Here is a 57,671-nt window from a genome sequence, read left to right as displayed (position 1 = left end):
TCGTGCATAAAGAAAGAGCCACTCCGAAGGAGTGGCTCAAGTTGGGGAGGAAACGCTCCTTGGGGACTGCAGGGCCTGATTTCCGGCTCGATCTTCAGATGGCGGCTATGTCCAGCCTCGAGCCGTCGGTCAGACGCGACAGCCGGAACGGTGCGGGATCGACGCAAGGCGTGTCGTTGACGACAAGCTCTGCGGCCAGATAGCCGAGCCCCGGGCCCAAACCGAAGCCGTGACCCGAGCAGCCGGCCGCGAGGACGAGGCCCTTCACCCCGTCCACCTGCGACACCACGGGCACCGCGTCCGGCGTGCAATCGACGAAGCCGCCCCAGGCGCTATCGATCTGTATTTCGCCGAGTTGGGGGAAGGTTTTCCGGACACTCGCCACCACTTGGCTCACCAGCCATTTCAAGGGCGGAGGATCCAGCACGCGATTCTGCTCGAATATCCGATCGTCGTTGGTCAGCAGCGCCGCCATTGAATCCGGCCCCGAAACGAACGATTGGCCGACGCCGAGCCTGACGTTCTTCAGGCGACGCAAGAACTGCGGCATGAACTCCCGGCTGTATCGGATCGCCTGGGGCGTGATTTCGAGGTTCGCCTTGCCGCTGATCGCAAGCGTATAGCTGCCATCCAGTCGGCGCGTGATCGTGCAGTACGGTGTGGAGACCGCCTCGCCGATGTTGATTGTCGGGGTAGAACGCAGCGCCGTCTGCCGGATGCTCGCCTGGGGGAAACTGATCCCGAGCGGCCGAAGGAAGCGCGAGGACCAGGCGCCGGCGGCGCACAGCACCGCGCTGGTTCTGATGTAGCCCTTCTCCGTGTGCACGCCCGCGATCTTGCCATTGGCCAGGTCGAGCTTCCGCGCAGCGCATCCCTGGTGGATCGTGGCGCCCAGAGTTCTGGCCGCTTCGGCGATAGCCGGCGCGGCGAGCGCAGGTTCGGCCTTGCCATCCCGCTCCGAATAGGTGCCGCCGACCCATTTGTCGCGCGCTTCGGGGACGCGCTCGGCCACCTCCGCCCGACTCAGCACGCGGGTGTCGACGTCGTACTCCCTGGCGACCTCGCGCCACTTTTCCCAACCCGCGAGCACAGCCTCGTCATGGGTCGCATAGACGAGACCGCAGCGACGAAATCCGAGGTCCCGATTGACATCGCGCGTGAGTTCGTCCCACAGCCGCATGGAGAGCACCGAGAGCGGCAGTTCGCGCCGGTCGCGGTTCTGCTGGCGGCACCAACCCCAGTTTCGGCTCGATTGTTCACAGGCGACGTGGCCCTTCTCGAGCAGCGCCACGGAGAGGCCGCGCTTCGCCAGGTAATAGGCGGCCGTAGAGCCGAGGATGCCGCCGCCGACGATGACGACGTCGGCCTCGGCCGGAAGACGCTCATCGCTGTGAATGCGCTCGACGTGGGGCGACATGTTCCAACGAACCTCGGCTGCCAAGAATGCGGAAGCAAAGTTCCGATCAGCCCTTCATCGCATCGTGCGGTCGATAGAATGTGCTGAAATCATCAAGGACTTCGCAAGATGTTCGGGTTTTTAACCACTTGAGTGATACGAGCTGCTCTAGCGGGACCGAGTCCCAGTTCAGCGCAGAAGCATTCATCGGTAAAATCCGAGAGCGGCCTTGGTCTCAAGATACTCCTCCATGCCCTCGATGCCGTATTCGCGACCGTTGCCGGAGCGCTTGTAGCCGCCAAAGGGAGCATTGGGGTCCCAGTCAGGATAGTTGAGATGGACTTGACCCGACTGGATCCGCCCCGCGACGGTTCGCACTGTCTCCATATCGGTGCCCTGCACGTGGGCGCCGAGCCCGTAGACGGTGTCGTTGGCGATCGCGATCGCCTCGTCCACGGTGTCGTAGGGAATGATCGACAGCACCGGACCGAAGATTTCCTCCTGCGCGATCCTCATGTCGGGACGGACGTTCGAGAAGATGGTCGGCCGCGCATAGAAGCCAGTCCGAAGATCGCCGGGCCGACCTCGCCCGCCGATGACGAGCTTGGCGCCTTCTTCCAGGCCGACACCGATCATGGTCTGCACGCGCTCGAACTGCGGCCGGTTCGCAACCGGGCCATGGGTCGTGCTTTCCGCAAGGGGATCGCCGACCACCAGCTCTGAAGCGGCCTCTGCCGCCAAGGCCTCGACCTCTTTCATGTGTGAGCGAGGCACCAGCATGCGCGTCGGCGCGCTGCAGGATTGGCCGAGGTTGCGGAAGGCGGCCGCGACGCCCAGCGGAACGGCACGGCCAAAATCGGCATCAGGCAAGATGATATTCGGTGACTTGCCGCCGAGCTCCTGGGCAACGCGCTTGACGGTGGGTGCAGCCGCTTGCGCGACGAGAACGCCAGCCCGGGTCGAGCCGGTGATCGAGATCATGTCCACCTGCGGATGCGACGCCAGACGAGCGCCGACGATCGGGCCTGTTCCATTGACGAGGTTGAAGACGCCGGGCGGACAAGCGGCATCGTCCATCACCTCAGCGAAAAGCAAAGCACTCAGCGGCGACAATTCGCTCGGCTTCAACACCACCGTGCAACCAGCCGCGAGCGCCGGGCCGACCTTGGCTGTGATCTGGTAGAGAGGCCAGTTCCAGGGGGTAATGAGACCGCAGACCCCAATCGCCTCTCGCATGATCGCGGTGCTGCCGCGTGGGGTGACGAACGGATAGTTCGCAAGGTTGTCGCGTGCGACACGGATGTGCTCGGCGGCCAGCGGCACCTGGGCTCGGCGCGCATAGGTGATGGCAGCTCCCATCTCGAACGTGAGGACCTGCGCGAACAACTCCAGCCGCTGGAGAAGCAAACCATGAACCCGATCAAGCAGCGCCGCTCTTTCAGCAGGCGGTGTCGTGGACCAGCCGGCGAAGGCTCGTCTGGCAGCTGCTATGGCGCAGTCCACATCATCGTCGTCGCCAAGCGTAACCTCGGCGATCGACTGCTCCGTCGCCGGATTGACGACGGATGCTGCGGCCGCGACTGATCCGATCGGCTTCCGCCATTCTCCGTCGATGTAGAATTTTCCGAGCAAGCCGGCTTCCGTCAGGTGTCGAAGGGGCGAGGTCATTGGAAGCGATCCTTTCGACGGCCTACCAGCCGCGCATCCGGGGCCATCGCGCTTCGATCGCCTCGCTGTCCGCGGAAACGACGTTGTACAATTCGTGTTGCGACGCCGTCGCACAGGCGTGATTGGGCAGGATGCGGACCTTCGCGCCGATCGGAAGATCGGGCAAAGCGTGCGCCGACCCGGGTCTGACGGCGAGGATCCCGTGCTCCTGGCTCGCTTGGGAAACAATCAGGTCGGGAAAGACTTTGCCCGCCACGTCGCAGACCAGACCGTATCCCTGGTCGGCCGGCTGTGCCGCGGTGCCGCGGTCGCGCGACAGGGCCATCCAGCCCGCATCGACCAAAATCCAGCCCTTCTCGGGCTTCTTCCCGATCACAGTGGCGAGCACCGAGATTGCGATGTCGTCGGTCGTACAGACACCGACGCCGTGCATGACCAGATCGAAGAACATGTAGACGCCGGCCCGCATTTCCGTGACGCCGGTCAGGTCGTCGGCGAAATGCGCGGTCGGCGTCGAACCGACACTGACGACACGACATTCATGGCCGGCCGCGCGCAATGTCATCGCGGCGGCGACGGCCACGGCGCGCTCGCTCTCCGCAGCCGCGACAAGGGCCGCAGGCGTACTGAGGCCGTAGGATTCGCCGGCATGGGTGAGAACGCCGGCGATCTTGACGCCGGCCTCGGCCATGGCGGCCGCAACGACCACGAGTTTCGGATCGGTCGCGGTCAGCCCACCGCGATGACCGTCGCAGTCGATCTCGACAAGGGCGGACGGTGTCACACCGGCTGCGCGCCCGGCCGCGCCAAGCATGGCAGCCTGCTCAGGCGAGTCCAACAGCACCTTGATGTCGATGCCTGCTTTCTGCAAGCGCATCGCTCTGTCGGAGGTGTGCGGCGCCAGACCTACCGCATAGGTCATGTCCCGGAAACCGTGCTGTGCGAAATACTCCGCCTCCGCCAGGGTGGAGACAGTAATTGGCCCGGGCACGGACCGATAGACGCGCCGGGCGACGTCAATGGATTTTCCGGTTTTCATGTGGGGCCGCAGCACCACACCGCGCGCGGCCATGCGCGAGGATAGACGGGCAAGATTGCGATCCAGCCGGTCCCTGTCGAGCAGGAGGGCGGGAGTTGCCAATGCGGCCAGCGTCGCGGCGGCCTTGCCACTCTGGATATCTGTCCCGCGCATCGCCTGGCCTAGCACGTCGATGTCTCCTAGCCGAACGACTGGTTGGCAATTGCGAAGCTGCGCGCCGGACCGGTCGATTGCGCCGGCATCCCCAGGGTCATGGTGGTGGCGTCGCTGACATGCTGCAGGCCAATGCTTTCGAGCCACGGCCCGAGTTGCGATGCCGCAGACGTATCGATGCGGACGAAACGCCCACCAAGGCGTGCGAGCGCTGCCTCGATCAGCGCACGTGCATCGGTCGGGCTTTCGGCCGCAACAGGGCCAATGACATGCCCGCGACCGAAAAGCCGGGAGATGGCGTAACCGCGGGCTATGCCGTCACGGTGCAGGACATAGCCATCGGCGTTTTGGACGAGCCGATCCAGCATCCGTTGCCTTTCCCAACCGGTGGCCTCGCGATCGAGCCGCACGATTGCATCGAAATCCGATGCAGCCATTGGCCTGACGAGGTTCGAGCGCGGCGACCCGCCGGTTTCGCTTGGAATTCCCTGATGCTGGTGGATGACCCCGATCGGCACGAAGCCGCGGCGTCGGTAAAGGGCGATGCCTTCGGCTGTCGAATTCAGCGCGACCGTTCGTGGGCGCGCGGACGTCAGCAACGCGTCCATGAGTCGCGCCCCGTAGCCGCGGCCCTGAACAGCCTTCGCGACGATGATCATCCCGGCGGAAGCATGCGTGTCGCCATATGGCCACCACGCCGCCGTTCCGATCACCGCTCCGGCGCGCTCTAGGACGAAGCCACGGCCCAACTGCAGCGCGACATCCCAATCCTCGATCCGGTAGGGCCAGGACATCTCTTGCGAGAGTCTTAGCGCGCCCTCCAGATGCGATCTGGCGAATGGAAGCAGGACCACATCTTCATGGACGCGATCTTCGGCCGCTGCGGTCGTCATGATGGGGCAAGTCTCTTTCGGTTTGCCGGCCAGATCGCCAGTGCCAAGACGAGGGCTATCCGGGTGATCCTCGCATGGTCCGCAGCCTATCTTGCGCCTCACAGCATTACGTATCGGACTGGAGCCAAGTTCGGCACAGCATTTCAATGATGATGCGATTGAACGACCGATCTGCTGTCAGCGGCTGGCGCGCCACAGAGCGATGCGGTCCCGCATGCGATAGCCCTGAATGAACGCGGGCATGAACCAGGGATTGCCGCGATAGAACGGGATGAAGGCGGGAGGGCGGAAGTCAAAGGCAGTGCACGCCTGCGCGTCATGTCCCATCAGCTTGTGCGCCGCATGCATGCCGACCCATGGCGCCCAGACCACGCCTGAACCGCAGAAGCCGGTGGCATAGACGATGCCGTCCTGCTCGAAGATGCGAGGAATCATGTCGCGGTTCATGGCGACGTTGCCGAACCAGCTGTGCGAGAGGCGAACGCTCTCCAGTTCCGGAAACAGATTGACCAAGCCCTTGCGCAGAAGCAGCTTCGGAGCGATTGGATCGCCGACGCGAGAGCTGTCGCGGCCACCGAGCAGAATGCGTCTGCCGTCGGGCGAAGGCCGGTAATAGAAGCCGACCTCCCGATTCTCGGTGATCATCATCCCTTTCGGCATCAGCCGCGCCATGACGTCGGGCGCGAGCTCCTCCGTTGCAATGATCCGGCTGCGCACCGGGACCAGCCTGCGGCGCAGGAAGGGCACGGCACCATCGCTGTAACCGTTGGTACAAACCAGCACCTGACGCGCCTGCACCGGACCGGCCGCAGTGACGACGCGGAATGCGCCATCTCTTTCGATTGAAGTTACTGGCGTCCGGGCGTGCACTGCCAATCCGGAAGTGAGCGCAACCCGCAGCAATTCGGCGTGGAATTTGGCTGGGTGCAGTCCGCCGATATCCATCCGAACCGTACCGCCGCGATAGACATCCGTGCCGATGTACTTGCGCTGCTCGGCGTAAGGAACCGCATAAGCTTCTATCCCGAGTCTCTTCGCGAGCCTTTCTGCAGTACGAGCCATGGCTTCGTATTGCTCATAGCCGAAGGCGCCCTTAAACTGCCCCACCGGCTGGAAGTCGCAGGCAAGGCCTTCCGTCTTGATGAAATCGTACAGGAACTCGCGTGCGGCCTTGCCTTCCGCCTCGATCGCCAGCGCCTTCTCTTCGCCGAAACGCTTCGTGAGCGTTGCGTAGTCCGGCCGAATGGACCCACTGGTAATTCCGCCGTTGCGCGTGGAAGCTCCCTCGCCCGGATCCATTGCGTCAAAGGCTGCAACCGAACGCCCCTCGCGCGCGAGCGTCAGACCAGCCGAAAGTCCCGCATAGCCCGCACCAACGATCAGCACGTCGAGCCTCTTGGGCAGTGGTTGCCGAGGCAGCGGCTTGAGCGGGGCGGCTTCCCACCAGTATGGCGTCGCCTTCTCGTCTACTCTGGGCGCATGCATGGCATTCGTGTCTCTTATGTCTTGTGGTGTCCAGCCGAGGCTTGGCTCGGCTGATCAGATGTGATCGTTTCGAACGTCGAGGGCATCTCGCAAGCCATCGCCGATGAAGTTGAAGCTCGTCACCGCAATCGTAATCGCGGCGCCGGGAATGATCGCGAGCCATGGAGCGCTCGCCAGATATTGCTGGGCGCCATTGAGCATGTTGCCCCAGCTCGGCAGCGGCGGCTGGATGCCGTAGCCGAGAAAGCTGATATAGGCTTCCAGAAGGATCGCACGGGCGACGGCGAGGCTTGCGGCGACGATGATTGGACCCATGGCATTGGGCAGGACCTCGCGGAACATGATGTGCCTGCGGCTCAGTCCCACCATGCGCGCAGCCTGGACAAACTCGCGCTCGCGCAGCGAGCGGACCTCGGCCTCGACGATTCTGGCGGTCTCCATCCAGCTCGTGACGGCAATGATCACGGTGATCATCACCGGGCTCGGCCGCAGCATGGCGGCCAGCGCCAAGACGAGGAAGATCGAGGGATAGGAAAGGAAGCCGTCCACCACGCGCATCAGCGCTGCCCCGACCCAACCGCCGCGATAACCCGCCGTCACACCGACCAGGGTGCCGATCAGCGTCGACAGCAGCATCGCGGAGAATCCCACCAGCAGCGACACACGCCCGGCCTCCAATAGCCGTGCAGCCAAGTCACGTCCGAGGGGATCGGTGCCGAAATAGTGGTGCCCGCTGAGAGGCGGCGCAAAGCGGGCACGCAGATCGATCTGGAGGGAGTCGTAGGGCAAGGCATAGGGGCCGATAGCGCACGCCAGCACAAGCAGGGTGATCATCGAGATCCCGACAAGTGCAAGATGGTGGCGCATGAAGCGCGCCACCGCACGGCTGTGCCACCACCGAGTAGGAGCTGCGTGCACGACAATGGTGGTCATATCTGCTGCCTCCTGGTAACAGGGCGAGCCGGCGGGCTCAGCCCAGACGAATGCGCGGGTCGACGGTAGCGATGACGATGTCTGCGATCAGGTTGCCCAACACGACCAGGATGGCCGAGAATATCAACAGTCCCATCACCATCGGATAGTCACTGTAGCCGAGGCTGTCGAGAAACAGCCGCCCCATTCCCGGCCAGGTGAAGACAGTCTCGGTCACGAGTGCGCCGGTCAGAACGCTGGGCAATTGCATCCCGGCCAGGGTGATCATCGGCAACAGCGCATTGCCGACGACGTGCTTGAGCAGGATGCGTCGTTCGCTCACGCCCTTGGCGCGGGCGGTCTTAACGAAATCCTGACTTAGCGCATCGAGCGTCGCCGTGCGCATGTAGCGGCTCCAGATCGCGACATGAACCAGCGACAGCACCAGGCTCGGAAGGATCAGATGATGCAGATAGTCCAGCACCGAGCCGTCGCCGATCGTGTACATATTGCCTGCAGGAACCCAACCGAGCTTCAGCGTAAAGATGTAGATGCCGATGAGGCCGAACCAGAAGGTCGGGACCGACAGTGCCACCATGGCACCCACCGTCGCGCAGTAGTCGAATAGGGAATAGCGGTGGGTAGCACCTCGGATGCCGATCCAGGTGCCGGCTGCGATCGCCAATGCCGTGGACGTGCCCATCAGCAGCAGCGTCGCCAACAGATGTCGACCGATCACCGCCAGCACCGCAGAGCCATCGCGGAAGGAGTGTCCCCAGTCGCCCCGGATCAGTCGCCAGGCCCAATCGAGATACTGAAGCCACAGCGGCCGGTTCAGCCCAAGCTGCGCTGCGAGGCGCTCGACGTCCTTCTGGGTCATGCCGGGATCGAGCCCGAATTGCGCGAGAGGACCGCCAGGCATGAGGTTGAGAACCGTGAAGCCGATGATCGAGACGATCACCAGCAGCACGACGCTCTGCAACAGACGATTGAGCAGAAAGGCGGACATTCGAGCCCTCCGTTAGCTTGACAGCGCTGCCGCCGGCTTACAGCTCCGGCGGCAAGAGATCAGCTTGCCCAGTACCAGGCCAGCGCGTTCCAGGATTCCGTGCGCGTATTGCCGTTCGGCACGAAGCCGTTGATGCCTTTCTTGAGACCTTCGACCGCATTGCTCTGGTACAACGGCAGGAATGGCAGGTCGCGACGGACAAGTTCCTGGACGCGAGCGTAGATCGCGCGCCGGGCTTCAGGATCGAAGGTGCGCGCGCCCTTGTCCAGCAGAGCATCGACTTCCGGATTTGCATATTGCGCATTGTTCGAGCCGCGGCCGCCCTTCGCACCGATCGAACGCGAGTGCAGGCGGTTGGTGACGTCAGGATCGGCGCCGATCAGATACGAGCTGCCGACGATCACGGAATCGAACTGCGATTGCATCCAGAACTCGCCCCACATCACGGCAGCGGGCAGGTTCGATATCTTCATCTCGACGCCCAGCTGCGCAAAGGTCTGCTGCAGGAACTGCTGCACCTGCTCGCGGAGCGGATCGCCGGAGGTGGTCGAATTGGTGAAGGACAGACGAACACCGTTCTTGGCCCGAATGCCGCCCGCTCCAGGAGCCCAGCCGGCCTGATCGAGGATCTTGCGCGCGCGATTCAGGTCGAACTGGTGCAGGGGCAGACTGGCATTGAAATAGAAGGACTGCCGCGGCATAAAGGTCTCCGTCGGCGTTGGCACTCCGTAGTAGAGCCCCTGGATGATCGCCTCCTTGTCGATCGCGGCATAAAGCGCCTCGCGGACCGCAAGCTCCTTGAACTGCGGGCGCTCGAGGTTCAGGTAGAAGGATTCGAACGAGGCCCTAGGGACCAGCGTCACCACGCGGTTCGGCAGGGTCTTGGCTTCACCATAGTGATCGGGAGTGATGTAGGGCTGGCCGACCAGATCGATGTCCCCGCTCTTGAACTGGGTGTAGAGGACGGTGAGATCGGGAATGTATTTGAAGACCAGCCGCTCGATATGAGGGCCTTCACCGAAGTATTCGGTATTGGCCACGAGCTCGAGATGATCACCGGCGACCCGCTTGCCCCACTTGAAGGCGCCGGTGCCGACCGGCGCCTGGTTGAAGGCGGTGCTGTTCGGGTTGGCCTCCTTCTCCAGGATGTGCTTGGGCACGATGAAGGTTTCGGTCAGGAACGACAAATACGGCGCAAAGGCCTCTTCCATTCGCCACGAGATCTCGGTGGGCGAGACCACCGTGATGTCCCGCACGAGAGCATGGCCGGACGTACGCCAACTCCTGAAGCTGGGGTTCGTGATCAGTTCGAGCGTGAACTTCACGTCCTCGGCGCTGAAAGGCTTGCCGTCATGCCAGCGGACATCATCACGCAAACGAATGCGCCATTTGAGACCGTCTTCCGAAATGCCGCCGTTCTTCTGGTTCGGCACTTCCAATGCAAGGTTGGGCTGAATGACGCCCTGGGGATCGATGCGGAAGAGCGCGTCGAAAACCGAAAAATGTACACCATCGTCGACTTCAATGTGCGCCATCAGCGGATTGAAGACGGTCGGCTCCTGTCCAAGTCCGACGATCACGCGGCCGGTCGGCTTTGCCGGAGAGGTGCGCGCGAACGCCGGCTTGCCCAAGAGATTGGGCGCGAAGATGCCGGCGGCTCCGCCAATTGCCACCATGCGCAGGGCATCGCGCCGCGAGTAGTTCGATGTCGCAGAACGCTCGGTCATAACGTCTCTCCTTAGCTGTGGTGTCCGACGTGGCTTTCATCTTCAGGCATGCTCCCGAGCTGCTCGCCGGGGATCGCTGCCACCAGTTCTCGCGTGTAGCTGGATTTCGGGTTGAGGAAGATCTGGGACGGCGGCCCCCGTTCAACGATCTGTCCTCGATGCATGACGGCAATTTCATCGCAGATCTGGCTTGCGACGCGCAGATCATGGGTGATGAAGATCATCGAGACGCCCGTCTCGCGTTGAATCTGATCCAGCAGCCTCAAGATCTGGGCCTGGATCGATACGTCGAGCGCAGAGACCGCTTCGTCGGCGACCAGCAGCTTCGGCTTGAACATCAGCGCCCGCGCGATGCCGATGCGCTGGCGCTGCCCGCCGGAGAACTCGTGGGGATAGCGGTCGAAGGCTCCTGAATCGAGGCCGACATGGGACAGAAGCTCCCGCGCCCGCTCGGCAGCCTCGCTGTATGGCACCCCATGCGCAACGGGACCGACCGTGAGAATATGCCCGACCGTCGATCGCGGATTCAGCGAGGCAAAGGGATCCTGGAAGATCATCTGGATCCTGGGCCGCAGCGATCGAAACTCGGCCTCGGAAAGCCCGGCAATGTCACGCCCTTCGAACAGAATCGAGCCGCTGTCGCACTCCATGAGCTTGATCAGCAGCCGACCGAGCGACGACTTGCCCGAACCGCTCTCCCCGACGACGCCGAGCGTGCGGCCCGACGTGAGGTCGAAACTGACCCCATTGACCGCAGGCACGATGCGTTGCGTGCGCAAAAGCGCGCTGCCGCTGCGATAGGTTTTTGCGAGGCATTCAACCTTGAGAATGGCAACTGGGTCACCAGCTTCCAAGGGCACACGGTTTTTGCCGGTCAGGTGCGGGACGGCTGCGATCAGTCGGCGCGTATAGAGGTGGCTTGGCGACTTCAGCACCTGCTCGGCACTGCCCTGCTCCACGCAATGGCCTTTCTCCATCACCACAACGTAATCGGCGATCTCAGCCACGACGCCGAAATCGTGGGTGATGAACATGACGCTCATCCCCTTGCGGCGCTGAATGTCGCGGATCAATTTGAGGATCTGCGCCTGGGTCGTCACGTCCAGGGCGGTGGTCGGCTCGTCTGCAATCAGGATCGCGGGCTCGAGAGCCAGAGCCATGGCGATCATCACGCGCTGCCGCTGTCCACCCGAAAGCCGGAATGGATATTGATGATACATAAGCTGCGGATCGGGCAGACCCACTTCAATCAACAGATCAATCGCCCTGCTGCGACGGGAGGCCGGCGTTCCGACGTCGTGCGCAGCCATCACCTCTTCGATCTGCGCGCCCACGGTCATCAGCGGGTTGAGCGCCGAGAGAGGGTCTTGAAAGATCATTGAAACGATGCGGCCGCGCAGGCTGCGGAGCTTGTCGGGCGAGAGGCCCACCATGTTCTCCCCATCCAGGTGGATCGCACCCGAAGAGACCCGGATCGCTTTCGGTAGAAGCCCCATGATCGCATTCGCGGTGACCGACTTGCCCGATCCGGATTCCCCGATGATACAGAGAATCTGCCCGCGTTTCAGATCGAAGGAGATATTCTCGACGGCGTAGGCTCGCTCCATTCCTTCCGGCAGACTCACGGTCAGCTCGCGCACCGACAGCGCGACATCGACGGGGCTTGCCACCTGGATGCCAGAGGCCATGAAAGCATCCTCCTTTTTCAAGCCGGTGCCGTCATCTTGCTGCGGCCGGCGCCTTCGGCTCCTTGCGCCTCCACGCTCCTTGGACAGGTCGATAATTCGCCGCTCAACTTGCCATTCCTTCGTTGGAGGCTGCGACATGATTCAGGCCTCTTCGCGCAAGAAGCAAGAGCTGTTGCTTAGAGCGCAGCACCGACCTAATTGGCCAGCTCGATCGAAGCGAAGCTCAGTTGGCATCCACGTCATGGCTTGATCGCTTCCGCGAAGGCCTGCTCCTGGACAAGGCTCATGCAAGTTGCCTCTTTGGACTTCGACCATCGATCGGTTGGTTCTGCCGATCTTGACGATGTCGATCACCGCAGAGTCGCCGAAAGCCGGCATCGAAGCAGCAGGAACTTCTGAAAACGAAGTCCGATTTGGCATTTCAGTCTGCGCTGCTAGACCCGCCGTGGCGCCCAGCCAGGAGGGAGCGCAATGGATCGCGCGAGCGCGTGCGTCTGGCTGGCCGCCTGCAAGCTGCGATGCAAGCAAAGTATTTTCGCAATAATAGCCTGTGTCAAAGGCAGCAAACCGCAGGATATTCGGTCTCACGGCGAAAGTCCGTGAGGGCTGCGGCAATTCCTCGGTTACGCTACGGCAACCACCGGAGATCCCCAATCCGATGAGCGCGCCGCTCCTGCATATCGAATCCAATCCATCCCTACCTCGTGAGGCAGACGTCGTTGTGATCGGCGGCGGCGTCGTGGGCGTGTTCACAAGCTACTATCTCGCCCGCCGCGGCTTCAAGGTTGCTTTGCTTGAAAAGGGCCGCGTCGCCGCCGAGCAGTCCAGCCGCAACTGGGGATGGTGCCGCCAACAGAACCGCGATGCGCGCGAGTTACCGCTTGCGACCAAGAGCCTGGATCTCTGGGAAAGGGTTGCCGGAGAGACCGGTGAAGATACGGGTTTTCGCCGCTGTGGGCTTTTGTATCTGTCGAACGACGACAATGAGCTGGCCGGCTGGGCAAAGTGGCGAGACTTTGCCAGGACCGTCGGGGTCACGACGCACATGCTGAGTGCGGAAGAAGCGAGCGAGAGAGGCAGGGCGACCGGTCGCAAGTGGAAGGGCGGCGTCTTCTCGCCGACAGACGGCACGGCAGATACTTCAAAGGCCGTGCCCGTCGCCGCGCGCGGCATCATGGCGGCGGGTGGCAGCGTGCACCAGCTTTGCGCGGCTCGTGGCATAGAGCTCACTGCCGGCCGCGTCAGCGGAGTGGTGACGGAAGCGGGCACGATCCGGACGAAGACGGCGGTCATGGCAGGAGGTGCATGGGCGTCCTCGTTCTGCAACCAGCTGGGAATTCGCTTCCCGCAGGCATCCGTTCGCCAGTCTATTCTCGCCGTGGCCCCTGGCGCCGCCGGCCTTCCTGATGCCCTTTACACCGGGCTCGTCTCGCTCACGCGGCGCGGCAATGGCGGATACACGCTCGCAATCAGCGGGCGCGCGCGAGTCGATCCGACGCCGCAGCAATTCAGGTTCGGCCGCGAATTCCTGCCCATGTTCGCCCGCCGCTGGCGAAGTCTCAGCCCTGGGGCTTTCGAGGGCCTGCGGCACGGCCATGAATCCCTGGCGAAATGGGGGCTCGATGAGGTGACCCCGATGGAGCTGAACCGGACGCTCGATCCTCGCCCTGACATGAGGCAGATTCGGGCGACACATCGACGAGCTTGCAAGCTCGTGCCGGAACTTGAGCGCGTCGAAATCTCAAACGTCTGGGCCGGCTACATCGACAGCACGCCGGACGGCATTCCAGCAATCGGTGAAGTTGAGTCCATTCCAGGGTTCATCCTTGCGGCGGGATTCAGCGGCCACGGTTTTGGAATTGGCCCAGGCGCGGGTCATATGATCGCCGACATCATCACGGGTGATCCGCCGATCGTCGACCCGCGCCCCTACAGGCCGGCGCGGCTGAAAAAGAGCGCCTGGGGCAAGGTCAGCGAGTTCTGAATTGCAGCTTCCGCCTCGGTGGGAAAAGACGCTGGTTGATGCTATGACAATGCATATGACGCTGAAGTCTCAAAGCCCTCACGCCGTTGTCGGCCCCATCTGATGGCACTGCTATGAAGCTCGATAAGATCGACATCAGGATTTTATGCGAACTGCAGAAGAACGGGCGGATCTCCAACGTCGAGCTCGCAGAGCTGATCAACCTTTCCCCGAGTCCGTGCCTGATGCGCGTCAAGAGGCTCCAGACGGAGGGCTTCATCACTGGCTACTCCGCCCAGATCGATGTTGCCAAGCTCGGACAAACTCTAACCGTCTTCGCTGAAATCACCCTGAAGAATCACCGGCAGATCGATTTCGCGCGCTTTCTCACGACCATTGAAAAGATCGATTCCGTCGTCGAATGCCACCTCGTTTCGGGCGGGTACGACTATCTCGTCAAGTTCATCACGGCGGGTATCAGCGAATACCAGGCCGTCATGGAACGGCTGGTCGAGATGGATATCGGCATCGACAAGTATTTCAGTTTTGTCGTGCTGAAGTCCCCGATCGTGAAATCCCATCTGCCGCTGGAAAGCATATTCAACGGTTGACAAACAGGCGCAGCGATTATCCTCTCATCGCTGCGCGCACGTCCCTATCTTCCAGCGTCTGGTCCAGCGTAGTCCTTGTCCGCTCGATGATGCCGTCGATGTCCGCATCCGTGCAGCAGAGCGGCGGCGCATAGCCGAGCACGCCCTGGGCAAAGGCGCGGATGACGAGACCGTTGTCCCATGCGCGGTCGAAAATACGGCGCGCTGGATCGGCTTCCGCCGGCAGCGGCGTCTTGCGCTCCTTGTCAGTGACGAGCTCAATCGCAGCCAGCATGCCGCGACCGCGGACATCGCCGACGAGCGGATGATCCGCCAGCGCGCGAAGGCCTTCCATGAGACGGCATCCCGCCTTCCGGCCGTTTTCCAGCAAGCCGTTTTCGTAAAGATCAAGGCACGCAAGCCCGACAGCTGCGCTGACGGGATGTGCCGAATAGGTGTAGCCGTGGCCGATGGCAGCCTTGCCGGCGCCATCAGCGATCGTGTTGTAGACGCGGTCGGACATCAGAACGGCCCCCATCGGCACATAGCCCGAGGTAAGCCCTTTTGCCGTTGTCATGAGATCCGGCACGACGTCGTCCTCTTCACAGGCGAACAACGGACCGACACGGCCAAAGCCGGTGATGACCTCATCGGCAACGAACAGAATGTCGTGCTCCTTGCAAACAGCGTGCATCGCTTTCATCCAGGACGGCGGCGGAACGAGGACGCCTCCGGACCCCTGTATCGGCTCGACATAGAAGGCCGCGACGCGTTCGGCGCCGAGCTCGGCGATCTTGGCGCGCAGAGCCGCGACCGACGCCGCAATGATCGCCTGGGGATGCGAACCGACGGGGTTCCGATAGGCGTAGTGCGAGGGAATTTTGTGCTGCCAGCTGTATGGCACTCCAAATCCCGCATGAAAAGCCGGCAGCGCGGTCAGGCCAGATCCTGCCGTCGACGATCCATGGTAACCAGATTCGACGGAAATGAACTGGTCCTTCTGCGGCCTACCCTTGGCATGATAATAGTAGCGGATGAACCGGATCGTGCTGTCGACGGCGTCGGAGCCGCCCAAGGTGAAATAGACATGGTTCAGATCGCCAGGCGCCAATTCAGCCAGTCTGGCGGCCAGCCGGATGGCCGGGTCGGAGCCCAATCCGAAATAACCCGTCGCATAGGGAAGTTCGCGCAACTGCCTGGTGGCCGCTTCGACGATGCTGTCCTGCCCATAGCCGGCATTGACACACCACAGGCCGGCGAAGCCGTCCAGCAATTGACGACCCGAGACATCGGTCAGCGTCGCGCCTTTCCCTGACTTCAGCACGCGGACGCCAGTCGCCTCGTGGCTGCGATAGGATGAGACCGGATGAATCAGATGCGCGCGATCGAGTTCAACCAGCGAGTTGCTCAACATGTTGTCCTCCAGATCAACCGCACGCTTGTGCGGCACTCCCAATGTCTTCGGAGCTCAACGTAAGACGCCCGGAACAGCAGTTGCTCCCAGGCATGACATGGACGGAAGGCGTTTTGACTTTGATTGACGATCGACGCGGCATCTTGTGCCGGCATCGGCCTGTGCCTGGCATTGGCGCTCAACTCGGAGGCGCCTTTTCACACAACTCTCTGCCACGGCGCCGATCCGATACGACACAATCTGCTCTCCGTCGCCGCGACAGCGGTGCTTTATCCGGTCCTCTGCTCGCTATGATCCCTGTCGTACCGGACCGCGGTGCGTGAGGACCGAAAAGGATCGAGCGATGGCAACGTTTAGACCGAAATACATCACCTTCGACTGTTACGGCACGCTGACCAATTTCGACATGGCCGGCGCGGCAAGGAGGGTCTACGGCTCTCAACTTTCTGCCACGACGATGGCAAGCTTCATCAAGGATTTCGCTGCCTATCGCCTGGACGAAGTTCTTGGCGCGTGGAAGCCGTACTTCGAGGTCGTGCACAATTCAGTAGAGCGCGCTTGCAAGCGCAACGGTATCGTATTTCGGCCGGAGGATGCCCAGCGCATCAATGAAGAGATCCACACGTGGGGTCCACATCCGGACGTCCCGGCGGGTCTGGCCAAGGTTGCCAGGGAGATTCCGCTGGTCATCTTGTCGAACTCCATGAAGAACCTCATCATGTCCAACGTGGACAAGCTCGGCGCTCCCTTCCACACGGTCATCACGGCCGAGGAGACTGGCGCCTACAAGCCGCACATGAAAGGCTTCGAATACATGTTCGACAAGCTGGGCTGCGGCCCGGAAGATATCACTCACGTCTCCTCCTCGTTCCGCTACGATCTGATGACCGCCTACGATCTGGGCATCAAGAGCAAGGTCTGGGTGAACCGCGGTCACGAGCCCGCGAACCCCTTCTATGAATACACCGAGGTGGCTGACATCGGAGGGCTTGCCGCAGCAGTCGGCCTGGAGCCCCTGCGCAAGAGCGCGTGAGCGCAGTTCCCTCAGGTTCTCTCGTTGCGCTTCAGTTCTTCAAAAGCTTCAATCGAGATCGGTGCGCCGTGAAGCAAAAAAGGGGGCGGTTCGACCGCCCCCCTTTTTTTTGCTTCAGATATTGGGCCGCTCAGTCCAGGCCGCCGACGTGGAGCGCCTTGGTCTCGAGATATTCTTCTATCCCGAGTTGAGATCCCTCGCGTCCTAGGCCCGACTGTTTGACACCGCCGAAAGGCGCCACCTCGGTCGAGATCAGGCCGGTGTTCAAGCCGACCATGCCGAACTCGAGCGCCTCGGCAACACGCCAGGAGCGCTTGAGGTTTTCCGTGTAGAAATAGGCGGCAAGGCCAAAAGGCGTGCCGTTGGCGATCGCAATCGCCTCGTCCTCGGTCTCAAAGCGGAAAAGCGGTGCGACCGGCCCGAAGGTCTCTTCCGAAGCCAGGAGCATCTCAGTTGTTGCGCCGCCGAGCACGAGAGGGCGGGCATATTGCCGACCTTCCGGCACCGCCTCACTCTCCGAGATGATCTTTGCGCCCTTATCCAGGGCGTCCGTGACATGCCGCTTGATCTTATCGATCGCCGCGCTGTTGATCATCGGCCCGATTGCGACCCCCTCTTCCGTCCCGGCACCGACCTTCATTTTTGCAACCCGGCTGGCGAGCTTCTGGGCGAAGGCGTCGTAGATGCCAGCTTGCACCAGGATGCGATTGCAGCAGACGCACGTTTGCCCGCCATTGCGGAATTTTGACGCAATCGCTCCCTCGACCGCCCGGTCGATATCGGCATCGTCAAAGACGATGAACGGCGCGTTGCCGCCGAGCTCGAGGCTGAGCCGCTTGATGTTGTCGGCGGCGCCCCTCATCAGCAAAGCGCCGACGCGTGTCGATCCGGTGAACGAGATCTTGCGGACGGTTTCATTGGCCATCAGCTCCGCGCCGATGTCCGCCGGCATGCCCGTCACGATGTTGATCACGCCCGCCGGGATTCCGGCCCGCTCAGCCAGGACAGCGATGGCGAGAGCTGAAAAAGGCGTAAACTCAGATGGCTTGATGAGCACTGTGCAGCCCGCAGCAAGTGCTGGTGCCACCTTGCGGGTTATCATCGCGTTGGGGAAATTCCAGGGCGTGATGATCCCGCAGACGCCGACCGGTTCTTTCAGCACCAGAATGCGGCGATCGACGCTGGGCGCCGGGATTGTCGATCCGTTGATGCGGCGGGCCTCTTCGGCAAACCATTTGACGAAGGATGCCCCGTAACGGATCTCTCCGAGAGATTCAGCAAGCGGCTTGCCCTGTTCCAGCGTGAGCAGAAGAGCCAAATCCTGCTCATGGTGCCGCATGAGCTCATACCAGCGCTCCAGCAGCGCAGCACGCTCTGCATGAGCCCGGGTCTTCCAGTGCTTGAACGCGGCGGCCGCCGCGTCGATTGCTGCCCTGGTCTCGTCTCGGCCCATATCCGGGATCGTGCCAAGCACTTTCTGGCTGGCAGGATCAATGACATCAACGGTGGCTCTCGTGCTCGCGTCCCGCCAGTTGCCGCCGATCAGCGCATGCTGGCGAAACAGATCCTTGTCCTTCAATGCAATCATGGGCTTGTTCCTTGGTTTCGGGCCCGACCTCACCATCACTGCCTGGATTTGCGCGTGGCGAGACGAAGCCGTCTCATGCGAGCAGTACAGAACCGCACGCCGCATTTTTCCTTGAGAATGAAGTGTCTGGCCGCGTTGAATCTGGTCAGGCGCGGTCTCGGAGGTCGAATATTCTGAGGGCCGCTAGTGCAGCCCTCAGCATCGTCTCAATCATAATGACAGACGTAGATCTTTCGCACGGTCTCGATCGTGCGCCAGACGCCAACGAAGCCGGGTTTCATCACAAAGCTGTCGCCGGCGCGGTACCTCCTGGTCTCACCACCCTTTTCCTCGATCTCGATGAGACCCGAGAGAATGTGACAGAACTCGAACGTGGTGCCCTTGATGGAATGAGTCTCGCCGGGTGTCGCTTCCCAGACGCCGGTCAGCACCTTCTCGCCTTTCGAGGCGTCCTGTGCCCAGGTCTTGAACGATGGATTGCCGGAGATGAGCCGTTCCGGAGCAGGCAAGGCGTTCTTCGGTGCGAAGTCCGGATTGGTGTCAATGGTGACCAGAAGGGACATGGCTTTTTTCCTGTTAGTAACCGAGTGTTCGATCGACAAGGCCGATCGGATTTCGTCCAGCGCGGTGGCGCCGGATGTTCTCTATGACCGATTGTGCCGCCGTATGCGGTTGGGTCACGGATGCGATATGCGGCGTGATGATCACCTTCGGATGGGACCAGAGTAGATGGCCGTCCGGCAGCGGCTCGGGATCGGTGACGTCAAGCATGGCGGCTGCAAGGTGCCCGCTGTCGAGCGCCTCGATGAGTGCGCCCTGGTCGAGCTGCGGGCCGCGGCCGACGTGGAGCAGCCTCGCTCCCGCTGGCAAAAGCGAGAAGAGCCTTGCGTTCAGGATGCCGCTTGTTTGCTCCGTCAGGGGAAGAAGACAGACGAGGATATTCGTTCCTCGCAGGAAGTCACCAAGCTGGTCGTCCCCATGAAAGCAGGCGACTCCCTCGACAGTTTTTTCGCTGCGGCTCCACGCGGCGATGGGAAACTGGAACGGCTTCAGGCGGTCGATTGCAGCTTGCGCCAGCATGCCAAGCCCCAGGAAGCCAATACGGCGGTCGGTCGCCTGGGACGTTGGAAGCGCTTGCCAAACGCCCCTTCTCTGCTGCCCTTGGTAGGCCAGCATCTCGCGATGCAGCGTCAGCACACCAAGGACGACGTATTCCTGCATCATGCGTATGATGCCATCCTCGACCATGCGCACGAGCTTCACGTGGCCAGGTATGGTCTCCGGATTGAACTGATCGACGCCGGCGCCGATGGAAAAGAGCAGCTCCAGATTACAGAAGCGCCAGACATCGTCTGGCACGTTCCAGGTCAGCAGGTACCGTATCTTTTCCGGATCGATAGCTTCGCTGCAATGGTAAAATTCCAGGTCAGGGAGCTCACACGCAAAAGCCTCCCGGAAGACTGCGCCCCTGGCAGCATCAGAATTGAAAAGAAATGCCATCGATGCACGTCTCCGCCTCGCTCGGTATGTCGACGACGTCGGGAAAAGCGACTAGCCTTGCAAGACTTTCGCGGGGATTCACGGCGATCCGGTCTGCCTCCACGATTTTTGCCGAACACCGAGAGGATAGCTGCGAGCCGGAGCTTTCCCTGCCGAATTACGTTGCAAGACAGGCCGAAGATTTCGAAAAGAGGGCCCAAACAGGGGAAACCTGCTGGCTTTCCGTGCGATAGTGGGCGAAATAAGCCCGCTACCCTGGCGGAAAAGAAAAGGCGCGATGTGCGAAAGATTGGCATCCCGCGAAGGAACGGACGAGTCGAGATGGGACGAACGGTACGTGTGAAGTCCTTTGAGCTGGCCGCGAAGGACATCAACGACGTTGATGTGACGCTGCTCCACGCACTCTCGACCGGGGTTGGCTGGCCGCATCGACCCAAGGATTGGGATTTTTTGCGCCGCGCAGGTCACGGCATCGTAGCCGTTGATGGCATAGGACGCGTCTTCGGCAGCGCGATGTGGTTCCCATATGGCCGCGAATTCGCGACCATTGGCCTGGTGATCACATCGCCCCGAACCCAGGCGCAGGGTACCGGCCGTTGGCTCATGGAGCAGGTGTTCGAGCGGTGTGGCGACCGGACTCTAAGCCTCAATTCGACCGATGCCGCGTATCATCTGTATCTTTCCCTGGGCTTCACGAAGGAAGCCACCGTCTATCAGTGGCAGGGAGAGGCCGTGTCACCACCTCCGCCAGTGCCGGCGCTCGACGGCGAATTGAGCCCGCTCACCGGGAATATCCAAGAGATCACAGCACTGGATGAACGCGCGTTCGGGACCAGTCGTCAGAGGCTGCTTGCATTGCTTTCTGAAGGTGCGTCAATCTGCGTCCTGCGTCGTGGCGGTGAGACCGTCGGTTATTCCATGAAGCGCGAATTCGGGCGCGGTCATGTGATCGGCCCTATCGTCGCCAGCAATGATTGTGACGCGATCCATCTTACGGCCGTGCATCTCAAGGATCTCGCCGGAAAGTTCGCCCGCGTTGATACGCGGGAGCAGACGGGTCTGTTTGCGGATTTTCTTCAACAGAGCCGCCTCGGAATGAACGATACAGTCACTACCATGTCCAAGGGACGGCGATTCCTGAACCGAAAGGGAAACGAGCCGTGGGTTTACGGGCTGGCCGGTCACGCGTTGAGCTGAGGCTGTGAAGCGAACTGCTAACAGTCCAGCTCGTGCTTCACGGGAGGGACAGAGCGAGAGGGAGAACACGTCCCGCCCAAAATAGCGGATCTATCCAGATGCTCCTCGAAGCGTGGCGCTCGCCTTCCCGGACGACTGGTCGAGGCAGGCCGCGGCCCCGCTCCTAGTTATGCGCCAAAGCGGTGCTGCTAGGTCGATCCTTCCTCTACGGATTTGCCGCAAGGGGCTGTGGCATCCAAGGCCCTGGCTATCCTTTTCGAAGAGATCGACAGAACGCTGGCGCTCATCGGCTGTCCCGCAGCTTCTCGATCGAACGAGTTATTCATCGCACCGTCTGCGCTCTTGCCGATTACGCAGAGCCGCTCGAGCACGTCCGTTTTCCTCGCCAGAGTGTCCTAATCTACGACGCTCATGTAATCCGCCTGTACTGCGCGACCCTCGCGCTGTATCTCATGCTGCGAATGTGCAGTGAGGGACAGAGCCAAACGGGTGTGTGACTTAGTCTCGACCACAGAGAGGGTCGATCAAGCCAAGCTTCCAACCGAAACGTCCGTTCTGCGCGAGGTCTGGCCAAGTCTTTGAAAAGCTTGGTGGGCGCACCAGGGCTCGAACCTGGGACCCGCTGATTAAGAGACACGCTCCTGGCCTTGATTTCTCAAGAGAATTTCCAACTGAGCCAATATCCGATCATTGGAGATCAATGGCTTACAGCGAAACATCCAACTGCAAAGGCGCATGGACGCCAGAGCGCCTCCTTGCCAAAGATGGACTGGCGGCGCTTCTGAATGGACGAAGCGACCCGGCACAAGGTTGGTCATAATCGCACTGGACCGGACTCGCTGCGGCCGAGCCGGCGCTGGGTCGGGAACAGTTGCAATTGCCACCGTCGAGCTGCCGCGCCCCACACGCCGTTGGGCATGAACAGCATGATCAGGATGGCGAGCGTGCCGAGCACGACCAGATAGAGACTGCCATACTGGGCAAGATAGGTGACGAGTCCCCACAGCAGGAGCACGCCGACCATCGGACCTTCGATGGTGCGCACCCCGCCGATCACAACGATGAAGATGACATAAGCGGTCCAATCGGTGACGCTGAAGGCCGCATCAGGCGAAATACGCGCCTTCTGCAAATAAACCACGGCGCCGACCATGCCGGTGGCGAACGCGACCGCGATCCACAGCACATGGCGAGTCAGCGCGGTGCGGACGCCGACGCTGCGCGCCGCCGCTGCGTTGTCACGGCTTGCGGCCAGCGCAAGGCCGTGGTGCGAGCGCATGAAGGCGTAGATGCCGAGCGTGACCAGCACGGCGAGCAGCAGCGCCAGCCAGTAAACCAGCACGTCACGCGCGGCCGCCGGGCGCAGGCCAAGCAGCGCCTGCACCGTCTTCAGCCCGACCATCTGCGACAGTTCGCCCGGCGAGATCGACATCCCGGTGCCACCACCGAGCGACTTGAACTGGGCGCAGATCAGCCGCAACGCTTCGGCGGCGACCCAGCTGCCGATCGCGAAATATGGCCCTTCCAGCCGGAACAGCAGCGGCCCGAGCACCGCCGCGACCAGCGCCGCGAACAGTCCGGCCAGCGGGATCGCCGCAACCGGATCGAGCCCGGCCATCACGATGCCGGCAAACAGCGCATAGGCGCCGAGCCCGACAAACGCCTGCTGCCCGACGGATACCAGCCCGCCCCACCCGGCCAGCACGTTCCAGAGCTGTGCCAAGGTCAGCATGGTGAAGACGAAGATCAGATCCTGGATCAGGTTGCGCGAGGCGATCGCGGGCAGCGCGGCCAGCGCGACGATCAGCGCGATGCCGGCCACGGCCGCGACGCGCGACAGCCGTGTGCCGACCCGAACCTGCCACACCGGCGCGTCCGCCGGGCGCTGCTCGCGGCTTGCCGGGATATCGATGCTTGCGACACTCATGTCCGCCTCGCCGGGAACAGGCCGCGCGGCCGCACCATCAGCACGGCAAGGAAGGCGAGATGGCCAACCAGGATCTGCCATTCCGGATTGATCCGCCCTCCGATCGCCTGCGCGAGCCCGAGCACGATGCCGCCCGCCAGCGTCCCCCACAGGCTGCCGAGCCCGCCGATGATCACCGCCTCGAATGCGTAGAGCAGCCGCGCCGGTCCGATCGACGGATCAAAGCTGGCGCGGATACCGAGCACAACGGCAGCGATCACCGACACTGCGAGCGACAGCCCGACCGCGATGGCGTAGACGTTGCGCTCGTTGACGCCCATCAACTGCGCGATCGCGGGGTTATCCGCAGTGGCGCGGAATGCGCGGCCGAGCGACGTGCGATAAAAGATGAGCTGGAGCAGCGCGACGGCGGCAACCGCCGTCACCAGTGCGGTCAGCGGCGCCAGCCCGACGCTGAGGCCGGGAGCGAGCGCCACCGACGAGGATTCGAAGGCGCCTGCCTGCAGCCGGCGGCTGTCGGCGCCGTAGCCGAGCAGCAGTCCGTTCTGGATCACGACCGACAGGCCGAAGGTGACGAGCAGCGGCGGCAGGATGTCGTCGCCGAGCACCCGCTCCAACACCAGCCGCTGCAGCACGAAGCCGAGCACGAACATCGTGATGACGACCAGCAGGGATGCGGCCGCAAGCGGCAGACCGAGCGCGGTGGTGGCGCTGAGCACCAGATAGGCGGCAAGCAGGATCAGGTCGCCATGCGCCAGATTGACCAGGCGCATGATGCCGAAGATCAGCGACAGGCCAAGCGCGAACAGCGCATAGACGCCGCCGAGCAGCACGCCTTCGATGATGGTGTCGAACCCGCTCATCGCTCCCTCATGCTCCGAAATAGGCCGCGCGGATCGTGTCCTGATCGATATCCCTTGGCCGTCCGCTCAGCGTCACCCGTCCCTCCTGCAAACAGTAGAAACGATCCGAAGCCCGCAATGCGCGGGCGATGTCCTGCTCGACCAGCACGACGGCGGTACCGCCAGAGCGGATCTGCGGCAGCATGCGGTAGATGTCCTCCACCACGATCGGCGCGAGGCCGAGGCTAATCTCGTCGCACAGCAGGACCCGTGGGTTGGACATCAGCGCGCGGCCGATCGCCACCATCTGCTGCTGCCCGCCCGACAGCGCGGTGACGGCACCGCGCCGCCGCTCCTTCAGCACCGGGAACATGCGGTAGACCGCGGCGAGATCCCACGGCGTGCTGCGTTCGCCGCCATAGGCGCCGATCAAGAGGTTCTCCTCGACGCTGAGCGAGGGAAACAGCTGGCGGCCCTCCGGCACCAGCGCGAGGCCGAGCCGGACGATGCTGGCGGCGGACGCATCGCCGATCCCCCGTCCCTCGAGGCGGATCGCATCGGGACGGTTCTTCACCAGCCCCGCCAGCGATTTCAGCATGGTCGACTTGCCGGCACCGTTGGCGCCGATCACGGCGACCGCCTCGCCCTCGTTCAGCTCGAAGTCGATGCCGAACAGCGCCTGGAAGTCGCCGTAGAACGCGTCGAGGGCCGTGACATTGAGCAGCGCGGTCATGCCGGCACGCCCATATAGATGGTCTCCACCTCGCGCGAGCGCATCACCTCGACTGGTGCGCCCTGGGCGACGACCTTGCCAAAGTTCAAGACGACCAGCCGCTGCACCACCGCGAGCAGCGCATGCACCACGTGCTCGACCCAGATGATGCCGATGCCTTCGTCATGGATGGTGCGGATGGTCTCGACCAGTTCGTGGCACTCGGCATCGGTGAGGCCGCCCGCGATCTCGTCGAGCAACAGCGTGCGCGGCCGGGTGGCGAGCGCCCGCGCGAGTTCGAGCCGCTTGCGATCGAGCAGCGGCAGGCTGCCCGCGAGCCGATTGGCTTTGGCTTCGAGGCCGGTCAGATCGAGCATGCGGCCGCAATGCTGGATCGCATCCGCCTCCGACAGGCCGCCGCCGAACAGCGCGGCGACCGCAAGGTTCTCGAACACCGAGAGATGATCGAAAGGTTGCGGGATCTGGAACGAGCGCCCGATGCCGGCGCGACAGCGCGCCTCGGGTGAGAGACCCGTGATGTCGGCGCCATCGAGAACGATGCGGCCGGCATCAGGCCGCAGCAGCCCGGTGATCAGGTTGAACAGCGTCGATTTGCCGGCGCCGTTCGGCCCGATCACGCCCAGCGCCTCGCCGGAGGACAGCGTCAGGTCGATCGCCTCGGCAACGACGATGGCGCCGAACCGTTTCGAGATGGCATGAAGTTCGAGCATGGTCGCCCATATCTAGTTTCGGCGGAGAGGAGATGCGCAGCAACGCCACGCATCTTCCGCCTTCGATGAGCAGCTGGGTTGCGCTAACTCAGCGCCTGCATGTCGCCGCCGAGCGGAATCTGCGGCGCCAGCTTGTTGTCCGTGATCACCATGTTGTACTTGTCGCCGCTGAGCCGCCACTGGCCGCCGACCAGCGGCGTCTTTGCGATGTTCTTCGCGGCGAATGGCGGCACCGCGCTGGAGCCGAAGGCGACCTGGCCCACGATCGTGTCGAGCTTGGTGGCGCCGATCGCCTTCGCGAGCGCCGCGCCATCCGCTGGGTCGCCGGAGCGCTTGATGGCGTCGACCGCGACCTCGAACAGCGAATGCACGAAGCCGATCGGCTGGGTCCATTGCTTGCCGGAGGCCTGCTCGTATCCCTTGGCGAGATCAGCGGCGCTGACGCCGCTGAGGCTCGATTTGTAGGGATGCGTCGGCGTCCACCACACCTCGGTTGAGATGTTGTTGCCGCCCTTGCCTAGCGCCTGCACCGACGCCGGGAACAGCAGCGCCTTGGCGACCGACACGACTTTCGGCTTCAGCCCTTTCTGTCGCGCCTGGTTCCAGAACGTGGTGAAGTCGGGCGGGATGATCACGCCGGTGACGATCTCGGCATCGGCACCACGAAACGCCGCGATCTGCGAGCTGAAATCGTCGGTGAGGTTCTGGAAGCGGCCGGGATCGGTGAGCTTGAAACCCTGCTTGGCCAATACGGGCGGGAAGCCGATGGTGGTGTCGCCCCAGGCGTTGCCGTCGGCATCGTTGGGGAACAGCGCGCCGACCGACTTGTTGGTCGCGACCTGGCTCCACATGCTGGTGAAGACGCCGATCACGTCCTCCAGCCCCCAGAAATAGTGGAAGGTGTATTCGAACGGCTTCCAGCTCCTGGGATCGCCCGGATTGGCCTGCCGGCCGATGAAGTTGGTCTGCCACGGCGCCACGCTGGAGATGCACGGCACCTGCTCGAGTTCGCACTGCGTCGCTACCGGATTGTTGGTCTCTGGCGTGGCGCCGACCACGATCAGCCCGACATTGTCACGCGTGATCAGCTCTTTTGCCACCTCAGCGGCGCGGTTCGGATTTGACTGGCTGTCCTTGGTCACCACCTCGACCGAGTAGGTCTGTGATCCGACCTTGACGCCATCCTTGATGAACTTCCTGAACTCGCCGAGCACGAAGTCGTCAGCTTCGGCAAAGGCCGCCAGCGGACCGCTCTTCGGCGAGACATAACCGATCTTGATCGGCTTGCTCGCCGCCCGCACCGCCGGCGCAAACAAAGTCGTCGAGCCTGCGGCGGCGAGCCCACCGGCGATGCCCTGCAGCACACGGCGGCGATCGAAAGATTTTATGTTCAATAGGTCCTTGGTCATTTTCCCCTCCCTTGAGGCACGCCGGTTTTTCAGGCCGGCTGCCGTTCATTCCGTTCTGGATCATTATCCGCGCAGCGTCGCATCACGCGGCGGCGACGGACTTCGCCTGCGCCTTCGCGCTACGGCCGAGGATCTGGCCGAACACGTCGAGCAGCACGTCGGGGGCATTCACTGCCGCCTCTCTGGCGCGCCAGGCGACGTACATGTCGGGCCGCACCAGCACGCAGCCGTCCTCGTCGACTTCGCTCTGGCGATACCAATCGGCATAGATGTCGAGCGCATCGCAGCCTTGCGGGCCGATGGTGACGACATCGACCGGCAGGCCGTAGGCCTTCTCGACTGCGGCAGAAGCCGACTTCCAGCCATCGCCCCCGATCCCGGTGAGCAGCGTGAAACGGCCCTTGCCGACAAGATCGAGCGTCGATTTGCGCTGGCCCTGATGCTCGACCCAGACATGCGGCAAGTGCGCGCCGGGCCAAGTGGTGGCCTGATGATAAAGTTCGTGATCGCGGCTGAAGGCCGGCATCGGCGTGCCGTCGGACACCACGGCGGTCGAGCTATAGCGCTGGTTCATCTCGACGCCGTGGCAGTTGAACTCGTAGCTCTTGATGGCGATGGCCTCATTGAGCTTCTTGCGGCGCGCCTTGCCCTCGGTGGTCGGCGCCTTGCGCGCGGCGATCGCCTTGCGCGCCTCAGTCGGATCGGTCGAGGCGACAAGTCCCACCGCCTCGAAGATCGGCGGGAACTCGCCGATGCTCTTGTTGGCGCGGGTCACGATCTGCTTGCCGACCGGCTGACGCTCGGCCGAGTAGGTCTCGAGCAGCGACGGCGCCGCATGGCCCTCGAGCACCAGCTTCAGCTTCCAGCACAAATTATAGGAGTCCTGGATCGAGGTGTTGGAGCCGAGGCCGTTGCTCGGCGGATGGCGGTGCACGGCATCGCCGGCGCAGAACACGCGGCCGACCGCATAGTGGCCGGCATACATCTCGTTCACGGTCCAGGTCGAGGTCGAGCGAACCTTGACCTCCAGCGTCTCGTCGCCGACGAGATTGCGCACGATCGAGATCGCCTCGTCATTGCTGAGCTTGCGCTCGCCCTGCTCGATGTCGTAGCCCCAGATGATCAGCCATTCGTTCCAGGGCCGCACCATGCGGATCAGGCCGGCGCCGATGCCGCCGATCTGCGCGCCCGGCTGCAGCACCCAATAGAGTACACTCGGCCTGTGCGCGACGTATTTGCTCAAGTCCGCCTGCACGATGATGTTCATGCTGCCGGCGCGGCCCATCTGCCCCTCCATCGGCAGCCCGATCACCTCGGCAACACGGCTGCGGCCGCCATCGGCGCCGATCAGATACTTCGCGCGGATCTGGTAGGTCTCGCCGGATAGCCGGTCCTTCACCGTTGCGGTGACGCCGTCGGCATCCTGCACCAGGTCGATAAACTCGGTGTTGAAGCACAGCGAAGTGCCGCGCTGGCCGGCGGCCTCGATCAGGATCGGCTCGAGCAAATTCTGCGGCAGGTCGCAGATCCGGGTCGGGCTGGCGAGATCGTAATCCGCCTTGCGCGAGGGATGATTGCCCCAGGAATAGAGTCGGCCGAACTCCTCGCCGGCAAGGCTTTCGCAGAACACGTTGTTGGCCATCAGATGCTGCGGCACCGCCTGCGCCACCGCCTTGTCCTCGAGGCCGAGATCGCGCAGCACCTCCATCGCACGCTGGTTGGTGATGTGGGCGCGCGGCGTGTCAGCCAGCCAGCCATATTTCGTCACCAAGATGTGCTTGACGCCGTACGTGCCGAGCAGCGCCGCCGCCGTCGCGCCGGCCGGGCCGCTGCCGACGACAAGCACGTCGGTCTCGATCGGTTTACTGGTCATCATTCTCTCCTTCGTCGTGTTGTCGGTTGCAATCGTCATTCCGTGGCCATCATCGGCCGGGGCACCAGCCCTGCGCCGGGCTTCATCTGGAAGTCGTAGGTCATCAGGTGCCACGGGCCGGAGACCCGCTCGCCGTTCGGCAGCGCTGCTTCGTTGCGCGGCTCGACGCACGCGATGAGCTCGTCCTTGACGCCGAACACCACGTCGCTGCGCAGGTATTGGTCGCCATCGAGGAAGACGTGGGTGATCAGCGGCTCGTAGCCTTCGGCCTTGACCAGGAAGTGCACATGCGCGGGGCGCATCGGATGACGCTGCGTGGCGGTGATGAGATCGCCGACCGGGCCGTCGGTCGGGATCGGATAGCTGCACGGCAAGATCGTGCGGAACGAGAAGCGGCCGTCGGCATCGGTGACGAAGCGCGCGCGCAGCGACGGACCGTGGGTCGCGTAATCGGCCTTCTGCGAATCGTAGAATCCGTCGTCGTCGGCATGCCAGACGTCGATCTCGGCACTCGCGAGCGGCTTGCCGGCGAGGTCGGTGACGCGGCTCTGCACGAACATCACCTCACCGTCGATGCCCTCGGAGATATCGCCACCGTGCGGCGTAACGCGGTGCTCGCCGACATAGAACGGGCCGAGCACCGTGGTCTCGGTCGCGCCCTCGCGCTCGCGGTGATTGACGGCGTCGACCAGCATCGAGACGCCGAGCACGTCGGAGAGCAGGATGAACTCCTGGCGCAGCGGCGTGCAGGTCTGGCCGGTGCGGGTCAGGAACTCGATCGCCTGATTCCATTCGGCGAAGGTGAGCTCGGTGCGGCGCACCAGATCGTGCAGCGATTTCACCGTCTCCTCGATGAGGAACTTCAGCCGCTCGTTCGGCGTGTTGGCGAAGCTGCGAACCACCTCGTCAGTGAGGTCATGCTCGATGAAATTGGCCATCGTGTTGTCCTTGATGCCTGAGGTTCAGTCCTGCGCGGGCGCATCGCCGCGCCAGGCTGCCGCGATCAATTGCTCGATCGGGGCGTGATCGATCGGCCTGGGGTTGGCATATGGGTTGCGCACTGCCGTCTCCGCGGCGCGTGCGATGCCGTCCTCGGGCATTCCGATGTCGGCGAGCGCGCGCGGCAGTGCGAGCTGCCGGGCAAGGTCAAACAGGCCCTGCGGAGCATTGGCGCTGTGCAGCGCCCGCGCGACGCGAGCCATGGCCTCAGGCGCGGCGGCGGCGTTGTAGGCAGCGGCGTGCGGCAGCACGATCGCGTGAGTTTCGGCATGCGGCAGGTTGAACATGCCGCCCAGCACATGGCAGAGCTTGTGGTGCAGCGACATGCCGACCGCGCCGAGGCAGACGCCGCAGAGCCAGGCGCCATAGAGCGCATCGCGACGGGCGCCGGGATCGGCGGGCGCCACCATGATGCGCGGCAGCGCGCGGGCGAGCGCGGCGATGCCATCTTCCGCCATCAGCGAGGTCAGAGGATTGGCGTCGGGCGCATAAAGCGCCTCGACGGCGTGGCCGATCGCGTTCAGGCCGCTGGCGGCGGAGATGTGCGGCGGCAGGCTGACGGTGAGATCGACGTCGTAGATGACGGTATCAGGCACCAGATCCTGGGATTGCTGCGTGGTCTTGATGCCGTTGCTGGTCTCGCCAAGAATCGGCGTCATCTCGGAGCCGGCATAGGTGGTCGGCAACGCGATATGCGGCAATCCCGTGCGCAGCGAGAGCGCCTTGCCGAGCCCGACCGTCGAGCCGCCGCCAATCGCGACCAGTCCGTCGATGTCGCGGGACTCCACAATCCGAAGCGCTTCGTTGGTGACTTCAACCGGCGTATGCATGCGAGCGCCGGAAAACAGTCCGGCGAGCCTGTCGCCGAGGCCTACGCCGAGCCGTCGCCCCACATCATGCTGCTCGCTTGTGGTCAGCACAAATGCCCGCTTGATGCCGAGGCGCGCTGCCTCCTCGCCGAGCCGCGCCGAGGTGCCGGTACCGAACAGGACGCGATATTGCTGCGAGCAATAGGCAAACGCGCCCTTGCCGGCATCACCGGCCGTCGCAACGGACGCGCCTCCGGCATCGGCCAGCGCGATGCTCATGGCAATCCTCCCAAGCCGGCGGACCGGCAATCTCATGTTGTTGGGAGGAAGCTAGGGGCGGGCTGGCGCGGCGGGCCTGCACGAAACCGAAGAAAATCTGCACAAAACCGGAAAAATAATGCAGGGCCGAATCGGGCCTTCGACCGCCGCGGCCGCGATCAGCAAACCTAGTGGCTGTGTCGGTATCGTCCGGGTGTTATGCCAGTAAAGCGGCGGAACATCCGCGTGAAATGCTCTTGATGGGAGAAGCCACAAGCCAGCGCGATCTCGGCCAGACTTAGGGTCTCGTCGGCAAGCAGCGCCCGGGCGCGCTCTATGCGCAAATTGAGCACGTATTGATAAGGCGAGACGCCGCTGGTCGCCTTGAAAAGCCGCACGAAATACTCGGTGCTGCGGCCGCACAGCTCCGCCAGCTGGTCGAGGCGGATATCGCTATCGATATTGGCATCAACGAATTCGCGAATGCGTGCCATCTGCCTAGCACTGAGCAGGTTCGGATGCTTGCCGGCCTCCACGCTCGGCTTGTGGAAGTTGATTGCCACGAAACGGTTGGCGATCGCCTGCGCGATCGGATCGACGAAGAGCGACGAGGCCGGCAGACCACCGGTGATGGTATCACCGATCGCCGAGGCAAGATGCTCCAGCACAGCGTCCTGATCGCCGAGCATCGGCGCAAGGCCGCCGATCACGCCGGGTGACCCGTCAGGGCCGGCGAAAAGGTCGGAGCGCAGATAGATATGGGTGGATTCCAGCGGTGCGCGCAGGAGCACGTTGCATGCATGGCCCGCCGGCAGGAAGAAAACGCCACCGCGCGGGATGTGCCGGGCAACCGACTTGCCGTCCATCACATACGTGATGTCGACCGGGCCGCCGCGATGCAGCACCATCAGATTGTCGGACAGTGCGTGAAAGTGCCCCTCAAACGGCCGTTCGCGCTGAACCGAGGCAAATGCGGACGACCAGCCGAGCCCTTCGCTCGAGCCGCGGAATTCGGCCTGGAAGCGGTTCAGGATCCCGTGCGTCTCCTGCACCCCAAAATTCGACGTCGCCTGCATCCGACAGACCAAGGGCTCGAGGCTTCGGTGCCGCGGAGTAAAACCCAATGGCCCTCGATTTTCAATACAATCGCTCCCGTCGTTTGCTGCAGCGCAATGGCGACACCCGCGGACCAACCTGCCTCGACATCATTGCATGCGGTTCGATATCGACGCTACTTGGTCGAGAGCACCTCGCCGAACCGCTCCCACTGCTTGCCGGTGAAGCGCATGAACTGCAGCTGCTCGACCGGCAGATGGTCCCTCTCGCCGGTGTTGACCTTGATGCCGGGCAGCAGCATCGGCAACTCCAGATCTTTGATCGACAGCGCCTGCCGCAGGATGTTCTCGCGACTGAGGTCGTTGCCCGCCGCCTTGAGCACGTGCTCCAGCGCCATGCCGTTGTTGTAACTGTTGACGTAGTTGGCATCGCGGATGTCGCCGTCAGGCACGTATTTGGCCATGAAGTCGCGCCACCCCTTCACGCCGGGGTCGTCCGCCCATGCCGGATCGAGCGGATCCTTGACATAGGCGCTCGAGATGATGCCCGTACCGGCGTCGAGCCCGGCCGGCTCCATCACCGAGGACATCCATACCGACACATTGGTCAGGAACATCATCGGACGCCAATTGATCTCGTAAGTCTTGCGGATCGCCTGCGCAGCGAATTTCGGGGCCGCGGCGATCACGAGCGCATCCGCACCGGTCGATTTGAGCTTCACGATCTGGGAATCGATCGTCGGCTCAGTCGTCTCGTAGGCCGCCGCCGTGACTGCCGTCTCGTAGCGACTGCCGAGCACATCCTTGAGCCCGGCGAGGTAGTCGCGTCCGAAATCGTCGTTCTGCGCCAGCACCGCGAAGGTCGCGTCGGGCTTCTTCTGCAGGGCATAGCGCGCATACAGGCGGGCCTCGTTCCGGAACGGGGCCATCACGCCCATCAGCGTGAGGGGAAACTGCGCGGGGTCGCCGAACTTCGAGGCCCCCGAGGCGACGAACAGCTGGGGCACCTTTTTGCCCTGCAGATATTTGGCGATCGCCGTGTTATGCGCGGTCCCCATCGTCGAGAAGATGAACGACACGTCGTCGCTCTCGACCAGCCGGCGCGTCTGTTCCACGGTCTTGGGGGCACGTAGCTGTCGTCGAGCGAGAGCAGGTTGACCTTGCGGCCGTTGATGCCGCCGCGGTCGTTGACCATCTTGAAATATGCGACCTCGCCCTTGCCGAGGATGCCGAAGGCGGACACTGGCCCGCTATAGGGCATGGTCTGTCCGATGCGGATCTCGGTGGCGGTGATGCCGGGCTGGTCTTCGGCTACGGCCGGCGCCGCGAGAACGGACCAGACCACGTACAGCCCTGCGGCTGCGATAACGCTTCGCATCGACTCCTCCCTGATAGGCCGCGCTGAGAGCGGCTGTTTGTCCGGAGGATTGATTCCCTCCGATTCTTGCGACGTCTTTCGAATTACTCGGCTGCGAGCGGGCGCCCAATGGAGATCGGCGCCCTCCTCAATCGCCAGACCGAAGTTCTAACCAATGCTTGCAGCCAAGCGCTTGGCCTCCGTCGTCGCTTGCCGGCGCATCGCTTCGAACTGTTGCCGTTTCGGATCGATATCTCGATCGGTGGGGAACGACTGAAGTATTTCTCCGAACGACTCTGCGACTTCTTCTTTGAATTCGCCGTGCGGAAGAATGTATGGCTCGTTCCCGACGATTCCTTCGACCACCCGTTCGCCTACGGCGAGAGGATCCATTCCGGCATCCAACGGCGAATCGCCGGCCGCGAACGGGCCGACCGCCGGTTGAGCAGAACCGGACGTGTTGAGGTGAAGCGTCGTGTCGACGAGATTGCTGCGAACCAGGCCGGGACAAAGAAGCGAAACGCCGATGTTGTGCGGTCCGAGCGCCATTCGCAACGACTCCGTCAGGCCGCGCACCGCGAATTTGGATGTCGAGTAGATACCGCCGGGATTTGGAAGAGCGAGGATGCCGGCCATCGAGGAGGTGTTGACGATGTGACCCCCTTCTCCATGCGCTCGAATCCGTGGAACGAACGTCGCGACGCCGTTGACGACGCCCCCGACGTTGATGTTCATCACAAAATCCCAATCCGCGAAGCTCGCGTCTTCCATAGCCACCATGCTCGATACGCCTGCATTGTTGCAGAGTATGTGGACCTTGCCGAATACCTTCTCGGTCTCCGTCGCGGCCCGTGCCATTGACTCGCGGTCGGTAACGTCCAGACGGATCAGATGGTAGTTCTTGTTGGAGCGATCGAGGGCGGAAGCCGCCGCATCGAGATGCGATTGACGGACGTCCGCGATAACGACCTTCACCCCATGTCGCAGGAACGCGCGGGCCACTCCGAACCCGATCCCACTCGCGCCTCCCGTGATGAACGCGACCTTGTCTTCGATATCTTTCATTTGATGGTGCTCCTGATCCTTGCGCACGCCCCTCGACGTCATCGCGCCTTCTCGAGCATGAGCGATGCCTTTTGGCGTCGCTCCACGCATGCGCCATGCCACCAGCGTCTCGGGCCGCACCAGGACAGCATTCGCCGCCGATTCAAGCGGACCTCTTTCCAAGACTCACACCGCCATCAATCGGAATTTGCGCACCGGTAATGTAGCTCGACGCGGGGGACGCTAGGAAAAGAGCTAATCCCTTCAGGTCGTCAGCGTCTCCAATGCGGCCGATCGGGACCGTGGCTCCTATTGAATTCTGGACCTCGGGTTGCTTTAGCCACCCACCTCCTATGTTTGTGACGATGAACCCGGGCGCGACTGCGTTCACGCGGATTTTGTGTGGGGCCAGTTCGAGAGCAGCGTTGCGCGCCAGATGTGCTGCTCCCGCTTTCGCGGCCATGTAGGCCGCCCCTATCATCCCCTCATTCAAGTAGGCGGCGATCGACGTTGTGACCACGATGCTCCCGCCTCCTCCGCCTCGTTTCATATGGCGCGCGGCAGCGCGAATGGTGGCGAAGATGCCATTGAGATTAATCTCGATCGTTCTGTTCCACCGCTCGTCCTCGTAGTTTTCGATAGCACCTGCCTCGGACGGGCTGCCGTCCGGATTGGAAAAGCCAATTCCGGGGTCGATGCCCGCGTTGGCAAAAACGACGTCGAGGCGTCCGTATTCTGCTGCGACTTCTGCGAAGACCTGATCGACTGCCTTGCGATCAGTCACATCAAGCTTGTGACCTCGAACGTCCAAACCTCTCGCGGAGAGCCGATCCACCTGTTTGCCCAGGGAGATCGAGTCCACATCAAGGATCGCCACCCGTGCACCGCTATCGGCCAGTGCTTCGACAAAAGCGAGACCGATGCCACTGGCGCCGCCCGTGACAATCGCGCCATATCCCTTGACAGAGAACCTCTCGATCATCATCAGCGACCGCCCTCATCGAACAGCCCAGGCCATCCCCGGGGATGTCTAGCTGTCGCAAGCCAATGCGAGGTCGCCTCGCCAGCATTGGACAATGCCATGCGCGTCTCCCCCAAGAATTCCGCGTCGCGCTTGCGAAGCGTTTGTTGAAGCCAAGCTAAGAGAAGCAGCACACCGCCGCCTGCACAAATCGATCCGGGTTGCAAAAAACTGACACAAACTACATGTCGCAATGCAGCATTATCGTCTCCTCAGTTCATCCGCGTCGATGGGGTGGACCGAGCTAGCGCACGGCGGCAGTGCCATTCCCGTCCCTACACCCGCTGCAGGTTCAGCTGCTCCGCGAACCTGACGAAGTATTCGAAGCTCGCCGGGTTCGCCATGGAATCCGGGCTCGCCACCTTTTCGGCAGCAGTGCCAAGCAGCAGCTTGCGCACCGGAAGCTCCATCTTCTTGCCGGTCAGGGTGCGTGGGATCTCCTCGACCTGGAAGATCTCGCTCGGCACGTGGCGAGCGGAGCCGTAGGTGCGGATCTGTGTGGCGATCCTCGCCTTGAGCTCATCCGTGAGCATGAGCCCCGGCTGCAGCACGACGAAGAGCGGCATGTAGGATTCTCGCCCGAGATACTCGAGGTCGACAACCAGACTGTCGCGGATTTCTGCGATGTCCTCGACAACACGGTAGATCTCCGCGGTTCCAATACGGATGCCGAACCGGTTGATTGTGGTGTCGGAGCGACCGTAGATCTGGCTGGTCCCGGCGGCTGAAAAACGGATCCAGTCGCCCTGTCGCCAGCGGCCGGGAAACTGTTCGAAGTAGCTCTCCCGGTAGCGTCGGCCGCCCTCATCGTTCCAGAAGAAAACCGGCATCGACGGCATCGGCTTGACGATGACGAGCTCGCCGACCTCGTCGATGACCGGTTCACCCGCCTCGTTGAAGGCGAATGCTGCGACGCCCAGTTCACGGCATTGGATTTCTCCGGGATGGACCGGCAGCACAGGACTGCAGCTCACGAAGCCCGAAGCTATGTCGGTGCCGCCGCTGATCGACGCAAGCCAAAGATCTGATTTGATCGCGTCGTAGACCCACCGATAGGCCTCGGCTGGCAGCGGTGACCCGGTCGAGCTGATCGACCGCAGCTTCTCCAGCGCGACGAATTCCCGAGGGCGCAAGCCGTCCTTCATGCAGTTGGTGAGAAACGCGGCGCCGCAGCCGAAATGCGTAACGCCGTACGCATCCAGCAATTTCCAGATCGCCCGATTGTCCGGCCAGGCCGGATTGCCGTCGTACAGCACGATCGAAGCACCTGTCAGCAGCGCGCCGACCTGCAGGTTCCACACGATCCATCCTGTGCTTGCCAGGAACATCAGGCGTTCGCTGGGACGCAGGTCGTGCTGGAGCGACATGGTTTTGAGATGGGTCAGGACGATGCCGCCGTGGCCGTGGACTATCCCCTTCGGCAAGCCCGTCGTTCCCGACGAATAGACGATCCAGAGCGGGTGCGAGAACGGCACGCGATCGAACTGCAATTCGGCATCGCCGCTGACGGCATCTCCCCAGCTCATCAGGTTGCGCCATCGGACCGGTCGCTCCGCCGCAAGCGGGCCGGGCACATGAATGATGTGCCCGACGCTCGGAAGCCCTTCGCGCAACTCCTCGACGATAGGCGCGCGATCGTGGGTCTTGCCGTTGTAGGTGTAGCTGTCGGCGGCAAACAGAACTTTCGGTTCGATCTGGCCGAAACGATCGAGCACCATGGTTCGCCCCATCTCGGGAGAGCAGCTGGACCAGATCGCACCGATGCTGGCGCATGCCAGAAGCGCAACGACCGTCTCCGGACGATTCGGCAGGTAGGAGGCGACGCGGTCACCCCGCTTGACGCCCAGACGACGCAATGTTGCCGCCAGCGCGGCCGTCTGTTGCCGCAGAGCTTCCCAACTAACCTCCCGGGCCTCGCCCGCTTCACTGAGCACGACGAGCGCAGGCGATTCGGGCCTGGCAGCGCGGAAGACGTGCTCGGCATAGTTCAGGCGGGTATTCGGAAACCAATCGGCGCCGGGCATCGCGTCCGATTGCAGCACGGGGGTCGGGTCACCGTCTGCCCGCACGTCGAAATAGTCCCAGATCGATCCCCAGAAGGTGTTCAAGTCGCTCGTCGACCAGCGCCAGAGGTCCTCGTAGTCTTCGAACTTGCGACCGTGGCGCTCATCAAGCCACCTCATGTAATCCCACAAGCGAGACCCGACGATCTTGTCCTCGGACGGGGTCCACAGCAGCTCCAAGGTCGCAGTTGCTTTCATCGGCAGTCTTTCACTTCGATCTCGTTCAGCCCGAGCTTCCGCCGCGGATCGCTATCAGTCCTCGTGCCCCTCGATCATGACGAATTCGGAGGTGCTGGCTTCGTCGCGAATCTTGGCCGCCGCCTGATACTCGGGTGAGTCGTAGCAGGCCTTGGCTATTGCGTAGCTTTCGAACTCGATGACGACGTGGCGACGCCCTTGAAGTGCGTCGCCGTGCACTTCGCATGCACCGTTTCGGACAAGGAACCGCGCCCCGTACTTCTTCAATGGTGCGGCGTTGGCCGCGATGTAGTCCTTGTAGCGCTCCGGGCTCGTGACGTTGATGTGATCGACCCAATATCCCTTTTTCGCCATCTCGCACTCCTCCTGCGCTAACGGTCTGCTGACAAATCGGACCACCTCACTCGCACCTTCCAGTCGCGGCTTCACCACAAGATGCGGCGGCGCGAAAAATCGAATCTATGTTGGTCGTGACCCTACATGTTCCGAGATCCACCTTTCCAGGAAAGCAGCAATGTCATCGCTGTTCCTTTCTTGCATCATCAGGTGGCCGTTGCCGCGCAGGCCGTGGTCTTCGAGCCGCAGATGGACGGCGCGCACGCCGGCTTGGACGAGATAATCGACGGTGCCGTGGTCGTGCATGGACCAGGCCGACGCCTCCGATGTCACGACAGCAACGGGCACCGATGCGAGATTGGGAAGACGCCTCGCCGGCTCTTTCTGAACGAAGCAGTCCGCCAACCCTGGCTTCTGAGCCTTGCGGATTTCGCGCCGCAGTTCAGTTGGACCTTTGATGGGCGGATCGAACGTCATCGGGATCGCAGTGAGTCCGTAAGAGAGGTCGCCCAGCCCCATTGGCAATTGGGCGAAAGGCGGCCCCATTGGCTCGACCGCGACAATGCCTTTCACCAGGTTCGGCCGACTATCTGCCACGAGCCAGCCGAAGGGCGCTCCCATGGAATGGGTGAGCAGGATCGATGGACCGATACGATCCAGCAATTCGGCACCAGCCCGCTGCATCAACTGTTGCGTCTGTGCCAAGAACACGAGGAACGGACCTTGGGTCGCGATGAATTGGTCCAGGGCTGGATCGCCGACGACGCCCGAACCAGGCCACTGATTATGCTTTTGTGCGTTTGGCCAGCTGTTCGGCTGCTTGCCGGGCGCGCTAAACAGCGTCATGGCAAATTCGTAGGTCAGCGGAGGTGTCATGGGACCCAGAGCCTCCGGATGCAGGGGTGAGCGACCGTGCCCCGGGCGGTCGACGACATAGACCGCGTAACCCTGTTTCAGAAAGTAAGTGGCCCATCCCGGCCGTCCATCGGCAGTACCGAGAAAATCCGTTCCCTGCCCCCCACCACCATGCACCATGACGATGGGATATGGATGCCGGATGTGCTCCGGGATCTGATATTGCACGAACATCTGGCCCGCGGCGATGGTGCCATTCGGTGTCTGCTGGCGGACCAGACCGGTCCAGAAGAATCCCTGATCTGCCAGCACCAACGGAGCAGGTTTTGCTTTAGTTTGGGTCACGTCCCCCTCCGACTTTCTTCAGAGATCCAGAAAACCGGTCGGCAGCCCGAGATTGCTGCGACCAATGTACTTCGCGAAGGTCATGTATTGGGAGGACATGTGTCCTCGATACATCTGGGCGTCGCCAAAGTATCGAAGCATCCTTGAGCCCTTCCGCGCCGCGGTCGACCCGGCGGTCTGGAACAAGAGTTCGATGGCTTCACAGGCAAGACGTGCACCGGTCTGCAGCATTCCCCAGAGTCGCAAGTTTTCTTCCGCGGAGGCTTGCACACCCGTCTTCGCCCACCGCTGGCAGTAGTCCATGTGCTTGCGCAAACCCTGGAGCAGCACGCCTTCGGCTGCGTCAGTCAACGCTATGGCGCGGCCATAATTGACCTGGAAATCAGTCTCGAAGGCACGCTTGATGAAAGGTGGAACAAATGTGTTCTGCGAGAACAGAATGTCGCGATATTCATCGATCGCCGCGCGCGCGGCTCCGATGATAGGCGATGTCAGGGACGCGTGATAAGGACCCATGAGAACGCCGAGATACATCGGGTTGCCATGCAATCGCGTTCCGGGTGTGCCATCAGAGAGATCCTGCTTTACACCCAGCGCGTCGAAGAACGCGGTCATATGCTCGGGCACGAAGACATTGTCCAGCTTGACGCTGTTCGAGCCGGAGCCGCGCATGCCCAAGGTGCGGTCTCCACCCCAATCGCCCAGAATTGTGTATTGCCCCCGCGGCACAACGAAGTGCAACATGCGTGGCGGGAACGACGTTTGAAGCAACGTTGCGCCAAGGAAGTGCGTGCTGTGCGGTATTCCCGACGAATATGGCCACACACCATTGATGATATAGCCGCCCTCGACCGGCAGGCACGTGCCCCCGGGGGCAGCCCGGTGCGGTGACGCGAAATGTCCGGACGAACCGAAGATTTCGATCTGTGCAGCTTCCGACCAGTGCGAGGCTATGACGGGCGCATGAGAAGCGGCCAACGTCAAGCACCACCCTGCGGACGGATGACCGCGCGATATCTCCACCATGACGCGAAAAAATGTTTCGTAATCGAACTCGTAGCCACCAAACATTTTGGGCTGCAAGATCCGATAAAATCCAGCATCGATGAACTTCTGCTGGATTTCGTCCGAAAAATGTCCCCGCTCATCGGTCTCGTCTTGCGATTCCCGCAGCAGCGTTCTCATCGAGGCCGCGCGGTCGACCAGATCCTGCGGAGTGAGGTGAGGTTCCGGTGCCGGCAGGTTCTTGCGCATGGCCTGAACGTTCATTTCAATCTCCTAATGTTTCCGTTGAGCGCGGTTGCGGCTAGCCGGGATAGGGATTTACGCCGGCGAACTCACAATCATTCTCTTGTGGCGCTCGAGCACCCGCGGCGCAGTTTCGTCCAGCATCAGGCAAAGCAAGCCTGCACAGATGCACAGCGCAGCGGCGATCCACATCGAGCTGGACGGACCGAACACGTCGGAAGCGATCCCGGCGAGAGCCGGGCCCGCGAAGCCGCCCGCGAGCTCGCCTACCCCCATGATGAAGCCGAGCGCAGTAGCAACATGGGTCGGCGGGATTGTCTCGGACGGCACAGTGGCCATGAACAACGAGAAGCTGCCAATGGCGAGATACCCGACACCCATGAACAACACCATCAAAGGCAAAGGTCCGTCGAACATGACGGTTGTCACCGGGGCAATCACGCCAACGAAGCCTGACAAGATGAGAATCGGACGGCGGCCAAATCGATCCGACAGCGCCGGTACGATGATCGAAGACGCGGCCGTTGCGATACCGGTCGCGGCCAGGGCAACGCTCATCGCGCTGAGCGACAGACCGCGGACCTGCACCAGGTAGATCGGAAGGAACGTTATCTGAATCAGGAGCCAAGCCACCATCAGGCAGCTCACGATCGCGCAAACCCAGATGTTGCGATGTTTCAGCATCGTCGAAAGCGGGATCGTGTTGCGCGCTGCCGCAGTCGACATCGGAGCGGCACCCGGCGAAGGTTCACGGATAAATGCGACAATCAGGGCCGCCACCACGAAGCCAGGCACCGCCGCAATGTAGAAAGCGCTTCTCCAGCCGTAGATCTGCGCACTTGCGACGAGCAGCAGAGGAGCGGCAAAATTACTTAGCAGCGCGCTGAAGAAATTCTGCAGAACGCCCATGTTGAAGCCGCGACGGTGCTCCGACGATTCCGCAGCCATGATCGACTGCGCGATCGGAAGTACAGGTCCTTCCGCAAATCCCATCACGAGGCGCGCGGCAAGCAACGTCAGAAACGAATTGGCAAGACCGGATCCTACCGAGCACATCGAGAAGATCACTATCGCCCAGACCAGGAGCGTTTTACGATTTTGAAAATAGTCCGAAAGAGTGCCGACCGCATAGCCGGCGATTGCCCAGGTCAACGCCAGGCCAGCCGAGAGGACACCCAGCTGGGTGTTGTTCAGTTGGAGCTCAGGCATCAGAAACGGAGATAGAAAATTCAACGCAAGACGGTCGAAAAATACGAAGCCAAACGCGGCCCCCATCAAGACGACAACGAGATTTTCATAACTAAGGATGCGATTCCTGCTCATGACCCCTCCCTATTGTTTCCCGTTATGGTCGTTTGCGGCCGCGTTCTAGGCGCATTGCGCCGGCGCGGCTCCTGATATTTCCAGCCCATTGCGCCGGCTCTCGTACAGCCGCCGCATCTTCGCGAACTCGACGACCTGCTCGGCCACGAATGCGAGCTGCTGCGCCATGATCGGATCACTGCACGCACCATCTGCGGAGAATGGCCTCTGCGCGGTGTTGATCACCGCTGAAAATGGAGTCGGCCAACCGCGCAACGCGTGAACGATGGTCCGCAGAGTTCCCAGCGTAGCCCCCATGGCTTGAGCTCCGCCCGCGCATACGATGGCGCCGACAGCGCGTCCGGCAAGATAGCTGCGCGCGTCCGCACGGAGATCCTCGGTGTAGTCTATTGCGTTCTTGACCAGGCCGGAGATCGAGCCATGATAGCTTGGGGTGGCTATGATGACGCCGTCTGCGGTGCGCAGCGCTTCGACCAGCGAGGTCGCACGCTCCGTACGTTCAATGCTGTCGTAGTGAGGGAGATTCAACGTTTGCCCGGCGAAGATCTGGGTTTTCGCACCGAGCCGCGCGGCTTCCGTCAAAGCCAGACGGAGCGCCTTCTCCGAGGTTGATCCGTCGCGCAACGTTCCGCCGATCCCGACGACGAGCGGAGACCAGTCCTTCATCGCAGCGGCCCACTTTCCTGCGCAGCACGATCATCCGAGGTGCAAGGCATCTCAAGCGAATGCTGGCCAATTCGGATATGCGAGCACCCTCGCCCGGCATCGAACAATGCCATGCGCGTCTCTCCCCATCATCGGGCGCCGTGATTGCGTGTGGCGCCTCTTCGTGAGGTGAAGGTAGGACATGCCGGGGGGCTAAGCCTGCACAAACCGGACCGGTTTGCAGGAAACTGACACAAACTGCCGGCTTCGTTTCCAGGAAACGAGCCAGCGTTCGGATCGGAAAGGCAGATCGTGGAGCGCTTAATTCATTGCCCGTCGATAAGCGCCCGGCGACAAGCCGGTCATCCGACGGAACGTGTTGGTGAAATGTTGCTGGTGCGCAAACCCGCATTGCCTTGCGACTTCCGCGAGGCCAATGTTTGGATCCGTGAGGAGCAGTTTCGCATGATGAATTCGCACCCCCACAACGTAGCGGTGAGGAGACACGCCCAGCGAAGACTTGAACAAGCGTATGAAATACTCGGGGCTTACGCCGCAGATCGCAGCCAAATCGCCTAGCTTGATGCAATCGGCGATATTGGCTTCGACGAAATCACGAATCGAGCGCACGCTACGCGTACTCAGGCCGCGTTCCACACCACCCGACGTTTTCGGCTTCCGTCCATTGAGCACGACAAATCGATTGGCTATGGCATGCGCAATTGAATCGGCCATAAGGGAACACGAGACATCACCCTCACGCACCATTTCCTCCACCACGGCCAGGAGATTGTGGGTTAAGGGCTCCGGCTCACCCAACAAAGGCAAGAGGCCGAAATCGGAGTTCTGCGCTTGACCTTCAGAGCCGGCAAACAGTTCAGGACGCAGGTACACATGGATCGAATCCAATGGCGTATCTAGCGTCACCTCGCAGTCGCGGCGCGGCGGCAGGAAAAATATCCCCTTCTCCTGCAAGTGCCTGGATACGACACGCCCATCGATCCGATAGGTAACATCGACTGGCCCACTAGCTGCAGTCACCAGCAGGGCGTTGTCATTGGCTTCGAAGCGGCCCCTGAACGGCTCTTCCCTCTGAACCGATGCGAACATAGTCGACCAGCCGAGCCCCGCGCTCGACGCCTGGCTTTTCACGGCGAACTGTCGCAGCACGGAATGGACCTCGCCACCGTCGAAAGGCCGCACGGTACGCTCATTTTGCGCTGCAGCTGGCGATGGTGGATCAGAGCGTTTCTGCATCGGCCCTAGCTGCTTATCAGTTGATGCCGCGACGGTACCGACCGGGCGTTTGGCCCGTCAGCCTGCGGAAGGCACGCGTCAAGTGTTCCTGATGGGAGAAGCCACAGCGCAGTGCTATCTCAGCGAGACCTTGCTGGTTTTGCTCGATCAAGCGCTTGGCCCGTTCGACACGTGCCGCGATCACATATTGGTATGGTGATTTGCCAGTCGTTGCTGCAAAAGCTCGAACGAACGACTTTGTGCCGATGCCGCACGCGCTGGCCATCGCAGCAAGGGTGATCTCGCCCTCGAGATTGGATTCTATGAAATCCTGAAGGCGCCGAAGCTGGTATTCAGGCAGCCCAGCGGTCTGAACCTGCCACGGTTCGCTACTTCTGCTGATCGTGGAGATCCTGTTCGCAAGTGCTCGCGCTATCGGATCGATGAAGAGAGCTGAATTCGAGGCTTTCTCGCAAAGCGCCTGCTCAACCGCGTGCGCCAGATGCTGTAGAACCACGTCCCGTTCGACCAGCAGCGGCGTGACCTCATTGACACGTTCGCGTCCAACTAAGGTTGTGCGGAGATAAATATGCAGCGTATCCAGCGCCCCATGCAGTCCCACCTTGCACGCATGACCCGCCGGTAGAAAGAAGGCGCTTCCCCTCGGAATGCTGCGCGAAGTGACGTGCCCGCCGGATTCAAAGGTCGTCTGCACGGGGCCGCTGCGATGCAACACAATGAGGTCGTCTGCGATCGCTTCGAACCGGCCCTCGAAGGGATTCTCCCTTTGGACCGACGCGTAAATCGAAGACCACCCAAACCCCTCGCTTGAGGCACGAATGTCGGCCCCAAACCGCTGCAGAATGCCGTGGGTATCAGAGCCTCTGAACTCGCGATTGGCTTCCATCTCGTGCTCGGCGTGGTGTGAGCTGACGGGCCCGCTGCAGCGCAATATGCGCGGCATGATGATGAAGAATAGTGCACTATAACAATGATGCTCTCAGCCCGCCAGCGCCTTCGTTTGCCTGACCGAGACTCTGCAGGGGAGAGGTAAGGAAGTGGAGCTGATCAGTTCTGTCGCCGAGATATTCGGCAGGTCATCGATGCTGATGAGGACCTTGTGCTTGTAAGAAGCCAAGTCGTGTCTTGGCACTATGCAGCGACGAAAACACGAAACGTCACATCCCATGACACGCAGTTGGTCTTGATCATCGGATTCTTTGGCGACTGGTGGGCCGGCTCGCGGCGCAGTGATAGAGTTCAAGCTCAGTGCAAAGCACGAGCGGCAGCACCCACCAACGCATCAGCGCCATCTCGCTCCCAGGTCCTGCTCGTTCCGCTCTGCGAGAGTCACCTCCGATGCTCCTGTAACCCGAGGATCGCGGAATCAGCGATGACGTTAACCGCCTCTCGGAAGCGACACTGACGCGCAGGGGCGCGCTCCGTGCACCATTTTGCAGGACAATTGCTCGCCGCGACCGGCCGCAAGTCTCGATAGCCGTTTGGACCCGCTTTTTGCGAGGTTGAGCAACTGCTTGATCCTGCCTCTGGTGCCCGAAGATCTCGTCTATGCCCGGGTCTCGGTGGTGCAGGGGTCGATGAGCAGTGTCTGTTTTGGTTGGGCGCTGAAAACGTCCAACCAAACGTCCCGTTCTGATGCTCATTCGCTGCAAGCGATTTATATCGTTTGGTGGGCGCACCAGGGCTCGAACCTGGGACCCGCTGATTAAGAGTCAGCTGCTCTACCAACTGAGCTATGCGCCCGAAAGGCGGTCAAGGCCTTGCGAGGCCGGTCGTTTAGCAAAGCGTTCCGGGTCTGGCAAGCGATCGGACGCAAGTTTTCCAAGGTCTCGTCCGCAGCCCCGAAAATGCGAAAAGCCGCTGGATTCCAGCGGCTTCGCCAGGTTTACGGCCTGAGAACCGGTCCGTTCAGAGCCGGCCCTCCCGGTCCCGGTCGGGACCGCGGTCACGGTCGAAGCGGTCGTGGTGGAAGTGGTCCATGCCCCGTTCCATCATGCGGTCCATGCGCTCCTTGAAGTGGTGGTGGCGCGGGCCGTCCTCGCCGCCGCCGAACGGGCCGCGGTGCCGGGTCAGCACGGCGAGACGCCGTCTCTGGCCCTCATCGAGGGTCTTGTAGAGCGGATCGGCGGCATCGGCGATCTTCTTCAGGGCGGCGGAGCTGGCGCCCATGTCCTCGGCGCGCTGGCGCAGGCGGGCGATCGGATCCTCGGCCCTGTCGGCATCGCCCGGCCCGGCATTCATCCGCGCATTGGCACGGTCGATGCGCAGCTTGGCGAACTCCCGCACGGCCGCCTCAACCGGCGGCCACAGCTTCTCCTGATCGGCGTTGAGCCTCAAGCCGGCATGGACGGCGGCGATCCGCGCATCGACGAAAGCGGCGCGGTCCTCGGGATTCATGCGGATGTGGCGGACGTGCTCCATCCACGGGCGATGATATTGGGCATAGACCGCGCCCGAGCCGGCGATGCTGAGCACGGCAATGGCGGCGATGGTGAATTTCTTCATCCTGACCTCCTCTGGAAGGATGCCCGTGAGGATGAGCGCGAGGGGGCTGACGCGCAACTTACAACTTGGACAGGAAGCGCCCTCTTGCTGACATGTAACCGCCGTGAATGCCCGTTCAGATGCAAACTGAAATGATTTGCAACAAGAAGGGCTTCCGTGCGGTGCGCGGAAGCCCTTCGTTGGCCGCCTGTGGCGGTCAGTTCGTCGGGCTCTTGGCTTCCTTCAGGAACTCGTCGATCAGCGCCTGGCCGATGCGGCCGGCGGCATCCTTGTAGACCGGCTCCATCGCCTTGCGCATCGCCTCGTCCTGCTCGGCCGTGAGCTTGATGATCTCGCTCTTGCCGCTCTTCTTGATCTCGGCCAGCGCGTCCTCGTTCTCCTTCTGCGACTGCGCGTTGCTGAACTCGGTCGCCTCCTTCATCGCCTTCGACAAGGGGTCACGGATGTCGGCCGGCAGATCGTCCCAGAACTTCTTGTTCACGATCACGACGTAGCCGATGTAGCCGTGATTGGTTTCGGTGATGTACTTCTGTACCTCGTGCATCTTCTGGGTGTAGATGTTCGACCAGGTGTTCTCCTGGCCGTCGACCACGCCGGTCTGGAGTGCCTGGTAGACTTCCGAGAACGCCATCACCTGCGGCAGCGAGCCGAGCGACTTGAACTGGGCCTGGATCACGCGCGAGGACTGGATGCGGAATTTCACGCCCTGATAGTCGGCCGGCGTAATCAGCTTCTTGTTCGCGCTCATCTGCTTGAAGCCGTTGTCCCAATAGGCAAGGCCGGTGATGCCCTTGGCATCCAGCAGCTTCAGCAGTTTGGTGCCGAGCGGCCCTTCCGTCACCTTCCGCAGCGTCTTCAGGTCGGGCAGGATGTAGGGCAGATCGAACACCTCGAACTCGCGGATGCCGAGCGGCCCGAACTTGGAGTTGGACGGCGCCAGCATCTGCACGCTGCCGAGCTGCAGCGCCTCGAGCTCTTCCTTGTCCTTGTAGAGTGTCGAGTTCGGATAGACCTCGACCTTGACCTTGCCGCCGGTATATTTTTCCGCAAGCTCCTTGAACTTCTCCGCGCCCTTGCCCTTCGGCGTGTCGGTGGCGACGACGTGGCTGAACTTGATGATAACAGGTGACTGGGCCGCTGCCGGCCCTGTCAAGCCAAGTGCCAGAGCCGCGATGGACGCGGCGATCGCCAAGGTGCGCATGGTCTCTCCCTATCGTTTGTTTGAGCCGCCCGGCGGCGCCGGGTGGCCAATCTTATGCCGGCTGCATCAATAGCGGCTCGCTTACCGGGCCGCTAGTAGCCCTTGGCAGGGCAGCTGTTCTTGGTCGCCTCTCCCGCAAGCGGGAGAGGCGAAGCCCCAAGGGCGTCAGCTCGCCGCCGCCGTCGTCACCGTGTCGCGCTGGCGCTTCATGACGATCTTGTTGAGCGCGCCGAGATAGGCCTTGGCCGAAGCCACCAGCGTATCCGGATCCGCCGCGCGCGCCGTCATCGAGCGGCCGTCCTGCGCCAGCCGCACCGACACTTCCGCCTGCGCGTCGGTGCCCTCGGTGACCGCATGGACCTGGTACAGCTCAAGCTTGGCCTCGTGCGGCACCAGGCGCTTGATGCAGTTGAAGACGGCGTCGACCGGGCCGTTGCCCTCGGCTTCCTCGATCTTGATCTGGCCGTCGACGTCGAGCTTCATGGTCGCGCGCTGCGGGCCGTGGGTGCCGGCGATCACGGTCAGCGAGGTCAGCTTGATGCGGTCGTGGGAGGCCGCCATCTCCTCGTCGACCAGCGCCTCGATGTCCTCGTCGTAGATGTCCTTCTTGCGGTCGGCCAGCGCCTTCATCCGCGTGAACGCATCCTCCAGCTGGTTCGGACCGAGCTTGTAGCCCATCTCCTCCAGCTTGTGCACGAAGGCGTGGCGACCGGAATGCTTCCCCAGCACCAGCGACGACTGCTTCAGGCCGACCATCTCGGGGCGCATGATCTCGTAGGTCGAAGCGTCCTTCAGCACGCCGTCCTGGTGGATGCCGCTCTCATGCGCGAAGGCGTTCCGGCCGACGATCGCCTTGTTGTATTGCACCGGGAACGAGGTCGCCGCCGACACCAGCTTCGAGGCGCGGGTCAGCTGCGTCGTGTCGATCTTGTTCCAGTAGGGGAATTTGTCGTTGCGCACGTTGATCGCCATCACGATCTCTTCGAGCGCGGCGTTGCCGGCGCGCTCGCCGATGCCGTTGATGGTGCATTCGACCTGGCGCGCGCCGCCGGTGATGCCGGCCAGCGAGTTGGCGACCGCCATGCCGAGATCGTTATGGCAGTGCACGGAGAACACCGCCTTGTCCGAGTTCGGCACGCGCTCGATCAGCGTCCTCATGAAGTGGGTGTATTCCTCCGGCACCGTATAGCCGACGGTGTCGGGGATGTTCACGGTGGTGGCGCCGGCCTTGATGACCGCTTCGACGATGCGGCACAAGAAGTCCATCTCGCTGCGGGTGCCGTCCTCGGCCGACCATTCGACGTCGTCGATCTGGTTGCGGGCGCGCGCGACCATGGCGACCGAGGTCTCGATCACCTGTTCCGGGGTCTTGTTCAGCTTCACCCGCATGTGCAGCGGCGAGGTCGCGATCACGGTGTGGACGCGGCCGCGCTTGGCGAACTTCACGGCCTCGGCACAGCGGTCGATGTCGGCGGGATGGGCGCGCGAAAGACCGGCGATGACGGCGTTCTTGGAGCGGCGGGCGATCTCGCTAACCGCCTGGAAGTCGCCTTCGGAGGTGATCGGGAAGCCGGCCTCGATGACGTCGACGCCCATATCATCCAAGAGCTCGGCGACCTCGAGCTTCTCCTCGAAGGTCATGGTGGCGCCGGGGCACTGCTCGCCGTCGCGCAGCGTGGTGTCGAAAATGATGACGCGGTCCTTCTCGGACTTGTTCGCGGTGGCCATTCCTAGATTTCCTTTTGAGCGTTGGCGCCGTTCAGAGCCGTTTCAGTCCCTGGCGCTTGAGGTGTCCGTTGATCTCGACCAACCCCTGAGCGCCCAGGCGCGTGGCGCCCAGCCGGCCCTCAGGGGCAAGTAAGAAGAAGGCCGCCAATAAGGAGGGTGGGCAGCAGTGCAGCCGGGATCGCGGCGGCGGCCAGAGCCACCTCCCCCGAAATCCCCTCGATTTGGCCGCGAATCAGCATTGCCGGACCCTGTTGAGCCTCAAATCCTCGGTCAAAACCATTGACGGTTGGTTTCCGGGAGAGGCCCGATGTGGCCGTTTCTAGACGAGAAATGGCCGCAACTGCAATGCCAAAAGATGGTCAACATGTGTGACATATAGCTTCCGCTCCAGCCTAGATTTTGGGGGACACACCTATCCCGTGCCGGTGCGGCGCGCGCGCGCCCTGTTCTCCCAACGGTTCAGCATTTGGCCGAGCTCGCCGGTGGGCGCAGCGGTGCCGGTCTTCGCGATCTCGTTGGTGTTCGCCGCCGTATTGGCCGAGAGCCAGTCCGGCTGCGTGTACTCGCGCCAGCGGCGCGCCTCCGCGCGCCTTTTTCGGGAGACGTAATCCCGCGTGAAATAGCCAGCCGCAAAGGCAAACGAGAGAAGGATGACCAGGATGACGACCTGCACAATGAGCTCCGGCTTTGTCCCCACGAGCGCCCTGCAATCCAAGCGCACCCGAAGGTGACGAAATTGCGGCCCACGATCACGCCGCGGTTTCAAGTCTGCCCCTCGCAACCGGACGCAGACCGGACTAACCTTCGCCTCGCTCGGCCGGATCAACCGGCCAGCCGAAGATGACCGGGAGGACACGATGACACGCCAGGAGGCTTCTGAGCGGGAGCAGCGTGCGCAGGATGCTGCGCTTTCACGACGAACACTGGTCCGGGGGCTGGCGCTCGGCGCCGCGGCCACGATGGCGGGCCCCGCGCTCGCCCAGACCGGGCCTGCCGCACCGCCGACGACGATCACGACGCCGCCGCGCGATTTCGGTCCGGGCGGCGCGCCGACGACCTATTTCTGGGACCCCGACATCATCGCGGTCGATCCGTCATTCAACGATCTCGCGCAGCCCAACACCGCGATCAAGCGTCTCTACACCGGGCTGCTCTGGGCCGAAGGCCCGGCGTGGAGCGCGCAGGGCCGCTATCTCCTGTGGAGCGACATTCCCAACAACCGGCAAATGCGCTGGACCGAGGACGACGGCCGCGTCAGCGTGTTCCGCTCGCCCTCCAACAATTCCAACGGCAACTCCTTCGACTTCCAGGGCCGCCAGCTCTCCTGCGAGCACCTGACGCGGCGGGTGACGCGCTACGAGCATGACGGCACCGCCACCGTGCTCGCCGAGTCCTATCAGGGCAAGAAGTTGAACTCGCCGAACGACATCGCCGCGCATCCCGACGGCAGCTATTGGTTCACCGATCCGCCCTATGGCGGCCAGCTCTACGAAGGCGAGCCCGACGTCGCGGGCGGCCCGAGCAATGCAGGCGGCAAGCTCAATCCGCGGATCGGACAGCCGGCCGGCTTCGTGCCGGGCAAGCGCGAGCTGCCGACCAATTGCTATCGCATCGATCCCTCCGGCCGCATCGACCTCGTCGTCACGGAAGACCAGGTGCCCGACCCGAACGGGCTGTGTTTCTCGCCCGACTACAAGAAGCTCTACATCGCCTCGACCGGCAAGGGACCGGGCGACACCGGGCCCGGCGGCAAGGGCGAGATCTTCGTGTTCGACGTCGGCAGCGACAACAAGCTGTCGAACCTGAAGAAGTTCACCGATTGCGTGATCGACGGCGTGAAGTGCGGACCGGATGGTCTGCGTTGCGACGTCAACGGCAATCTCTGGGCCTCCAGCAATGCCGGACGCGCGGTCGGCTACAGCGGCGTCACGGTGTGGTCGCCGGAGGGCAAGCTGCTCGGCCGCATCCGTCTGCCGGAAGTGTGCGGCAACGTCTGCTTCGGCGGCCCCAAGCGCAACCGCCTGTTCATGGCCGCGAGCCAATCGCTCTACGCGGTATATACGGCGACGCAGGGCGCAGGGCCGGGCTGAAACGCAGCGAGCCTTGCTACGACATGGCGCCGGCGGCCCTCGCCGGCGCCGAACTTTTTTGATCGAAGCACCAACCTGCCAACAGAGGTGACTTTCGGACAGAGCACGTCATAAATGAGCCATGGCAAACAAAATATTGGCAGACAAAATTCGCGTCGTTGTTCTCTATGGCGGCAGGTCCGGCGAGCATGAGGTCTCGCTGAAATCGGCGGCCTCCGCATTCAGGCATCTCGACCGCACCCGCTTCGAGGTGATCCCGGTCTCCATCGACAAGGAGGGCCGCTGGCAATGGAACGATCTTGGTGCGCTCGATCTGGCGCAGACGACGTCCTTGCCGATCCTGCCCAATGCGCCCGAGATACGGCTCGCCAGAGAACCTGACGGACGGGTGGCTCTCATGCCTGTAACCGCAGGGACGATGGATCCGCTCGAGATCGACGTCGTCTTTCCGGTCATCCATGGCCTGCTTTGCGAGGACGGCACCGTGCAGGGCCTGCTTGAATTGGCCGACGTCGCCTATGTCGGATCCGGCGTTCTCGCCTCTGCCGTCAGCATGGACAAGGACGTCGCCAAGCGGCTCGCCGAATTCGCCGGCATTCCGGTCGCGCCCTATCGCGTGCTCACAAGCAAGGCCTTCGCGCAGGACCGTAGCTCGTCGCTTGCGAAGGCGGCCGGGGGCCTGAGCCTCCCGGTGTTCGTCAAGCCGTGCAATATGGGCTCCAGTGTCGGCATTCACAAGGTCAAGACCTTGGATGCGCTCGGAGCGGCGCTCGACGATGCCTTTCGTTACGACATCAAGGTGCTGGTCGAACAGGGCATCGACGCACGCGAGATCGAGGTCGCGGTGCTCGAGGGCGAGACGCTGTTCGCCAGCGTTGCCAGCGAGCTCAATCCGAACGCCCATCACGAGTTCTATTCCTACGAAGCGAAATATATCGATCCTGACGGCGCCCGGGTCGATCTTCCCGCGAGGTTGGACGCGGCGCAGATGGAGCGCGTGCGCGCGCTGGCGACGCAGGTGTTCGCGGCGCTCGAATGCAGCGGCTTCGCGCGCGTCGACTTCTTCCTCGACCGGCAAACCGGAAGCTTCTATTTCAATGAGATCAACACCCTGCCCGGCTTCACCTCGATCAGCATGTATCCGAAGATGATGGAGGCCTCGGGCGTGCCTTATGGCGAGCTGCTGACGCGCCTCGTCGACCTGGCGCTAGAGCGGCACCGGCAGCGGCAATCGCTGGAACGGGGTTACGCGAGCTAGGTTGTTTCCGCTCGGGAGCAAAGCGCCCCACAAATTGACGCGAGCCAGGGAGCCCATCATGCGCGTTGTGGTCTGCGGCGGCGGCGTCATCGGGGCCTGCGCGGCTTATTTCTTGCGCCGCCGCGGCATCGACGTGACTGTCGTGGAGCGAACCGAGGTCGCCGCCGCCGCGTCCGGCAAGGCCGGCGGCTTCCTGGCGCAGGACTGGTGTGTCGGCACGCCGCTCGATGCGCTCGCGCGGCGCAGCTTTGCGCTTCATGCGCAACTGCCGGAGGAGATCGCCGGCGATTGGGGCCACCGGGCGATGACCGCCTATAGCGGCTTCGTCGCGCCCGACGGCGACGCGCGCCGGGATGCACCATCCGCGCTTGGCTGGCTCAGCGACGGCGTCGTCATCACACAGCGCATCGGCACGGCGAGGACGACTGCGATCGTGCATCCGCGCAAGTTCACGTCGGCCATGATGGACGCAGCGCTTGCGCTCGGCGCTGAGTTTCGTTCCGGCCGCGTAGCCGGCATCGTGCGCGACGGCGATCGTGCGATGGGCGTCGAGGTCGAAGGTAGCATCGTCGCGGCTGATGCCGTCGTGATCGCGATGGGGCCTTGGTCGCTGCTCGCCGCGCAATGGATGAGCCTGCCTGCCGTCTACGGCCAGCGCAGCCCGAGCATCGTCTACGACATCGCCGCAGACGTGCCGGCCGAGGCCTTATTCCTGGAGTATGAGGAAGGCGGCAGTGCGGTCTCGATCGAGGTCTTTCCACGCGCAGACGGCAGCACGCATATCACGGCCCTCTCCGACATCGCGCCGCTTCCGCTCGATCCCGCTTCCGTGACGCCAGACCAAGAGGCGATCGCGCGTCTGCAAGCGATGAGCGAGCGGCTGTCGCCGCTGTTCACCTCTGCGAACATCATCGCGCATCAGGCCTGTTTCCGCCCGGTGACGCAGGATGGCCTGCCGCTGATCGGCAAGGTGCCGCGGAGCAATGGCCTCTACGTCGCGACCGGCCACAATGTCTGGGGCATCCTCAACGCACCCGCGACCGGCGAAGCGTTGGCGCAGCTGATTGCCGATGGCAGCGCGCAGGTCGACCTCTCGCCATTCGATCCTGCCCGGCTCAGTCCGCTCGATCCGTCGTTGCTGCACACGCGCTAAACCGGTGCGGCCCGCTGGCATCCTGGGACCTATCCTGCGATCCTGCCGTTACCCTCCCATGGAAGGCTGGAGGAGCCAGATGGACGATCGACCCAGACAACCCGACCTGATGCAGGACGACGGCTTCGTCAAGGTGCGCGGCGCGCGCGAGCACAATCTCGGCAACGTCGACGTCCGCATTCCTCGCAACGCCCTCGTCGTGTTCACGGGCGTGTCGGGTTCGGGCAAATCCTCGCTCGCCTTTGGAACCATCTACGCCGAGGCGCAGCGGCGCTATCTGGAATCGGTGTCGCCCTACGCGCGGCGCCTGTTTCACCAGATGCAGATCCCCGAGGTCGACGACATCGAGGGCCTGCCGCCGGCCGTGGCGCTCCAGCAGCAGCGCGGGGCGCCGACGACGCGTTCGTCGGTTGGCAGCGTCACCACCATCTCGAACCTGATGAGGATGCTCTATTCCCGCGCCGGCGACTATCCGCGCGGGCAGCCGATGCTCTATGCGGAGTCGTTCTCGCCGAACACGCCGGAGGGCGCCTGCCCGGCCTGCCACGGCATCGGCCGGATGCTCGACGTCACCGAGAAGTCGATGGTGCCCGACGACACCAAGACGATCCGCGAGCGTGCCGTCGCGGCCTGGCCGAGTGCCTGGCAGGGCCAGAACCTCCGGGACATCCTGACGATACTCGGCTACGACGTCGACAAGCCCTGGCGCGAGTTGCCGAAGAAGGACCGTGACTGGATCCTGTTCACCGAGGAGCAGCCGACCGTTCCTGTCTATGCCGGCTACGACGCAGCCGAGGTCAAGCGGGCGCTACGCCGCAAGGAGGAGCCGAGCTACCAGGGCACGTTCACCGGCGCCAAGCGCTACGTGATGCAGACCTACGCCAAGTCCGAGAGCGCGATGATGAAGCGTCGCGTCGCGCAGTTCATGATCACGCGGGACTGCCCGACCTGCCACGGCACAAGGCTGAAGCCCGAGGCGCTCAAGGTCAGGTTCGCCGGCCTGAATATCGCAGAGATGTCGCACCTGCCGCTCAAGCAGTTGCACGACGTGATCAAGCCGTTCGCAAAAGCTTCATCGGACAAATCCGAGAAGACCGCCGTCGCGAGGCGCATCTGCGAGGATCTGTCGGAGCGCCTCGCCGTCCTGCTCGATCTCGGCCTCGGTTACCTCGCCTGCGAGCGCAGCACGCCGACGCTGTCGCCGGGCGAGTTGCAACGGCTACGCCTCGCGACGCAGGTCCGCTCGAATCTGTTCGGCGTCGTCTACGTGCTCGACGAGCCGTCCGCGGGCCTGCATCCCGCCGACACCGAGGCGCTGCTGCGCGCGCTGGACCGGCTGAAGCACGCGGGCAACTCGATCTTCGTGGTCGAGCACGAGATTGAGGTGATCAGGCATGCGGACTGGCTGGTGGATGTCGGGCCCGAGGCCGGCGAAAACGGCGGACGCATCCTGTATAGCGGACCGCCGACAGGGCTCGACCAGGTCGAGCAATCGCGCACCGCCACCTATCTCTCACATCCCCGGCGGCCGCTGCCGACGATCCGTCGTGAGGCGAAGGCGCATCTCAAGGTCAGAGGTGTGACCCGCAACAATCTCCGCGGCCTCGACGTTGACATCCCGCTCGGCGTGATTGCCAGCGTGACCGGCGTGTCGGGTTCGGGCAAATCGAGCCTCATCAGCCAGTTCGTGGTCGACACCGTGGCTGCGCATCTCGGCCACACGCTTGCCGCCGATTCCGACGACGACAATCTGGCTCCCACGGTCGAGACATTGGGCGGCAAGATCGTTGCCGGCCTCGACCTCGTCGATCGTCTGGTCGTTGTCGATCAAAAGCCGATCGGCCGCACCCCGCGCTCCAACCTTGCGACCTATACCGGCCTGTTCGATCATGTACGGAAGCTGTTCGCGGCGACGCCGCAGGCAAAATCCCGTCGCTACGATGCCGGGCGCTTCTCGTTCAATGTCGCGAAGGGGCGCTGTGCGACCTGCGAGGGCGAAGGCTTCGTCTGCGTCGAGCTTCTGTTCCTGCCCAGCGTCTATGCGCCCTGCCCGACCTGCAAGGGCGCGCGCTACAACGACAAGACGCTCGAGGTGAAGATCCGCGGCAAATCCATCGCAGACGTGCTGGCAATGCGGGTCGACGAGGCCTTCGACTTTTTCCAAGACGATTCGACGCTGCACCGGTCGCTGTCGGTCGTCCGCGAGGTCGGGCTCGGCTATATCCGCCTTGGCCAGTCCGCGACCGAACTATCCGGCGGCGAAGCCCAGCGCATCAAGCTCGCGACCGAGCTGATGCGTCCGCAGCGTGGCCACACGCTCTATGTCCTCGACGAACCGACCACCGGGCTGCATCCCAGGGATGTCGAGCGGTTGATCGCCCAGCTTGAGCGGATCGTGGACGCCGGCAACAGCGTGATCGTGATCGAACACGACATGGACGTCGTCTCGCACAGCGACTGGATCATCGATCTCGGCCCTGGCGCCGGCGACGAAGGCGGCCGCATCGTCGCAGCGGGTGCGCCGGACCAGATCACCAGAACCGGCGGCAAGACGGCGCATTATCTGGCCCGTCGCTTAGCGCAGTGAAAGGTTGCGTCGCCCCTTATCTCGCAATTGCGTACTCCACCTTGGCGGACCACCCCGCGACTTTCGCGATGTTGACTTTCCGCCGCCCCCCTCTCCATACTTCGCGACAACAACAAGATCAAACGACGGTTTTGAGGGAGGATAGGATGCCGACTTCACGCAGGCAGCTGCTGAAGACCTCGGCGGCTGCTGCCGCCGCACTCAGCCTCGATTGGACACGCGCCCAGGCACAAGCCGAGAATATACGCATCGGCCTGATTTACGACCTCACCGGCCCCTTCGCCGCCGGCGGCTCGGTCGCATCGTCGATCGGCGCGCAGATCGCCATCGATCTCGTCAACGAGAAGGGCGGTGTCGGCGGCAAATACAAGGTTGCTCCGGTCGCCGCGGATTCGCAGAGCAAGCCCGACGTTGCGATCAACGAGGCCGAACGCCTGATCAACCAGGAGAAGATCGACATCCTCAACGGCGTCTATGCGAGCTCGCATGCGGTGCCGCTCGCGGCCAAGGTCGAGCAGCAGAAGAAGATCCTCTGGATCACGACTGCGGTCTCAACCGCCGTGTTCAAGGACAAGAACCTGCAATACGTGTTCCGCGCGCAAATCCATTCAGACCAGTATGGCCAGGCCTTTGCAAGCTTCCTCACCGAGCATGCCAAAGCCAAGCTCGGCATGGACCCGAAGGAGGTCAAGGTCGCGTTGATCCACGAGGACGGCCCCTATGGGGTCGGCGTCGCCTCGGCCGACGAGGCCTACGCCAAGGAGGCCGGCATTCCGGTGGTGCTGCGCGAAGGCTATTCGGCCTCGGCGCCCGACCTGTCGGTGCTGGTGACCAAGATCAAGCGCGCCAAGGCCGACGTGATCTCGCATGCGGGCTACAACCCTGACATCACCTTGTTCCTGCGCCAGGCCCGCGAGAGCGGATTGCGCTTCAAGATGCTGTTCGGCGCGGGCGCCGGCTACAGCCAGCTCGACAAGCTGCGCGCCACTTTCGGCGCCGACATCGACCATTTCTGCAACATCGACCCGGTGCCGGCGCAGCTGCTCGATCCCGCCAAGCTCGCGCCCGGCATGGGCGATCTGATCAAGACCATGGTCAGTCGCTACCAAGCCAAGACCGGCGCCACCGACGTGCCGCCGCACTGCTCGATGGGCTTCAACCAGACCTGGGTGCTGCTCAACAACGTTCTGCCGGTCGCCAAGGAGAAGTACGGCAGCTTCGAGCCCGAGGCGATCCGGAAAGCGGCGCTCGACGTCGACATCCCCGCGGGCGGCACGATCCAGGGCTATGGCGTGAAATTCTTCCCGCCGGGCACGCCGCTCTCCGGCCAGAACGAACGCTCGACACCGGTCGTGATGCAAAACGCCGGCGCGCACATCTCCGTGGTGTGGCCGACCAATATCCGCACGCAGGACCCGGTCTTCCCGCTGCCGAAGGGTTCGACCTACGGGGCGTGAATGCGCGGCGCACTCCGACCCTCCCCTGGAGGGGGAGGTCGCCACGCATGCAGCGAAGCGGAATGCGTGGCGGGGTGGGGTGACGGTCTCTCCACATCCACGGCGCCCGATTGGAGAGATCACCCCACCC

At 62.8% G+C, this 57,671-nt stretch carries 45 protein-coding genes, 1 tRNA gene and 1 pseudogene; 9 read left to right on the top strand and 38 right to left on the bottom strand.

The genetic code is table 11. The features are described from left to right. Nucleotides 1-94: 94 nt before the first annotated feature. The 9 genes from I6F31_RS34960 to I6F31_RS34920 all read right to left on the bottom strand — a co-directional run bounded on the left by I6F31_RS34960 (nt 95) and on the right by I6F31_RS34920 (nt 11,970). Nucleotides 95-1,417 (bottom strand): FAD-binding oxidoreductase, encoded by a 1,323-nt coding sequence (locus tag I6F31_RS34960; protein WP_036008157.1) that lies wholly within the window; start codon nt 1,415-1,417, stop codon nt 95-97. Nucleotides 1,418-1,600: 183 nt separating this feature from the next. Continuing rightward, nucleotides 1,601-3,064 carry an aldehyde dehydrogenase family protein gene (locus tag I6F31_RS34955; protein ID WP_225186937.1) on the bottom strand — a complete coding sequence of 488 codons (1,464 nt, stop codon included), beginning with the start codon at nt 3,062-3,064 and terminating at the stop codon, nt 1,601-1,603. A gap of 22 nt (nt 3,065-3,086) precedes the next feature. Beyond that, nucleotides 3,087-4,256 (bottom strand): alanine racemase, encoded by a 1,170-nt coding sequence (locus tag I6F31_RS34950; RefSeq protein WP_036025135.1) that lies wholly within the window; start codon nt 4,254-4,256, stop codon nt 3,087-3,089. Between the two features lie 26 nt (nt 4,257-4,282). Beyond that, nucleotides 4,283-5,149, bottom strand: a complete 867-nt coding sequence (locus I6F31_RS34945; protein WP_225186936.1) for a GNAT family N-acetyltransferase — start codon at nt 5,147-5,149, stop codon at nt 4,283-4,285. Nucleotides 5,150-5,326: 177 nt separating this feature from the next. Further along, nucleotides 5,327-6,634 (bottom strand): FAD-binding oxidoreductase, encoded by a 1,308-nt coding sequence (locus I6F31_RS34940; RefSeq protein ID WP_225186935.1) that lies wholly within the window; start codon nt 6,632-6,634, stop codon nt 5,327-5,329. Between the two features lie 54 nt (nt 6,635-6,688). Continuing rightward, on the bottom strand, nt 6,689-7,567 hold the full coding sequence (locus tag I6F31_RS34935; protein ID WP_225186934.1) for an ABC transporter permease: 879 nt from the start codon (nt 7,565-7,567) through the stop codon (nt 6,689-6,691). A 37-nt stretch (nt 7,568-7,604) separates the two neighbouring features. Beyond that, entirely contained in the window at nt 7,605-8,555 is a 951-nt protein-coding gene (locus tag I6F31_RS34930; RefSeq protein ID WP_225186933.1) for an ABC transporter permease, read from the bottom strand. Between the two features lie 59 nt (nt 8,556-8,614). Next, nucleotides 8,615-10,282, bottom strand: a complete 1,668-nt coding sequence (locus I6F31_RS34925; protein ID WP_225186932.1) for a peptide ABC transporter substrate-binding protein — start codon at nt 10,280-10,282, stop codon at nt 8,615-8,617. 11 nt (nt 10,283-10,293) lie between these two features. After that, nucleotides 10,294-11,970, bottom strand: coding sequence for an ABC transporter ATP-binding protein (locus I6F31_RS34920; protein ID WP_225186941.1), 1,677 nt, complete (start codon nt 11,968-11,970; stop codon nt 10,294-10,296). Between the two features lie 658 nt (nt 11,971-12,628). Here I6F31_RS34920 and I6F31_RS34915 point away from each other — a divergent pair. Together I6F31_RS34915 and I6F31_RS34910 are read left to right on the top strand one after the other, a co-directional pair. Next, nucleotides 12,629-13,954, top strand: coding sequence for an FAD-binding oxidoreductase (locus I6F31_RS34915; RefSeq protein ID WP_225173905.1), 1,326 nt, complete (start codon nt 12,629-12,631; stop codon nt 13,952-13,954). Between the two features lie 113 nt (nt 13,955-14,067). After that, entirely contained in the window at nt 14,068-14,544 is a 477-nt protein-coding gene (locus I6F31_RS34910) for an Lrp/AsnC family transcriptional regulator (protein ID WP_027544593.1), read from the top strand. A gap of 16 nt (nt 14,545-14,560) precedes the next feature. Here I6F31_RS34910 and I6F31_RS34905 read toward each other — a convergent pair whose 3' ends face one another. Then, nucleotides 14,561-15,937 carry an aspartate aminotransferase family protein gene (locus I6F31_RS34905; protein ID WP_225114740.1) on the bottom strand — a complete coding sequence of 459 codons (1,377 nt, stop codon included), beginning with the start codon at nt 15,935-15,937 and terminating at the stop codon, nt 14,561-14,563. A gap of 343 nt (nt 15,938-16,280) precedes the next feature. Here I6F31_RS34905 and I6F31_RS34900 point away from each other — a divergent pair, with 343 nt between their 5' ends. Continuing rightward, nucleotides 16,281-16,970 (top strand): haloacid dehalogenase type II, encoded by a 690-nt coding sequence (locus tag I6F31_RS34900; protein ID WP_036025117.1) that lies wholly within the window; start codon nt 16,281-16,283, stop codon nt 16,968-16,970. A 130-nt stretch (nt 16,971-17,100) separates the two neighbouring features. Here the strand turns inward: I6F31_RS34900 and I6F31_RS34895 are convergent, their stop codons facing one another. The 3 genes from I6F31_RS34895 to I6F31_RS34885 form a co-directional block, all read right to left on the bottom strand. Further along, nucleotides 17,101-18,558 (bottom strand): NAD-dependent succinate-semialdehyde dehydrogenase, encoded by a 1,458-nt coding sequence (locus I6F31_RS34895; protein ID WP_225186931.1) that lies wholly within the window; start codon nt 18,556-18,558, stop codon nt 17,101-17,103. Between the two features lie 206 nt (nt 18,559-18,764). Further along, nucleotides 18,765-19,121 (bottom strand): cupin domain-containing protein, encoded by a 357-nt coding sequence (locus tag I6F31_RS34890; protein ID WP_027544597.1) that lies wholly within the window; start codon nt 19,119-19,121, stop codon nt 18,765-18,767. Between the two features lie 13 nt (nt 19,122-19,134). Further along, on the bottom strand, nt 19,135-20,058 hold the full coding sequence (locus I6F31_RS34885; RefSeq protein ID WP_225114742.1) for a glyoxylate/hydroxypyruvate reductase A: 924 nt from the start codon (nt 20,056-20,058) through the stop codon (nt 19,135-19,137). 321 nt (nt 20,059-20,379) lie between these two features. Here I6F31_RS34885 and I6F31_RS34880 point away from each other — a divergent pair, with 321 nt between their 5' ends. Then, a complete protein-coding gene (locus tag I6F31_RS34880; RefSeq protein ID WP_036008192.1) occupies nt 20,380-21,255 on the top strand; it encodes a GNAT family N-acetyltransferase in 876 nt (291 codons plus the stop codon). 814 nt (nt 21,256-22,069) lie between these two features. Here I6F31_RS34880 and I6F31_RS34875 read toward each other — a convergent pair. The 25 genes and pseudogenes from I6F31_RS34875 to I6F31_RS34755 all read right to left on the bottom strand — a co-directional run bounded on the left by I6F31_RS34875 (nt 22,070) and on the right by I6F31_RS34755 (nt 49,672). Then, complete coding sequence (locus tag I6F31_RS34875; RefSeq protein ID WP_225186930.1) at nt 22,070-23,182, bottom strand: branched-chain amino acid ABC transporter permease; 1,113 nt, start codon at nt 23,180-23,182, stop codon at nt 22,070-22,072. Then, a complete protein-coding gene (locus tag I6F31_RS34870) occupies nt 23,179-24,045 on the bottom strand; it encodes a branched-chain amino acid ABC transporter permease (protein WP_225186929.1) in 867 nt (288 codons plus the stop codon). The genes I6F31_RS34875 and I6F31_RS34870 overlap by 4 nt, the downstream gene beginning before the upstream one ends. Nucleotides 24,046-24,052: 7 nt before the next feature. Beyond that, entirely contained in the window at nt 24,053-24,757 is a 705-nt protein-coding gene (locus I6F31_RS34865; RefSeq protein ID WP_225133282.1) for an ABC transporter ATP-binding protein, read from the bottom strand. Further along, nucleotides 24,754-25,467: an ABC transporter ATP-binding protein gene (locus tag I6F31_RS34860; protein WP_225186928.1), complete on the bottom strand. Its 714-nt coding sequence runs from the start codon at nt 25,465-25,467 to the stop codon at nt 24,754-24,756. Before I6F31_RS34860 ends, I6F31_RS34865 begins: the two co-directional genes overlap by 4 nt. Before the next feature lie 83 nt (nt 25,468-25,550). Continuing rightward, a complete protein-coding gene (locus I6F31_RS34855; protein WP_225133284.1) occupies nt 25,551-26,876 on the bottom strand; it encodes an ABC transporter substrate-binding protein in 1,326 nt (441 codons plus the stop codon). 82 nt (nt 26,877-26,958) lie between these two features. Continuing rightward, complete coding sequence (locus tag I6F31_RS34850; protein WP_225186927.1) at nt 26,959-28,752, bottom strand: FAD-dependent monooxygenase; 1,794 nt, start codon at nt 28,750-28,752, stop codon at nt 26,959-26,961. Between the two features lie 32 nt (nt 28,753-28,784). After that, entirely contained in the window at nt 28,785-29,687 is a 903-nt protein-coding gene (locus I6F31_RS34845) for an intradiol ring-cleavage dioxygenase (protein ID WP_225186926.1), read from the bottom strand. Nucleotides 29,688-29,711: 24 nt separating this feature from the next. Then, nucleotides 29,712-30,836, bottom strand: a complete 1,125-nt coding sequence (locus I6F31_RS34840) for a maleylacetate reductase (RefSeq protein ID WP_225186925.1) — start codon at nt 30,834-30,836, stop codon at nt 29,712-29,714. 167 nt (nt 30,837-31,003) lie between these two features. Then, nucleotides 31,004-31,891, bottom strand: a complete 888-nt coding sequence (locus tag I6F31_RS34835; protein ID WP_225186924.1) for an AraC family transcriptional regulator — start codon at nt 31,889-31,891, stop codon at nt 31,004-31,006. 155 nt (nt 31,892-32,046) lie between these two features. Further along, nucleotides 32,047-33,248 (bottom strand): annotated as a pseudogene (locus I6F31_RS34830) (ABC transporter substrate-binding protein). A 147-nt stretch (nt 33,249-33,395) separates the two neighbouring features. Next, complete coding sequence (locus I6F31_RS34825; RefSeq protein ID WP_225148563.1) at nt 33,396-34,292, bottom strand: SDR family NAD(P)-dependent oxidoreductase; 897 nt, start codon at nt 34,290-34,292, stop codon at nt 33,396-33,398. A gap of 142 nt (nt 34,293-34,434) precedes the next feature. Then, nucleotides 34,435-35,256, bottom strand: coding sequence for an SDR family NAD(P)-dependent oxidoreductase (locus tag I6F31_RS34820; RefSeq protein WP_225148564.1), 822 nt, complete (start codon nt 35,254-35,256; stop codon nt 34,435-34,437). A 311-nt stretch (nt 35,257-35,567) separates the two neighbouring features. After that, nucleotides 35,568-37,553, bottom strand: a complete 1,986-nt coding sequence (locus I6F31_RS34815; RefSeq protein WP_225148565.1) for an acetoacetate--CoA ligase — start codon at nt 37,551-37,553, stop codon at nt 35,568-35,570. A gap of 54 nt (nt 37,554-37,607) precedes the next feature. Further along, nucleotides 37,608-37,907 (bottom strand): DUF1330 domain-containing protein, encoded by a 300-nt coding sequence (locus tag I6F31_RS34810; protein WP_225186923.1) that lies wholly within the window; start codon nt 37,905-37,907, stop codon nt 37,608-37,610. Nucleotides 37,908-38,012: 105 nt separating this feature from the next. Beyond that, entirely contained in the window at nt 38,013-39,089 is a 1,077-nt protein-coding gene (locus tag I6F31_RS34805; RefSeq protein WP_225114492.1) for an alpha/beta hydrolase, read from the bottom strand. 18 nt (nt 39,090-39,107) lie between these two features. Then, nucleotides 39,108-40,358: an acyl-CoA dehydrogenase family protein gene (locus I6F31_RS34800; RefSeq protein WP_225148566.1), complete on the bottom strand. Its 1,251-nt coding sequence runs from the start codon at nt 40,356-40,358 to the stop codon at nt 39,108-39,110. Between the two features lie 54 nt (nt 40,359-40,412). Further along, nucleotides 40,413-41,660 carry an MFS transporter gene (locus I6F31_RS34795; RefSeq protein WP_225186922.1) on the bottom strand — a complete coding sequence of 416 codons (1,248 nt, stop codon included), beginning with the start codon at nt 41,658-41,660 and terminating at the stop codon, nt 40,413-40,415. A gap of 45 nt (nt 41,661-41,705) precedes the next feature. Further along, nucleotides 41,706-42,326, bottom strand: coding sequence for an NAD(P)H-dependent oxidoreductase (locus I6F31_RS34790; RefSeq protein ID WP_225186921.1), 621 nt, complete (start codon nt 42,324-42,326; stop codon nt 41,706-41,708). Between the two features lie 300 nt (nt 42,327-42,626). Continuing rightward, entirely contained in the window at nt 42,627-43,562 is a 936-nt protein-coding gene (locus tag I6F31_RS34785; RefSeq protein ID WP_225186920.1) for an AraC family transcriptional regulator, read from the bottom strand. A 16-nt stretch (nt 43,563-43,578) separates the two neighbouring features. After that, nucleotides 43,579-44,448 (bottom strand): AraC family transcriptional regulator, encoded by an 870-nt coding sequence (locus I6F31_RS34780; RefSeq protein WP_225186919.1) that lies wholly within the window; start codon nt 44,446-44,448, stop codon nt 43,579-43,581. 781 nt (nt 44,449-45,229) lie between these two features. Further along, nucleotides 45,230-45,305: transfer RNA gene (locus I6F31_RS34775), tRNA-Lys, on the bottom strand. A 165-nt stretch (nt 45,306-45,470) separates the two neighbouring features. Then, nucleotides 45,471-46,067, bottom strand: a complete 597-nt coding sequence (locus tag I6F31_RS34770; RefSeq protein WP_225186918.1) for a Spy/CpxP family protein refolding chaperone — start codon at nt 46,065-46,067, stop codon at nt 45,471-45,473. Nucleotides 46,068-46,263: 196 nt separating this feature from the next. Then, nucleotides 46,264-47,268 carry a TRAP transporter substrate-binding protein gene (locus I6F31_RS34765; protein WP_225186917.1) on the bottom strand — a complete coding sequence of 335 codons (1,005 nt, stop codon included), beginning with the start codon at nt 47,266-47,268 and terminating at the stop codon, nt 46,264-46,266. 165 nt (nt 47,269-47,433) lie between these two features. Further along, on the bottom strand, nt 47,434-48,996 hold the full coding sequence (locus tag I6F31_RS34760; RefSeq protein WP_225186916.1) for a 2-isopropylmalate synthase: 1,563 nt from the start codon (nt 48,994-48,996) through the stop codon (nt 47,434-47,436). A 412-nt stretch (nt 48,997-49,408) separates the two neighbouring features. After that, on the bottom strand, nt 49,409-49,672 hold the full coding sequence (locus I6F31_RS34755; RefSeq protein WP_225186940.1) for a hypothetical protein: 264 nt from the start codon (nt 49,670-49,672) through the stop codon (nt 49,409-49,411). A 181-nt stretch (nt 49,673-49,853) separates the two neighbouring features. Here I6F31_RS34755 and I6F31_RS34750 point away from each other — a divergent pair, with 181 nt between their 5' ends. The 5 genes from I6F31_RS34750 (at nt 49,854) to I6F31_RS34730 (ending at nt 57,541) form a co-directional block, all read left to right on the top strand. Next, a complete protein-coding gene (locus I6F31_RS34750; protein ID WP_225186915.1) occupies nt 49,854-51,086 on the top strand; it encodes an SMP-30/gluconolactonase/LRE family protein in 1,233 nt (410 codons plus the stop codon). A gap of 136 nt (nt 51,087-51,222) precedes the next feature. Next, nucleotides 51,223-52,344: a D-alanine--D-alanine ligase family protein gene (locus tag I6F31_RS34745; protein WP_225186914.1), complete on the top strand. Its 1,122-nt coding sequence runs from the start codon at nt 51,223-51,225 to the stop codon at nt 52,342-52,344. A gap of 58 nt (nt 52,345-52,402) precedes the next feature. After that, nucleotides 52,403-53,497, top strand: coding sequence for an FAD-dependent oxidoreductase (locus tag I6F31_RS34740; protein ID WP_225131850.1), 1,095 nt, complete (start codon nt 52,403-52,405; stop codon nt 53,495-53,497). 79 nt (nt 53,498-53,576) lie between these two features. Further along, a complete protein-coding gene (uvrA, locus tag I6F31_RS34735) occupies nt 53,577-56,084 on the top strand; it encodes an excinuclease ABC subunit UvrA (RefSeq protein ID WP_225186913.1) in 2,508 nt (835 codons plus the stop codon). A gap of 146 nt (nt 56,085-56,230) precedes the next feature. Beyond that, nucleotides 56,231-57,541, top strand: a complete 1,311-nt coding sequence (locus I6F31_RS34730; RefSeq protein ID WP_225182817.1) for an ABC transporter substrate-binding protein — start codon at nt 56,231-56,233, stop codon at nt 57,539-57,541. Nucleotides 57,542-57,671 lie beyond the last annotated feature (130 nt).

This window comes from Bradyrhizobium sp. NBAIM01 (genome assembly GCF_020194115.1).
In the GTDB taxonomy this organism is placed as follows: domain Bacteria; phylum Pseudomonadota; class Alphaproteobacteria; order Rhizobiales; family Xanthobacteraceae; genus Bradyrhizobium; species Bradyrhizobium yuanmingense.
Note: the sequence above shows the minus strand (reverse complement) of the source record. Positions and strands in the feature narration are given on the sequence as shown.

Excerpts from the sequence above, each read along its gene's own strand:
- I6F31_RS34960 (WP_036008157.1), bottom strand. The coding sequence starts at position 1,417 with ATGTCGCCCCACGTCGAGCGCATTCACAGCGATGAGCGTCTTCCGGCC.
- I6F31_RS34955 (WP_225186937.1), bottom strand. The coding sequence starts at position 3,064 with ATGACCTCGCCCCTTCGACACCTGACGGAAGCCGGCTTGCTCGGAAAA.
- I6F31_RS34950 (WP_036025135.1), bottom strand. The coding sequence starts at position 4,256 with ATGCGCGGGACAGATATCCAGAGTGGCAAGGCCGCCGCGACGCTGGCC.
- I6F31_RS34945 (WP_225186936.1), bottom strand. The coding sequence starts at position 5,149 with ATGACGACCGCAGCGGCCGAAGATCGCGTCCATGAAGATGTGGTCCTG.
- I6F31_RS34940 (WP_225186935.1), bottom strand. The coding sequence starts at position 6,634 with ATGCATGCGCCCAGAGTAGACGAGAAGGCGACGCCATACTGGTGGGAA.
- I6F31_RS34935 (WP_225186934.1), bottom strand. The coding sequence starts at position 7,567 with ATGACCACCATTGTCGTGCACGCAGCTCCTACTCGGTGGTGGCACAGC.
- I6F31_RS34930 (WP_225186933.1), bottom strand. The coding sequence starts at position 8,555 with ATGTCCGCCTTTCTGCTCAATCGTCTGTTGCAGAGCGTCGTGCTGCTG.
- I6F31_RS34925 (WP_225186932.1), bottom strand. The coding sequence starts at position 10,282 with ATGACCGAGCGTTCTGCGACATCGAACTACTCGCGGCGCGATGCCCTG.
- I6F31_RS34920 (WP_225186941.1), bottom strand. The coding sequence starts at position 11,970 with ATGGCCTCTGGCATCCAGGTGGCAAGCCCCGTCGATGTCGCGCTGTCG.
- I6F31_RS34915 (WP_225173905.1), top strand. The coding sequence starts at position 12,629 with ATGAGCGCGCCGCTCCTGCATATCGAATCCAATCCATCCCTACCTCGT.
- I6F31_RS34910 (WP_027544593.1), top strand. The coding sequence starts at position 14,068 with ATGAAGCTCGATAAGATCGACATCAGGATTTTATGCGAACTGCAGAAG.
- I6F31_RS34905 (WP_225114740.1), bottom strand. The coding sequence starts at position 15,937 with ATGTTGAGCAACTCGCTGGTTGAACTCGATCGCGCGCATCTGATTCAT.
- I6F31_RS34900 (WP_036025117.1), top strand. The coding sequence starts at position 16,281 with ATGGCAACGTTTAGACCGAAATACATCACCTTCGACTGTTACGGCACG.
- I6F31_RS34895 (WP_225186931.1), bottom strand. The coding sequence starts at position 18,558 with ATGATTGCATTGAAGGACAAGGATCTGTTTCGCCAGCATGCGCTGATC.
- I6F31_RS34890 (WP_027544597.1), bottom strand. The coding sequence starts at position 19,121 with ATGTCCCTTCTGGTCACCATTGACACCAATCCGGACTTCGCACCGAAG.
- I6F31_RS34885 (WP_225114742.1), bottom strand. The coding sequence starts at position 20,058 with ATGGCATTTCTTTTCAATTCTGATGCTGCCAGGGGCGCAGTCTTCCGG.
- I6F31_RS34880 (WP_036008192.1), top strand. The coding sequence starts at position 20,380 with ATGGGACGAACGGTACGTGTGAAGTCCTTTGAGCTGGCCGCGAAGGAC.
- I6F31_RS34875 (WP_225186930.1), bottom strand. The coding sequence starts at position 23,182 with ATGAGTGTCGCAAGCATCGATATCCCGGCAAGCCGCGAGCAGCGCCCG.
- I6F31_RS34870 (WP_225186929.1), bottom strand. The coding sequence starts at position 24,045 with ATGAGCGGGTTCGACACCATCATCGAAGGCGTGCTGCTCGGCGGCGTC.
- I6F31_RS34865 (WP_225133282.1), bottom strand. The coding sequence starts at position 24,757 with ATGACCGCGCTGCTCAATGTCACGGCCCTCGACGCGTTCTACGGCGAC.
- I6F31_RS34860 (WP_225186928.1), bottom strand. The coding sequence starts at position 25,467 with ATGCTCGAACTTCATGCCATCTCGAAACGGTTCGGCGCCATCGTCGTT.
- I6F31_RS34855 (WP_225133284.1), bottom strand. The coding sequence starts at position 26,876 with ATGACCAAGGACCTATTGAACATAAAATCTTTCGATCGCCGCCGTGTG.
- I6F31_RS34850 (WP_225186927.1), bottom strand. The coding sequence starts at position 28,752 with ATGATGACCAGTAAACCGATCGAGACCGACGTGCTTGTCGTCGGCAGC.
- I6F31_RS34845 (WP_225186926.1), bottom strand. The coding sequence starts at position 29,687 with ATGGCCAATTTCATCGAGCATGACCTCACTGACGAGGTGGTTCGCAGC.
- I6F31_RS34840 (WP_225186925.1), bottom strand. The coding sequence starts at position 30,836 with ATGAGCATCGCGCTGGCCGATGCCGGAGGCGCGTCCGTTGCGACGGCC.
- I6F31_RS34835 (WP_225186924.1), bottom strand. The coding sequence starts at position 31,891 with ATGCAGGCGACGTCGAATTTTGGGGTGCAGGAGACGCACGGGATCCTG.
- I6F31_RS34825 (WP_225148563.1), bottom strand. The coding sequence starts at position 34,292 with ATGAAAGATATCGAAGACAAGGTCGCGTTCATCACGGGAGGCGCGAGT.
- I6F31_RS34820 (WP_225148564.1), bottom strand. The coding sequence starts at position 35,256 with ATGATGATCGAGAGGTTCTCTGTCAAGGGATATGGCGCGATTGTCACG.
- I6F31_RS34815 (WP_225148565.1), bottom strand. The coding sequence starts at position 37,553 with ATGAAAGCAACTGCGACCTTGGAGCTGCTGTGGACCCCGTCCGAGGAC.
- I6F31_RS34810 (WP_225186923.1), bottom strand. The coding sequence starts at position 37,907 with ATGGCGAAAAAGGGATATTGGGTCGATCACATCAACGTCACGAGCCCG.
- I6F31_RS34800 (WP_225148566.1), bottom strand. The coding sequence starts at position 40,358 with ATGAACGTTCAGGCCATGCGCAAGAACCTGCCGGCACCGGAACCTCAC.
- I6F31_RS34795 (WP_225186922.1), bottom strand. The coding sequence starts at position 41,660 with ATGAGCAGGAATCGCATCCTTAGTTATGAAAATCTCGTTGTCGTCTTG.
- I6F31_RS34790 (WP_225186921.1), bottom strand. The coding sequence starts at position 42,326 with ATGAAGGACTGGTCTCCGCTCGTCGTCGGGATCGGCGGAACGTTGCGC.
- I6F31_RS34785 (WP_225186920.1), bottom strand. The coding sequence starts at position 43,562 with ATGCAGAAACGCTCTGATCCACCATCGCCAGCTGCAGCGCAAAATGAG.
- I6F31_RS34780 (WP_225186919.1), bottom strand. The coding sequence starts at position 44,448 with ATGGAAGCCAATCGCGAGTTCAGAGGCTCTGATACCCACGGCATTCTG.
- I6F31_RS34770 (WP_225186918.1), bottom strand. The coding sequence starts at position 46,067 with ATGAAGAAATTCACCATCGCCGCCATTGCCGTGCTCAGCATCGCCGGC.
- I6F31_RS34765 (WP_225186917.1), bottom strand. The coding sequence starts at position 47,268 with ATGCGCACCTTGGCGATCGCCGCGTCCATCGCGGCTCTGGCACTTGGC.
- I6F31_RS34760 (WP_225186916.1), bottom strand. The coding sequence starts at position 48,996 with ATGGCCACCGCGAACAAGTCCGAGAAGGACCGCGTCATCATTTTCGAC.
- I6F31_RS34750 (WP_225186915.1), top strand. The coding sequence starts at position 49,854 with ATGACACGCCAGGAGGCTTCTGAGCGGGAGCAGCGTGCGCAGGATGCT.
- I6F31_RS34740 (WP_225131850.1), top strand. The coding sequence starts at position 52,403 with ATGCGCGTTGTGGTCTGCGGCGGCGGCGTCATCGGGGCCTGCGCGGCT.
- uvrA (WP_225186913.1), top strand. The coding sequence starts at position 53,577 with ATGGACGATCGACCCAGACAACCCGACCTGATGCAGGACGACGGCTTC.
- I6F31_RS34730 (WP_225182817.1), top strand. The coding sequence starts at position 56,231 with ATGCCGACTTCACGCAGGCAGCTGCTGAAGACCTCGGCGGCTGCTGCC.